Here is a 48,625-nt window from a genome sequence, read left to right on the forward strand (position 1 = left end):
ACCTACGCCGTGCTGGGGGTCGCGCTACTGCTTGCCGTCGTATGGATGGCGTTCGCGGCACCGGAGACGAAGGGCCGGGTCCTCGACGCCGACGAGGAGGAGCCGCCGGCCCTCCCGCGCCTGAGCGTCGCCGAGCAGCCTGCGCTCTGAGGCACGGCCTGTACCCGGGTACGACGGCACGACCCCGTACGGAACTCACGGAACGTACGCAAGGAGGACCATGAAGCCCGCCCCCTTCCAGTACCACCGGGCCCGCGACGTCGACGGCGCCGCGCGGCTGCTGGCCGAACTCGGCGACGACGCCAAGGTCATCGCCGGCGGGCAGAGCCTCGTCGCGATGATGAACTACCGGCTGGCCCGGCCGCGCCACCTCGTCGACATAGGCGGCCTGCGCGAACTGGACCGGATGCGCCGGGACGCCGACGGCGGACTGCGCATCGGGGCGCTCACCACCCACCACACGGTGGAGGCGGACCCGGCCGGGGTCCTGGGGGCGGGCTTCGAGGTCCTGAGCAAGACCATGACCTGGATCGGGCATCTCCCGATCCGCACCCGTGGCACGGTCGGCGGCAGCATGGCGCACGGCGACGCCACCGCCGAGTGGTGCCTGCTCGCGGTGACACTCGGCGCGGAGTTCGTGGCACGCGGGCCACAGGGTGAACGGACCATCCCGGCCGGGGACTTCTTCCATGGCTACTACACAACGGCCCTCGACCCGGACGAGATCCTCGTCGAGATCGTCTTCCCCCGTCCCGCACCGCACGCCGCGCTCACCGAATTCGCCGAGCGGCGTGGGGACTTCGCCCTTGTGGCCGCGGCGGTCGACCTCGACGTGGAGGAGGGCGAGGTGCGCGGGGGCCGGGTGGCACTCGGCGGAGTCGCGTCGGCCGCCGTCCGAGTGCCGGAGGCGGAGGCGGTGTTGGCAGGCGGCGGCTCCTTCGAGGCGTGCGCGTCCGCTGCGGCGCAGGCCGTGGAACCGCCCGCCGACGCGTCGGGCAGTACGCACTACCGCAAGGAACTCGTGCGGACCCTGGTCCGGCGCGCCTGCGAGGAGGCGGTGTCCCGATGAGTGATGCCACCAAGCGTGACCTCCCCTCCGGCGAACGGAAGTTGGTGGGCAAGGCGGTTCGCCGTCGCGAGGATCCGCGCCTGCTCGCCGGGCGTGGCCGCTTCGTCGACGACATCGCGCTGCCCGGCATGCTGCACGCCCAGTTCGTACGCAGCACGGTCGCCCACGCCGAGCTGGCCTCGGTGGACGTGTCGGCGGTACGCGAAGTCGCGGGCGTCGTCGCGGTGTTCACCGCCGAGGACCTGGAGCTTGGCGACATCGTCGCTCAACTGGGTCGCCCACTCTCGGAGTTCGTCCCGACCGCGATGCCGGTCCTGGCCCGCGACAAGGTCCGCTACGTCGGTGAGCCGATCGCGATCGTCTTGGCCCGTGACGCGTACGCGGCGGAGGACGGTCTGGAGGCCGCGAAGGTCTCGTACGCCACGTTGCCCCCGGTCATGTCCGAGGAGGCGGCGTTCGCGGACGGCGCCCCGCTCGTGCACGCCGAGGCCGCGCACAACACCCTCGTGGACGTCTCGCTCTTCGCGACGGAAGGCATCGACCGGATCTTCGCGTCCGCGCCCTGTGTCGTCCAGGTCGACACGAGGACCGGACGGCAGAACGCGCTGCCGCTGGAGACCCGGGGCGCCGTGGCCCACTGGGACGACCGCGAGGAACAGCTCGTCGTGCACACCTGCACCCAAATCCCGCACCAGGTAAGGACGGTGGCATCCCGCTGCCTGCGTCTCGACGAGCGTGCCGTCCGGGTCGTGGTGCCCGACATGGGCGGCGGATTCGGCCAGAAGTGCGTCGTCGGCCGCGAGGAGATCGCCGCCGCTGCGGCAGCCCTACGGCTACGACGGCCGGTGAAGTGGATCGAGGACCGCAAGGACGCCCTGTCCGCGTCGTTCCTCGCCCGCGAGCAGCACTACCGGGCGCGCGCGGCCTTCGACGCCGAGGGCAGGATCCTCGCGCTCGACACGGACGTGGTCTGCGACATGGGCGCGTACTCCTGCTACCCCTTCACGGCGGGCATCGAGCCGCTGATGGCGTCCGCCGAGATGCCCGGCGTCTACAAACTCCCCGCTTACCGGGTGCGAGGCCGCGCGGTCACCACCAACAAGGCGCCCACCGGGCCGTATCGCGGGGTGAGCCGGCCGCAGTACGTGATGGTCATGGAGCGGCTCTTCGAGCGCGCGGCCCGCCAACTCGCCCTGGATCCGGTCGAGATCCGCCGCCGCAACGTCATCACCGACTTCCCGTACAAGGGCGTCAACAACATCACCTACGACCCGGGCTCCTACCTGGAGTCGCTCGACCTGTGCGAGCGGTCCGTCCGAGAAGAGGGCTGGTACGAGAAGCAGGCAGCGGCGGCGGCCGAGGGACGGCACATCGGCATCGGCTACTCGTGCTTCAGCGAGCGCACCGGCTACGGCTCCGCGGTCTTCGCGCAGCGCAAGATGCAGGTGGTGCCCGGCTTCGACATCTCCGAGGTACGGATGGACACCAGTGGCGCGGTCACGTTCACCACCGGCACCATGAACCACGGCCAGAGCCACGAGACGACGATGGCGCAGATCGTCGCCGACCAACTGGCCCTGGACATCGCCAAGGTGAGGCTCCACCAGGGCGACACCGACCGCATCACCTACGGCTTCGGCACCTTCGCCAGCCGCTCCATCACCATCGGCGGCAGTGCCGTACGCCTGGCCGCCGCGAAGCTCGGCGACAAGCTCCGGGCAATCGCCGCCTCCCGCTGGGGAGTTGCCCCCGACGAGGTGGAGTTGACGGACGGCGCCGCCCGCCGTCGTAACGCATCCGACGTCCTCACCTACGAGGAGATCGCCGACATCGCCTATCTCCGGGCCCACTTGCTGCCGAAGGACATCGAGCCGGGCCTGTCGGTCACCGCCACCTTCGACGTCTTCAACGACGGCACCTTCTCCAATGCCACCCACGCCTGCGTCGTCGAACTCCACGCGGGCACCGGGCAGGTGGAGATCCTGCGGTACGTGTGCGTCGAGGACTGCGGGGTCGCCATCAACCCGCAGGTCGTGGAGGGACAGTGCCGGGGCGGCATCGCGCAGGGCATCGCGGGCGCGCTGTTCGAGCAGGTGACGTACGACGCCCAGGGCGAGCCGTCGGCGACCGGCTTCATGGACTACAAGGTGCCCACCGCGCACGAGATCCCCGACGTGCTGATCCACCACCTGGAGACGCCCTGCGCGTTCACCGAGACCGGCGCGAAGGGTGCCGGTGAGGGCGGCACGATCGGGGCGCCCGCCGCCGTACTCAACGCCGTGAACGACGCCCTGCGCCCGACCGGCGTCGAACTCGACCACACACCGATCACTCCCGAGACCGTGCACCGCGCGCTGAACGGCGCCCCCAGCCTGGAGTTGTCCTCATGAACACCGACCCCGTGGCGACCCATCCGGACCTCCAGCTCATCGCCCTCGACGTCAACGGCGAGCGGTACGACGTGGTCACCGAGCCCCGACGCACCCTCGTCGACGTACTGCGCCACGAACTGCGGCTGACCGGTACGCACGTCGGATGCGAGCACGGCATCTGCGGCGCCTGCACGGTCCTGGTCGACGAACGGCCCGTCCGCGCCTGCCTGATGTTCGCGGCGCAGGCCGAAGGGGCGCGGATCCGCACGGTCGAGTCACTGTCGGAGGGCGGTGGCGGTGAGGGCGGTGGCGGCGGTCATGGCGGTGAACTCAATGATCTGCAACGGGCGTTCAGCGAACACCACGCGCTGCAGTGCGGCTTCTGCACTCCTGGGTTCCTGATGCTCGCCGAGGGGTTCCTCGCCGAGCGGCCGGAAGCGAGCAAGGAGGAGATCCGCGAGGTGGTCGCCGCCAATCTGTGCCGGTGCACCGGCTACCAGACCATCGTCGAGGCAATCGACGCCTGCGCGACGGCCCGGCGCCAGGCCTGCGCCAACCCCTGCAACAGCCCTGCCGGCAAGGAGCACTGACGCATGCAGCTCACCAACACCGTGCCGATCAAGGCCTCCCCCGACGACGTCTTCGCCCTGATGAACGACGTCGAACGGGTCGCGTCCTGCATGCCGGGCGCCGCGCTCGACGGGCAGGACGGCGACACCTGGCGGGGCCGGGTGAAGATCCGGGTGGGGCCCATCAGCGCCTCCTACGCGGGTACCGTCCGTTTCCTGGAGATCGACGCCGAGCGCCGACGACTGCGGGTGCACGCGCGCGGTACGGACACGCACGGCAGCGGGGACGCGGAGGCGGAGGTCTCTCTCGACATCGTCGCGGCGCCCGAGGGAGCGCTGCTCCAGCTCTCCACGGACCTGGTGATCCGCGGCAAGATCGTCCAGTTCGGCAAGGGCGCGATCGTCACGGTGTCGGACCGGATCCTGCAACAGTTCGCGCGGAACCTGGGGAGCCTGCTGGACCAGGACAGGGCCGTAGAAACCGCGTCTGCCGTGTCCCCCATCGCTCCTACGGCATCCCCGACCACCCCCGTCGCGACGCAACCGGCCCTCGCACAGGACTCCGATCTCGACGGACTGGCACTGCTGTTGGGCCCGCGAGCCGCCAAGTACGGGCTGGTGGCAGGGGCGTTCGCCGTCGGTGTCCTGGAGGGCTGGTTGCTTGGTCGACTCGGCGCCCAGGCACGGGAGTTGCGCACCCTTCGGAGGTCGTCATGAGCGACGCCCAGTACGGGCAGGAGACGGAACAGACCTACCGGCGGGCCGGGTTCGGCGCGCCCGTGCGCCGCGGCGGCCGTCCCGCCATCGTCGTGGTCGACCTCACGCGCGGATTCACCGAGGCGGGCTTCCCGTCGGGGGCCGACCTCACCGAAGTCGTGGCGGACACCGGCAAGTTGATCGCGGCGGCGCGTCCGGCCGGGGTACCGGTGGTGTTCACGGCGATCGCCTACACCCCGGCCGAGGCGGCGGGCGACGCCGTCACCTGGCTGCAGAAGGCTCAGGGCATGCGGAGCCTGGTCGAGGGCGGCGAGGAGGTCGCGCTCGACCCACGGCTGCCGCGGACACCGCAGGACCATCTGATCGTGAAGAAGGGCGCGTCGGCGTTCTTCGGTACCTCCCTGGCCGCCCTGCTGACCGGACTCGGCTGCGACACGGTCCTGGTGTGCGGCGCGACGACCAGCGGTTGCGTACGGGCCACCGCCGTGGACGCCGTGCAGTCCGGTTTCCCGGTGCTGGTGCCGAGGGAGTGCGTCGGCGACCGGGCTCCCGGTCCGCACGAGGCGAACCTCTTCGACATCCACGCCAAGTACGGCGACGTGATCGACCTCAAGGACGCCGTCGGCTATCTCGACGGACTGCCCAGGACAGCCCCGTAACCCCGTCTGCTCCGCACTCCATCTGCTCCGTACCATTGGAGATCCCCATGCCCCCGCCCCCTCCCACCCGCCTGCTGCCGCAGTCCGCGCTGGCCGAACTCGCCGACGTACCCGCCACCAGCCGCTGGGTACGCTCGGGCGGCACCCGCCTGCACGTCCTGGACTACGGAGGCGACGGCGTCCCCCTGGTCATGCTGCCCGGCATCACCAGCCCGGCCGTCGCGATGGACTTCGTGGCCCGTGAACTGACGCCTCTTGTACGGCCGTTGGTGGTCGACGTCCGTGGGCGCGGGCTGTCCGACGGCGGCGGAACGTACGGGCTGGAGGAATACGCCGAGGACACCGAGGCGGTCGTCGCGGGCCTCGGCCTCCACCGGCCGGTCCTCTTCGGGCACTCCATGGGTGCGCGGACCGCGGCCGTGACCGCCGTGCGGGCCAAGGTGGGACTGCGGGGCACCGTACTGGGCGATCCGCCGATGAGCGGCCCCGGACGAGAGCCCTATCCCACACCCCTGGACGCCTTCCTCGACCAGTTGGCGCAGGCGCGGCGTGGCACCGACGCGGACGAGGTGGCCCGGTCCTGGCCGCGCTGGCCGCGCCGGGAGCAGGAGTTGCGGGCCCGCTGGCTGGCGAGTTGTGACACGGAGGCCGTCACCGCCACGCACCGCGGCTTCGAGAGCGAGGACTTCTTCGACTGGTGGCCCTCCGTTCCCGGCCCCACGGCACTCCTGTACGGCGCGGACAGCCCTGTCGTCACCGCGGAGGGCGCGGCGGAGGCGGCCCGGCTGCTGCCGTCGGCCGTGCTGGCCGAGATCCCGGACGCCGGACACATGCTGTTCTGGGACAACCCGTCCGCCGCGCTCACCGCGCTGCGCCAGGTACTGCGCCCGATGCTGGTGTGATGCCGCCGCGTGGGTTCCCGGAGATCGCCGGTCCGGCTGACGACTCGATCAAGTGCCGTGCTTAAGTGGGCTCCATGGGTGACGAAACCGCAACCCCGACGTCCACGCCTCCCGGGTCGCCCCCGGCGCTCACGGCCGCGCCCGGCTACCAGGTCCGCCGCCTGTACCAGGCGTATCTCGCGGTCTGGATCCGTGCCGTCGACCCGACGCTCACGGGCCCTCAGTTCGCGGTGCTCCAGGCCGTGGAAGCGGCGCCGGGGAGCGACCAGCGTTCCATGGCGTCCGCGGTCTCCCTGGACACGTCGACGATGGCGGACGTCGCCCGGCGGCTGGAGAACCGGGGTCTGATCGTGCGCAGGACGGCCGCGGACGACGGCAGGCGCAAGCTGCTCCACCTGACGGAGGAGGGCGAGCGGACCCTCCACGAGGCGAACCTCCGCGCCCGCAGGCTCGACGAGCGTCTTCTCGCGCCGTTCGGACCGGAGCGGCGCGAGGACATCATGCATCTGTTCACGTCCCTCGCCGATCACTGGGAGGGACTGGCCGAGGACTCCTGACCGCGAGGCGGCGGTCGGCGGATCCCCGGTCGCCGACAACCGTACGTAGCCCTCGCACGCAGGACACCCGGAGGATCCCGTGACCGATCACCGCATCGGCATGATCGTGCCCAGCTCGAACCTGACCATGGAGACGGAGCTGCCGCGCATGATGCGGCAGCGCGAGTCCCTGGTCCCGGAGGACCGGTTCGTCTTCCACAGCAGCCGTATGCGCATGCGGCACGTGACGCCCGAGCAGCTGCGCGCCATGAACGCGCAGACCGGGCGCGCCGCGCTGGAACTCGCCGATGCCCGGCCCGACGTGGTCGTCACGGCCTGCCTCGTGGCGATCATGGCGCAGGGACCGGGGTACCACTGCACCGCCGAGGACGAGATCACCCGTGTGCTGCGCGCCGAGGGCTCGCAGGCCCCCGTGGCATCGAGCGCGGGCGCCCTCCTCGACGGCATCAGGGCCCTGGGCGCCCGGCGGGTCGCGATCGTCACGCCGTACATGAAGCCGCTCACGCAACTGGTGGCCGACTACATCGAGGACGCGGGCATCGAGGTGGTGGACGCGCTGAGCCTGGAGGTGCCGGACAACCTGGCCGTCGCCCACCTGGACCCCGCCGACCTGCGCGAGCACTGGCGGCGCCTGGACCTGTCACGGGCCGACGCGCTCGTCCTGTCGGCCTGTGTCCAGATGCCTTCGCTGCCGTCCATCCAGCCGGTGGAGGAGGCGTCCGGGCTGCCGGTGCTCTCGGCGGCGACCGCCACGGCGTACCGCATCCTCGTCGAACTGGGCCTGCCCACGGTCGTTCCCGGCGCGGGCAGCCTGCTCAGCGGCCAGGTCGGGGCCGGGGGAACCTGTTGAAGCAGCGCTCCACCACGTTGCGTCGTTTGCAGGTCTCACCCGGGCCCGGCTGCGGAGGTCATGGCCCTGGTCGAGGCCGGTACCCGGGCCCTGCTCGGCGCGGTCCTGGGTCCGGTGCGCGGCGAGCGGTTTCAAGGTCGTGGGGCGTCGGGTTGTGCGGCTGGTGACGGGTGCTGCGGAGGCCGGGACCAGCTGGCCAGCAGTTTCAGGCGTTCCGCGGAGGGGGACCCCGGCTCGGCGGTGGAGACGCCCAGGGTCTGCTCGGGATCGTCGGCGGGGGTGAATGCCTCGTAGCCCAGGACGAGGTCGCCGACGACGGGATGGTGGTAGCGCTTGGTGCCGTGGGTGCGCTGGAACACGTCGTGGTCGGCCCACCAATGGCGGAAGTCCGCGTCCTGGACGGAGAGTTCGCCGACGAGCTCGGCCAGGGCGGGGTCGTGCGGGTGACGTCCCGCGTACAGGCGAAGTGAGGCGACGATGCCGCGAGCGGCGTTTTCCCAGTCGGCGTACAGGCTCCGGAAGTGGTCGTCGAGGAAGACCAGGCGGGCCATGTTGCGGCTGCGGGCGGGCAGGACCTCGAAGTCCGTGTACAGGGCGCGGGCGAGGTCGTTGGCGGCCAGGACGTCCATGCGGCGGCCGTGGACGAGGGCGGGGACGTCGGTGAGGCTGTCGAGCAGCAGTCGCAGACCGGGGCGGACGCGCTGCGGGGGCAGCGTGCGAGGACGGGTGCGGGCCGGTCTGGCGATCCGGAACAGGTGGGCGCGCTCCAGATCGCCGAGGCGCAGGGCGCGGGCGATCGCGTCCAGGACGGATGCGGAGACGTTGAGGTGGCGTCCGCGCTCCAGGCGGACGTAGTAGTCGACGCTGACGCCGGCGAGCTGGGCGACCTCCTCGCGCCGTAGGCCCGGAACACGGCGGGTGCCGGGCTGGGGTGCCAGGCCCGCCTCCCCCGGGGTGATCTTTGCGCGGCGCGAGCGGAGAAAGTCCCGCAGCTCGCTGTTCGGTTCCTGGGCCATGCCCCCCACCGTAGACCGGGTGACCTGGGGTGTGGCTGCGCCAAAGGGGGTCTGTTGGACCCCCGGTCGGAGCGGGTCTCCCGCCCTGGGAGCGAGCGTGTTCGTCTGGTGGAAAGCAAGGCACGCACGCACCTGGAGACCCCCTGATGAAGCGCAGGATTCTCGGCGGCACCGGCATGTCGGTGAGCGAATACGCGCTCGGCACGATGATGTTCGGCGCGATGGGCAACACCGACCACGACGAGTCGGTCCGCATGATCCACACGGCGCTGGACGCCGGGATCAACCTCGTCGACACCGCCGACGTGTACTCCGGCGGCGAGTCGGAGGTGATCGTGGGCAAGGCGCTGAAGGGCCGCCGGGACGACATCGTCCTGGCCACCAAATTCGGGCTGCCGATGGGCGAGGACCCCAACCGGGGCGGCGGCTCGGCCCGCTGGATCCGCCGCGCGGTGGAGGACAGTCTGCGCCGCCTGGACACCGACCACGTCGACCTGTACCAGATGCACCGCCCGGACCCGCACACCGACGTCGACGAGACCCTCGGCGTCCTGTCGGACCTGGTCCGGGCCGGGAAGGTCCGTGCCATCGGCGGCTCGTTCTTCTCCCCCGAGGAGATCGTGCAGGCCCAGTGGACGGCCGAGCGCCGCGGCCACCACCGCTTCCGCACCGAGCAGCCGCCGTACTCGATCCTCACCCGGGGTGTGGAGAGCCGGGTGCTGCCCACCGCCCAGCGCTACGACATGGGCGTGCTGACCTTCGGCCCGCTCAACTCCGGCTGGCTCTCGGGCCGCGCGGATCCCACCGCCGGGCACCGCAACGCCGGCGCGGGGGCGAAGATGTTCGACCTCACCCAGCCGGGCGTACGGGCCAAGGCCGACGCCGTGCGCGAACTGACCGCTCTGGCCGCCGAGGCAGGCCTGCCGCTGCCTCATCTGGCCACCGCTTTCGTCCGTGCCCATCCGGCGGTCACCGCGGTACTCATCGGCCCGCGCCGCCCCGAACAGCTGACCGATCTCCTCGCCGCGGCCGACGTGGAACTCGGCGACGACGTCCTCGACCGCATCGACGAGATCGTCCCGCCCGGCGTCGACGTGAATCCCGGCGACTTCTACATCGACCCCACCCCGCCGATCACCGACAAACGCCTGCGCCGCCGCTGAAGCCCACTCGCCTGGCCCGAACTGCACGCCCTTAGGTGTCGAGCAGTTCCGGGGCGAAGACGTCCTCGATCCTCCACAGCCGCGTGGACAGGCCCTGTTCGTAGTGGTAGCGCAAGTAGGCGTCGAGGGTGGTGCGGTTGGCCGCGATGCCGTAAGGCCACCAGTCCTCGGGGAAGTCCTGCCCGTTGCGTTCCACCAGGGCGTTCATCCACGGAACCATGGTCTGGACCTCGTACAGACGACGGTTTTGCCGGTAGCGTTCCGCGCCGGCGTCCTTCGCCTGGGAGAAGGCGCGATAAACGCCGTGTACGAGGTCTGGGCGGTTCCGCAGCAGTTCCCGCCGGACGACGATCGTGTGCATGATCGGGAAGATTCCCGTTCGCCGGTGGTAGTCACGCTCCAGCGGCTCGAAGTCGGGGAAGAGCCGGGCAACGTTCGGGGAACCGTCGAGCACACACTGCGGGACGTTCGCCGAGAACAGGGCGTCGATCTCACCCGACTCGAGCATCGGGCCCAGCGCCTTTCCCTCGGGTGCGACGGTCACGTCGACTTCGCGCGGATGCGGATGAGGGATGAAGTCGAAGGGGGCCGCAGGGCGGTCGAGGCCACCGATCACCCAACGGCTCCGTGCGGGCTCGAATCCGTACTCGTCCATCAGGATCCCCTTGGCCCAGACGCCGGAGTCCTGACCGTAGACGCCGAACTCACCGATGGTCCTGCCCGCGAGATCGCCCGGTTCGCTGATCCCGCTGTGAACGTTGACGAAAATGCACGAGTGCCGGAACACCCGGTTCGGGAAAATCGGCACCGCCACATACGGCAGGCCGGTCTCCAGGAGCCGCAGGTAGAAGGTGAGTCCGAGTTCGGCGACGTCGAACTCGTTTCCGCGGATCACCCGGTCGAAGACATCCGGCAGGGTGGCGGCGGTTTCCATGGTCACGTCGACACCGTCGGCGCTCACGCTCCCGTCGAACAGTGACCGCGTCGTGTCGTACTGGAAGCATCCGATGGTGAGAGCGGGGCTGGTCATGAACATCACTCCTCACAGGCTCTGCTGCGTCTCATCGTCGTCCGGCGCGGGACCATCCGTCCAAGAACATCTCGGCACCCGATACCCACCGCGCGCCTAGCAGCCGCCTGCCCAGTTCCGCACCCGTGCGGCTGTCTGCCCGGGCCTTGCGGAAGGGATCCCCGACCTCGGTGCCCTTGTCGCGCTCCGCGTCAGCGATGTACGTCTCCAGGCGCAGCGCGTTGCTCAAGCACGCCTCCACGTACCGGACCAGGTTGTAGTCCTTGTCCGGCGCCCCCGTGGCACCGCTGGTCTCCGTACTGCTGGTCCTACGGGCCTCCTTCGTGTTCCGGGGGTGCGCTTCCTTGCCGGAGAGCGGCAGGTACCCGCCGCTCTCCGGCACACACGTCGGCGTACGGGCGTGTGATCCAGGCCGGCCTGGATACGCGGACTGGAGGAATCCGCATCGTCCGAAAGGTACGCACATCATGGGGAGCCAGAACCACGACGTCATGGGCGACGAGGTCTACCAGCCCGAAGGCCCCGACGACCGGGAGGACGAGGGCATCCTCGACCCCGAGGACACGCTCACCGATCGGGGCAGCGACCCCTACGAGGAGGGCTGGTCACCGCCCGAGCGTCCGCTCGCGGTGGAACACCAGGGCACGACAGCGCGCGAGCAGCACGAGGGTGAGACCCTGGACCAGAGGCTGGCGGAGGAGCGCGGGGACCCTGCGCTGGAGGAGCCCGGCGCGGGCGACGGCGTGGGCGATCTCGCGGGTGGCGAGGGCGAGCCGCTTGACGACGAGGTGGGGGCGGACCGGGCCGGGCGCCTCGTGGCCCCGGACGAGGGCGCGCACGAGGACGCCGAGAAAGACCTGCTCGCCGACGACGTGGGCATCGACGGCGGCGCGGCCTCCGCGGGGGAAGCGGCTGTCCATCGGATCCCGGACGAGGACGACACAACCCCGTAGCCCTCGGGGCGCCACCTTTCGGAATACCCCGATCACCGTCCGACGGCCTGTACGAACGGAAGGCCCTCCATGGAATCCGACGCCGCACCCCCCACCACCGGCCCACCCGACCACCACCACTCGGAGATCACTCTGCGGGTGAACCACCACTCGGAGATCACTCTGCGGGTGAACGGAAAACCCCACACACTCACCGTCGACCACCGTTCGGTACTCCTGGACGTACTGCGCGAGGACCTCGACCTGACCGGCGCCAAGAAGGGCTGTGACCACGGCCAGTGCGGCGCCTGCACGGTTCTGGTCGACGGCCGCCGCGCCAACAGCTGTCTGCTGCCCGCCGTCGCCCTCGACGGCGGCGACATCACGACCGTCGAGGGACTCGGCGGGGACGGCGAGGAACTCCATCCGCTCCAGCGCGCCTTCCTGGACCGGGACGCCTTTCAGTGCGGCTACTGCACCCCGGGGCAGATCTGTAGCGCCATCGGCGCCCTCGCCGAGGCCGCGGCCGGCCACCCCTCCCACGTCACCGACCCCGCCACCCCCTCCGGGCCGCCCGTGGCACTGGGCCAGGAAGAGATCCGCGAGCGGCTCAGCGGCAACCTCTGCCGTTGCGGCGCCTACCCGAACATCGTGGAAGCCGTCGAGGACGTGATCCCGTGAAGCCCTTCGGATACGTACGCGCGGGCAGCGTCGAGGAGGCGGCCGACGCGTACGCCTCGCATCCCGGCGCCCGGTATCTCGGCGGCGGCACCAATCTGGTCGACCTGATGAAGCTCGGCGTGGAACAGCCGGCCACCCTCGTCGACGTCAGCCGGCTGCCCCTGGACTCGGTGGAGGAACTGCCCGACGGCGCGCTGCGGATCGGGGCCACCGTCCGCAACAGCGACCTCGCGGCCCACCGTCTGGTCCGCGACCGCTATCCGGTGCTCTCGCAGGCGCTCCTCGCGGGAGCCTCCGGGCAGCTGCGCAACATCGCCACCACCGGCGGCAACCTGCTCCAGCGCACCCGCTGCCCCTACTTTCAGGACACCTCCAAGCCGTGCAACAAGCGTGAGCCGGGCAGCGGCTGCGGCGCCCGGGACGGCGTCCACCGCGACCACGCGGTGCTCGGGCATTCGCCGCACTGCATCGCCACGCATCCGTCCGACATGGCCGTCGCGCTGGCTGCCCTCGACGCGCGCATCGAGCTGTACGGCCCCGACGGCGAGCGTACGGTCCCCGCCGCCGAGTTCCACCGGCTGCCCGGTGACCACCCGGAACGCGACACCGAGATCCGTCCCGGCGAAATCGTCACCGCCGTAGTGCTGCCGGCCGCGGCGAGCGGGCTGCCGTCTCTCTACCGCAAGGCCCGCGACCGAGCCTCGTACGCCTTCGCCCTCGCTTCCGTCGCGGCGGTGCTGCGGGTGGACGACGGCGTTGTCCAGCACGCGGGTGTCGCCTTCGGCGCGCTCGCCCACCGGCCCTGGCGTGCCCGGCGCACGGAGGAGGCGCTGCTGGGTGCCGCGCCCACGGTCGCCGCCTTCGAGCGTGCCGTGGACCTCGAACTCGCCGCCGCCCAGCCCCTGTCCGACAACGCCTACAAGGTGCGCCTGGCCCGCAATCTCGCCCTCGACGTCCTGACCCGGTTGGCACCGCCGACGACCAGCACCTGACGGGACTTCCGCCCCGGCACCACGAGGAGGACTCCATGGCCGACACGGACACCGCACTGGGCGCACCCGCCGAGCGCCGGGAGGGCCGCGAGAAGGTCACCGGCATGGCCCGTTACGCCGCCGAACACACCGTCCCAGGACGCGTGCACGCCTGGCCCGTGACCGCCGCGATCGCCCGTGGCGCGGTCCGCGCGATCGACACCACCGACGCGCTGCGGTCGGCCGGGGTGCTCACCGTGCTCACCCACGAGAACGCTCCCCGGCTCGCCGACGCCGACGATCCCACCCTCGCCGTTCTGCAGAACTCCCGTGTGCCGCACTGGGGTTGGCCGATCGCCCTGGTCGTCGCCGAGACACTGGAAGCCGCCCGGGCCGGTGCCGCGGCGGTCCGTGTCGAGTACGACGCGCAGGACCATGACGTGACACTCACGGACAGCCACCTCGGGGCGTACCTCCCCGAGGAGGCCAACGGCGGGTATCCCGGGCACCGGGAACGCGGTGACCCCGAGGGCGCGTTCGCGTCCGCCGCGGTCCGTGTCGACGCCAGCTACCGCGTGCCGCCCCTGCACAACCACCCCATGGAGCCGCACGCGGCGACCGCCCACTGGGACGGCCACCGGCTCGTCGTGCACGACTCCAGCCAGGGAACCACGGCCGTACGAGCCACGCTGGCCGCGCTGTTCCAGCTCCCCGAGGACCAGGTCACCGTCGTGTCCGAACACGTCGGCGGCGGCTTCGGGTCCAAGGGAACGGCCCGCCCGCACGTGGTGCTCGCCGCGATGGCGGCACGGCAGACGGGACGCCCCGTCACCGTGGTCCTCCCCCGCCGCTTCCTGCCCGCCCTCGTCGGGCACCGCGCGCCCACCCTGCACCGGGTCCGCCTGGGCGCCGACCAACAGGGCTCCCTCGCTTCCCTCCTGCACGAGGTCACCACCCACACGTCCCGTATCAAGGAGTTCGTCGAGCAGGCCGCCGTGCCCGCCCGCGTCATGTACGCCTCGCCCCACAGCCGGACCGCCCACCGTGTCGTACCGCTGGATGTGCCGAGCCCTTCCTGGATGCGCGCGCCCGGCGAGGCACCCGGCATGTTCGCCCTGGAGTCGGCCATGGACGAACTCGCGGTCGCCCTCGGCATGGACCCCGTCGAGCTGCGTATCGCGAACGAGCCGGACACCGAACCGGACAGCGGCAAGCCCTTCAGCAGCCGGCACCTGGTCGAGTGTCTGCGCGAGGGCGCCCGGCGCTTCGACTGGACGCACCGCGACCCCCGCCCGGGTACGCGTTCCGCCGGCCCCCTGCTCATGGGGTCGGGGGTGGCCGCCGCCGTGTACCCCGTGCTGATCCAGCCCTCCACCGCCACCGCGCAGGCGCTGCCCGACGGGAGCTTCACCGTGCGGGTCAACGCGACCGACATCGGCACCGGCGCCCGTACCGTCCTCGCCCAGGTCGGCGCCGACGCCCTCGGCGTCCCGCTGGAGCGGGTCCGTACGGAGATCGGCAACAGCGACCTGCCGTCGGCGTCACTGGCCGGCGGTTCCTCCGGCACCGCCTCGTGGGGCTGGGCGGTGCACGAGGCGTGCACGCGGCTGCGCGCCGGCCTCGCGGAACACACGGGGCCGCCGCCCGAGCCGGGTCTCACCGCGAGCGCCGACACGGCAGGGAGCGCGGACGCCGACAGCGGCTACGCACGGCACGCCTTCGGCGCCCACTTCGTCGAGGTCGCCGTCGACACGGTCACCGGCGAGGTCCGGGTCCGCCGCCTGCTGGGTGTGTACGCCGCCGGGCACATCCTCAACGCCCGTACCGCGCGCTCCCAGTTCATCGGCGGAATGACGATGGGCCTGGGCATGGCCCTGACCGAGGGCAGCACCATGGACGCCGCGTTCGGCGACTTCACCGAGGCGGACCTGGCCGCCTACCACGTCCCCGCCCACGCCGACGTACCCGCCGTCGAGGCGCACTGGATCGACGAGGACGATGCCCATCTCAACCCGATGGGCAGCAAGGGCATCGGCGAGATCGGGATCGTCGGCACGGCGGCGGCCATCGGCAACGCGGTTCACCACGCCACCGGGGTCCGCTACCGCGAACTGCCCCTGACACCGGACCGTGTGCTGGCCGGCCTGTCTCCGTTCATGGCGCGGTGAGTGCGGAGGGACGTTCGCGGACGACGTCCCGTGCCGCCTTGTCGTCGCGCAGCCCGAGGAAGCGCGGGTGGCGCAGCCTGCCGTCGCGGGTCCACTCGGTGAAGGCGATCTGTGCGACGAGAGCGGGCTCGACCCAGTGGGGGTGCGCCTCGCGGACGTGGTCGGCGAACGGCGGCTCGGAGGTGCTGAGTTCATCGAGCCGGGCACGCAGGTCGAGGAGGGTCCGGTGGTCGAAGCCGGTGCCGACCTTGCCCGCGTAGCGGAGCCGCTCGCCCTCGTGGTAGCCCAGCAGGAGCGCACCGAACCCGACCCGGCTGCCTGCCGGTTCGGTGAAACCGCCGATGACGAACTCCTGGCCGAGCGAGCACTTGAGCTTGAGCCAGTCCGTGGAACGGCCTTGCTGGTAGCGGCCGTTCGCGCGTTTGGCGATGAGCCCCTCCCATCCCCGGGCGCAGGCGACGGCCAGCGACTCGGCGCCGCCTTCGTTGCGGTGAGCCGTCATCCGCAGCGGGGTGCGGTAGGTCAGGGCGCGGCGCAGCAGGGACTTGCGGGTGCGCAACGGCAGCGACCGCGTGTCGGCACCCTCCAGGCGCAGCAGATCGAAGACGTAGTACGTGACGGCGACCCCGCTCGCCTCGATGTCCTGGCGCCTGGTCAGCCCCATGCGCTGTTGGAGGCGGGCGAAGTCGGTCCGGCCGTGCGAGAAGGCCACGATCTCGCCGTCGATCGTGAAGTCGGCACACTGCTGGGCGGCGAGCGCGTCGACGATCTCGGGATACGTGGTGTCGAGACGTCTGCCGGTACGCGAGAGCAGCATGACGCCGTTCCCGTCGCGGACGGCGAGGACACGGATGCCGTCCAGTTTGCGCTCGAAGATCCACTCGTCGGAGAATTCCCGCCGGTCGCTGAGCGTGGCGAGCATCGGATCCGCGGCCAGGTCGCGGCCCGGCCGTGCCTCGCGCAGCAGTCCGGCCTCCCCGGCCGACAGCGTGCCCAGCAGACCGGTCACCGCCCCTCAGCTCCTTGCGCTTCCGCGGCGACCTGGTGGAGCGTACGACCGCTGCGCGCCGAGCGGGCCCGGCGTGGATCGGGGGTCGCCCGGCCTGCCGTGCGGGCGCCTTCGCCCCTGACCTTCACCAGCAGCCAGGCCTCGCCCTCACCGCCCCGGAACCGGGTGAGCGCGTACTCACCGTGCAGTTTCGAGCCGTAGAGCCGGAAGGTGGCGTGTCCGTGGTCGAGCGCCTCGTCGAACGGGACGGCCCGACCGCGCCGGTCATGGCTCAGCGGCCGGTAGGTGCCGTGGTCCCAGACGATGACGGTTCCGCCGCCGTACTCGCTCTCGGGGATCACGCCCTCGAACTCCTCGTACTCCAGCGGATGGTCCTCGGTGGGAACAGCCAGCCGCTTGTCCCCCGGATCGGTGGAGGGTCCCTTCGGCACGGACCAGGACTTCAGCACGTCGCCGACCTGGAGACGGAAGTCGAAGTGCATCGTGCTCGCGTCATGGATCTGCACCACGAACCGCGGCTCCTCCTCATCGCTCCCCGGCCGGCCCGGAGGTTCCCCGGTCCGACCGAAGTCGCGCTTTCCGCGATATGTCCGCAGCGGATTCTTGTCAGTCACGTCGAACCGCCTTCCCATGCCTTCAGGGGACGCGAGCCCCGGCACGACACGCTCACCGGGAACGCACGATGTCGCGGACCGAGTACCCGCCCGCTCCGGCCCGACCCCCGACGGGTCCGCGAGCGCGCCGTCGACCGACCGGACGCGAAGAAACAGTTCGACGGTGCAGGCTGGGAGGCATGGCAAAGACCGCGCTGATCGTCATCGACATGATCAACACGTACGACCACGACGACGCCGACCTGCTGCTTCCCTCGGTGAAGGCATGCCTGCCGGGGGTGACCAGGCTGCTGAACCGCGCGCGCCGGTGTGGTGTCCCGGTCATCTACGTCAACGACAACTTCGGCCAGTGGCGCTCTCACCACGGCGAACTCCTGGAGGCCGCGCTGCGCGGCCCGCACGCGGACCTGGTACGGGCCATCGCCCCCGATGACACGTCGCTGTTCGTCGTCAAGGCACGGCACTCGGCGTTCTACGAGACCCCGCTGAACTATCTGCTCGGCCAGGAAGGTGTCGACCACGTGGTGCTGTGCGGGCAGGTCACCGAGCAGTGCGTCCTGTACTCGGCGCTCGACGCCCACATCCGGCATCTGAGGGTGACGGTGCCCCGTGACGCGGTCGCCCATATCCACCAGGACCTGGCCCAAGCCGCCCTGAGGATGATGGAACGCAACATGGCCGCGCACATCACGACCGCGGACGACGTCGGCTTTTCCGACACCACCGGCCGATAGCGGACGGCCGGGCCCTGGCCCCGCCCTGCGTGATGTCATACGGCCTCGTAGTCGTGGGCCCGGCCGCCCTTCCACCTCACCCACACCGGGTCGTCGAGGATGTCCTCACCCAGGGACAGACCGGCCCGCCGGACGAACTCGACGACATCGCCGTCGCAGTGGGCGAGACCGGCGACCTCGTGCCGCACGACAACGGGCCGACCGCCCTGCGCGATCGCCGGGTGCACCACTATCGGCACCTCTGCCATGTCTCCAGCGTGCGACGCCGGGAGCGCGCCGTCGAGTCGCGACAACGGAATCCGGAGGGCCTACGGCCGGTGAGACCCGGACACGGTCCATGGTTCTCGACCGCCCGGCCAACTCGCATTACGCGCCTACCACGCCACCCGACCCAGAACACGCACCGCACGCGAGTACAAGAACTCCCCCGGCCTCGGCGTCCCCCCACGGCGGCCTTGATCTGCGGGTCGACCAGCGCCGACAGGGACGAGCCGTCCGGGTAGGACTGCAGCGCGGTCAGGGCCAGGTCCGACGTCACCCGCCACAGCAGGGCCGCTTCGGTGTCAGCGGCGGTGCACCAGTCGGCGAAGTTGTAGAAGCTGCGGTCGGCGATCAGCAGCATGTCCTCGTCCAACTGCCGGTACAGGGCCTTCGCCAGGCTCTGCTCGCCGCTGCCCTTGCCCCCGCGGGCCCCGAGCCGGGCACCGACCACCGCGTGCGAGTCGCACTCGCTCCAGGTCACCACTCTCACCTGCGGGAATGCCGAGGCACGGTCGCCGGACCCGCTGCGGCCGAACCCCCGCACGTTCTTCGGGGTGTCCGGCGCGTCCCACATGAAGCCGCCGACGGCCATCGCGTTCGTCGTCGTGACGAGCTCGCCGCCAGAGTCGGTGCGGCTCACGGACCTCGACTGGACGTTCGTCACCACCGGCCTGCCCGACGCCGTCACCCTGCGCGCGAGCGCGCCGAGGCGGCGTCGTCGGAGAGCGGCAGGGATCTGGACGTCGTCCTCAGGGGCGGCGGCGCCACGATCGGCTCGGCGCTCGACGCCGGGCTGGTCGACGTGCTGAGCCTGCATCTCGCGCCCGTCGTGCTGGGTGCCGGGACGCCACTGTTCACCGGCGGAGCGCCACGCACGCTGGTGCAGCGGAGCGTGACCTCGACATCGACCGCGACGCACCTGACCTACGACGTCCTCTGACGACGTCGTTGCGGAACTTCACACCGACCAGTCAACGGCGTCCCGCTGGGGGCGCGGTTCTTCAGGTGTTTCAGGAATCACTTCCGACCACACACCCCGCTTTCGGGGATCGGCACGAAACCTTCGCCGCGACAGATCACCACGACCTTGGAACAGGTAGTGGCACCGGTGCGCGTGGCTCGCCTTCCGGGCCGGATCCAATTTGGCATTCGAAGTCTTACTGCCACAGGCTGGAGCCATGACAACGGCGCCGATAGTCGTGCACCAGCCGCTCAAGACCGGTGGTCGTCAGGTCGTCGTGCGCAGTGAGACGGTCGGCCTGGCCCATTCCGACCAGGACGTCGTGGAGTTCCTGCGCCGCGCCGGTCTGGCGTTCGGTGATGACGTCCTCGACGATCCGGTGTGGGTGGAGTGGAAAGGTGGTCGGGCGCACGAGTACGAGGCTGCCTGACGCGTCGGTCGTCCGTCCGCGGCCGCCCGCGCAGGCCGGCAGGCCCTGGTTGAAGAGGTCCGGGTCGGAGGCGGTGACCTGGTCCCACAGCGGGCAGGCCTGGAGCCAGTCGGCCTGGTGGGTGCCGATCTGCTCGCGGACTGTCAGCGCGGTCTCCCGGTCGATGAGTACGTCGAATCCGGCACGACAGGCCGATGCCCCCGGTGTTCGATCAAGCATGTGCGTCTCCTTTCCGTTCAACCGGTATCGGCCCGGCCGGAGTCGTCCCATGCCGATGGGCGCACGCAACCGGTCGCGGAACAGGGCCCACGGCAGTCCCGTCGCGGGTTCCCCGGTTCGCGGCCAGACCACGGTCCGGCCGCGACTCGCGCAGTTCGGCCGCCCCCGCGGGCAGCGTGCTCAGCGGATGCGAGCAACACCCGGGTCCGCCCGGGGCAGTCCCGGATGCCGGCGGCCGATCGGTCTCAGCCGCGGCGGCCCCTCCCCTCGCGCCGCAGGCGACGTGCCACGACGCGCGCGTCCAGTGCGGCCGCCGGCGCGAGTACACCGCACACCGCGGCGACGGTGGCCAGGACACCGGGACCGGAACCGCCAGCCCACACGCCGAACAGCACGGCCGCCACGGCAAAGAACGGCAGGAAGACCCCGGACAACAGCAGCCGCAGCCGCAATGGGTTCCTGCCCACCCGCGGTGACCCTGGCCCCGGTCGGTATCCGGGTCATGAGACAGCACCTCCCGGATCGGCGGAGTAGCTGCATGCCCCCGCGCAGCCGGCACCGGCGGCGCAAAACCGCTTCCGGTCCGGCAGTTGCCTGCCCCGCAGGACCCTCGGCACGTCGGCGGAGTCGCGGTGGCGGGCGCGATCAGTCCGCGTCGAGGGACGTGACGGACGCGTGGTGCCGGGTAGTCGGAGTTCGTCCGAGAAGTACGGTCCGACATTCCGGCAGGAGGTATCGGGAGATGGCTGCGCGGCAGAACTCCGGCGGCACGGTGGCGCACCGGCTCATCGAGGAACATCTGGTCGAGGGGCGTGCGGTGCCCGGTGAGGAGATCGGTCTGCGCATCGACCAGACCCTCGCGCAGGACGCCACCGGGACCCTGGTCATGCAGGAGGTGGAGGCGCTGGGACTGGACCGGGTGCGCACCGAGGTCAGCGTGCAGTACGTCGACCACAACATCCTCCAGGCCGACGAACGCAACGCCGAGGACCACGCCTTCCTCCGCTCGGCCGCCCGCCGTTACGGCATCTGGTACTCCAAGCCCGGCAACGGCGTCTCGCACCCCACCCACATGCAGCACTTCGGCGTCCCGGGCCGGAGCCTGGCCGGCTCCGACTCGCACACCTGCGCCGCGGGTTCCCTCGGCATGCTGGCCATCGGTGTCGGCGGCCTGGAGGTCGCCCTGGCCATGGCCGGACGGCCGCTGTACGTGCGGATGCCGCAGATCTGGGGCATCCGCCTGACCGGCGCCCTGCCCGACTGGGTCAGCGCCAAGGACGTGATCCTGGAGCTGCTGCGGCGTCACGGGGTCAAGGGCGGGGTGGGCCGCGTCCTGGAGTACCACGGACCGGGGCTGGCCCACCTGAGCGCGATGGACCGGCACGTCATCGCCAACATGGGCGCCGAACTCGGCGCCACCACCAGCGTTTTCCCCGCCGACGACGCCGTGCGTGACTTCCTGCGTGCCGGGGGCCGCGAGGACGACTTCCGCGAGGTCGCCGCCGCGTCCGACGCACGCTACGACCTCGATGAGGAGATCGACCTCTCCGCTATCCAGCCGCTGATCGCCAGGCCCACATCCCCGGGCAACGTCGTCCCGGTGCGGGAAGTGGCGGGCGAGCCGATCGGTCAGGCGGTGATCGGTTCGTCGGCCAACCCCGGCCTGCGCGACTTCGCCATCGCCGCCGCCATGGTCCAGGACCGGCAGACCGCCCCCGGAGTGAGCTTCGACGTCAACCCCACCTCCCGGGAGATCCTCCAGGACCTCACCCGCAGCGGCGCGACCTTCGACCTGATCGCGGCCGGTGCACGGCTGCACCAGTCCGGCTGCCTGGGCTGCATCGGCATGGGCCAGGCCCCCGCCGTCGGCCACAACTCCCTGCGCACCTTCCCCCGCAACTTCCCCGGCCGCTCCGGTACCGAGGACGACGCGATCTGGCTCTGTTCCCCGGAGACCGCCACCGCCTCCGCGCTCACCGGCACCATCACCGACCCGCGCGACTGGGCCGCCGAGCACGAGGTGCCGTATCCGCGACTGGACCTGCCCGAGCAGGCCCAGGTCAACACCGCCATGCTGGAGCCACCACCGCCACCCGATGAGGCCATGACCGTACGACTGGAACGCGGGCCCAACATCTCCGCGCTGCCCGACCTCGATCCCCTGCCGGACACCCTCGACGCGCCGGTCCTGCTGAAGGCCGACGACGACGTCTCCACCGACGAGATCTCCCCCGCCGGAGCCAGGGTCCTGCCGTACCGCTCCAACCTCCCCAAACTCGCCGGGTTCACCCTCACCCGACTCGATCCGGACTACCCCGGCCGCGCCGCCGAACTCCGCGAGCACGGCGGCCACATCATCGTCGCCGGCGAGAACTGGGGCCAGGGCTCCTCGCGCGAACACGCGGCGCTCACCCTGCGCCACCTCGGGCTGCACGCCGTGATCGCGAAATCGTACGCCCGTATCCACTGGCAGAACCTCGCCAACTTCGGCGTCCTCCCGCTGGAGTTCGACGACCCCGCCGACCACGACCGCATCACGTCCGGCGACCGGCTCCGCATCGAGGACCTGCACACCGCGCTCACCGCCGATGCCCCGCCGACCCTTACCGTCCGCAACAAGACCCGTTCCCAGGAATACCGCGTGCACCACCACCTCTCCACCCGGCAACGGCAGGCCGTTCTGGCCGGCGGCGTCATCCCGGCCGTGGCCCGGCCGACGCACGAGGCGCTCACGTGAGGGGAAGCAATGGAAGGCGGTACGCGTAGGAGGCGGGGGGTCGTCTCCCCCTTTCTCCTACGCGGAGAGGCGCACCGAACGACGCGGCCGAACCAGTGCTGGTGTGCGAGGCCCGCCGGAGCACCGGACGGACGACCTGCTCAGCACCGGCGGTCCGGACTGCCGCTCGGCTTGCAGCAGGCGCGCGGGGCGGGCGGGGACAGGTCCATGCAGCAGCGGATCGGGGTCCCCTGAGACCGGCGGACGTTAGGGGCGGTCCAACGCGGGTAGCCGCTCGACAGAGACCTGGAGGTGACCCGGCATGTTGTTCCTCGGACTTCTTCTGCTGGCCGCGACCGCCGCCTTCACGGGGCTGGCGATCTCCGACAACCTCGGCGGCGGTCCCCACTACACGGTGTCCGTACTGGGCAACGACATCGCCACGATGAGTACCCTCGCGATTTTCTGCGCGGGTCTCGCCCTGGCCCTGATCTTCTCGCTGGGCTTGTGGATAGCTGCCGGTGGCGCCGCACATCGGCGCAACCGAAGGACACGGATACGCAACGAGCGCGATGTGATGGCCGCACGGCTCTCGGAGGGCCGGACGAACGCAGGTCCCCAGCCGTCCGCCCCCACCGACCAGGCGCCCCCGGCAGCGCCCACGTCCGCACCGCGCCGACAACGCGGTAGGCGGCTCCACCTCTTCGGCCACTGAGACAACACGGTCCTCAACCCGCAGATTCACCCGCGCTAACCTCGGGCTTTCGTGGGTGGGTCTGGACGGTGCACGACCGGGGCGAGGTTCTGCCGGGTATCGCGCTCGGAGTCGCTCTGGGCGGGACCTGACTGGCTGATGTCGCCATACCGCGGGCCGAGCCGACGTGCTCGGCCCGCCGGCATCCGATCCGACCCGCTCCCGGCTCATCGATGCCCTCGCGGCAGCCGGGCCGAGGGTGCTCACCGCGATCCGCACGGCGCGAGCCGAAGTACGCACGCGCGCCTGCGAGTTGACCAGGGCAAGCAGTCCGGCTGCCGACGACAGCGTGGCCGTGGACATCGACGGCGTGCCGGTCCTCGCACACTCCGAGAAACAGGACGCCACCGCGACCCGGAAGAAGACCTTCGGCCATCACCCGCTCGTCGCGTTCGTCGACAAGGGCCCGGCCGGCTCCGGCGAACACACTTAAGTACTGGCTCGGTTGATTGCCGGCCTCCCCGTCAACACCTCACGAAAGCTCTGGCCGGTCGACCCATAAGAATTTGTGTGATCTCGGCAGGTCTGGGCAGACGCCGCCGTTATGAGCACCCTCCATCGGAGCACGGTAGACGAGGCCACGGAGCAGAGCCCTGATGTGCGGGCGGCGGCGCCGCCGCTCGTGCCCGCGTCCGCGGAACGGGGCAGAGGCGGCGGGCGGGGCTTTTCGTCGGCACTGCGTGGTGGTGGGCGGGTCGCGGGGCTGGACGGGTTGCGGACGGTCGCGGTGGTGTTGGTGATCGTGTACCACGTGGAGCCGGATCTCGTGCCTGGCGGATCGGTCGGTGTCGACGTGTTCTTCACGATCAGTGGCTTCGTCATCACGCGGCTGCTGGTCGGCGAGTACGCCCGTACCGGCGGCATCGGGCTGTGGTCGTTCTACCGTCGGCGGTGGGTGCGGCTGATGCCGGCCCTGCTGGTGATGTGCGCGGTCACCGCCCTGTTGTCCGTGGCGTTCGCGCTGCCGTTGTTCCGCGGGGCGTGGGTGGCCGCCGTCCTGGCCGCGGGATCGGTCGTCAATCTCGTACGGGCCGGGGACTCAGGAACGTACTCGGATCTCACCGCGCCCCTCAGCCACACCTGGTCCCTCGGCGTGGAGGAGCAGTTCTATCTGGCGTGGCCGCTCCTGCTGCTCGTCCTGCTGCGGCACGCGACGGCGCGAGCCGTGCTGGCCTGTGTCGCGGTGCTCTGCGTCCTGCCGGTCCTCTGGCGGACGGTGCTCTGGGACCCCTCAGCCGCGCACCGTATCTACAACGGCCCCGACACCCGCGCCGACCAACTCCTCATCGGCGCCCTGCTCGCCCTCGTCCTGGCCCGGCTGCGCGCCGACGATCCCCGCCTGGCGTCGCTGCGCCGCTGGGCGGGTCGGCTCTGCTGGCCCACGCTCGCGGTGCTCGGGCTGATCGCCTGGCAGATCCCGATCACCGAGGTGAGCGGGTGGAATCCCGTCTGGTACACGGTCGGCTTCCTGGCCGCCGCCCTGCTGACCGCCTGCGTCGTGGCCGCGCTGGAACTGTGCCCCCGGTCGTGGCCCACCCGCCTGCTGTCGCTGTCCACGATGGCCTGGATCGGGCGCAACCTCAGTTACGGGATGTACCTGTGGCACTACCCCGTCATCCGGCTGCTCTCCAACCTCGGTGTGCACGGTGACGCCCTGCTCCCCGCCGGCCTCGCCGCCACGCTCGCCGCCGCCCTCGCCTCGTACGCCCTCGTCGAACGGCCCCTGCTACGACGAGACCGGCCCCGCGTGCGCCGGCTGGAGCCGGTTGTCGCCACGGGACCACGTTCACCGGTCCTGTGACCGACGACCGGCTGACCCACGCACGCGCCGTCGAAGTAGGTGGAACTCGCGGACCGGGCGCCGGGCCTACACCGGGTCCGCCGCCGCAGTGCTCGGTGCCTCCGTTCCCGTGCTGCCGAACCTGATCCCCTTCGCCTCCTTGCCTACGGCACTCAGCACGATCACCAGGACCAAGGCGGGCGTCACTGTCCACGCCATCGCCGTCGGATAGCCGTGGCGTTCGGCGAGGGCCTCCTGGATCGGCAGGTTGAGGGCGGCGATCAGGTTGCCGAGCTGGTAGGTGACGCCGGGATAGAAGCCCCGGATCGTGTCCGGGCTCATCTCGGTCAGGTGCGCGGGGATGACGCCCCAGGCGCCCTGTACGCACAGTTGCATCAGGAAGGACGAGAGCATCAGCCAGCCCACGGCGGTGGACAGGACGAAGAAGGGGACCACGACCAGCCCCGCTGCCGCCGCGATCATGATCGTGCGACGGCGTCCCAGCCGCTCCGAATAGGCGCCGAGCACCATGCCGCCGATGATGGCGCCGATGTTGTAGACCACGGCGATGGCGATCGCGGTGTCCGGAGACAGGCCCAGGCCCTTCTTGACGAAGGTCGGGTAGATGTCCTGGGTGCCGTGCGACATCCAGTTGAAGGCGGTCATCAGCGCCACGAGGTACACGAAGCGCCGTAGCACCGCGGGGTTCTTGAACACCTGGTAGGCGGGGGTCCGGTTGAGCTTGACGCTCTTCTCCCACACCTCGCTCTCCTCCACCCGGGTGCGCACCCACAGCGCGACCAGGGCGGGTACCAGGCTGAAGGCGAACAACCCGCGCCAGCCGAAGGCGGGTTCGATGACGAAGAACGCCACGGCGGCGAGCAGATAGCCCAGCGAGTAGCCGCTCTGCAGCAGGCCCGACCAGAAGCCGCGTCGCTCGGCCGGGATCTTCTCCATGGCGAGCGCCGCGCCCAGGCCCCACTCGCCGCCCATGCCGATGCCGTAGAGCAGGCGCAGTACGAGCAGCACGGTGTAGTTCGGGGCGAAGGCGCAGGCGAATCCGATGACCGAGTAGAAGGCGACGTCGACCATGAGCGGGGTGCGCCGGCCCTTGCGGTCGGCCCACAGACCGAAGAGGAGGGCGCCGACCGGTCGCATCACCAACGTTGCCGTGGTGAGGAACGCCATGTCGGTGAGAGAGACATGGAAGTCGTCGGCGATCTCGCTGTAGACGAGTACGACGAGGAAGTAGTCGAAGGCGTCCATCGCCCAGCCCAAGTAGGCGGCGACGAAGGCGTTGCGCTGATCCTTGGTGAGTCCCGCTGCCTGCTCCCGGACGGTCTTCAGCATGCCAGCCCTCCCTTGGTCCGCAGGTCAGGCTAGGTGGGCGCGGTGGGGCGGGCAACGCAAGGACCGGCAAAACACCCGCCACAATCGGCCAAAGGACACGACCGGTTCACAGACCCCGCGCCAAGTCCTCACAGCAGGGTGAACCGCCCCGGTTCGAAGGAGGCTCTGGGCCTGTCCCGGGACGGTTCATCCTGATGCGCTGGCGCGGAGCGGGCGCCCCTCGGCATTACACCGACAGGTCAGTCGCCGCGCTGTTCGGACACGAAACTGTGGTCGCCCGGGCCCAGGCCCGACACGGTGACCGTTCCGTCGGCCACGGTCACGTCGCGGCTCGATGCCCGCTGCCCGTCCCAGAGCGTCCGCCGGCCGACGCTCACGCGTTGGCCGCGTGCGTCGCCGGGCAGCGCGACCGAGCCCTGGGTGTGCCGGGGCACGTGGACGGTGAGGCGGAAGACGCGTGCGCTGTTCTCCCACTCGACGCCCAAGGGGCCGTGCGGGGTGGGGAGTTGGCCCGTCGCCCAGTCGACGTCGGCGGGCTGCGGGCGTACCTCCCAGGTGGCGTATCCGGGTGAAGTCGGGCGGGCGCCGAGCAGGTTGTTGGTCAGGGCCGGAAGGACACCGGTGGACCAGCCGTGGGCCATGCTCGTGTAGGCGTCCTCGTAGAGCGAGCCGTTCGGGCCGATGCCCTCCCAGTGGGTGATGCCGGGGTCGTTCTTGTCCATCCAGCCGTACATACGGCGGATCTGGTCGAGCGCGGACCCGGCCTGACCGCTCAGGAAGCGGGCCTCGATCTCCGGGTAGGAGGTGAAGGCGTAGACCCGCTGGGATGCCTGGTCGAAGAGGGTGTCGTTGTCCATGAAGGCGTTCCCGTACGGCCGTTTCGTGGTCGCGTCGAGATGGGCGAGCGCCGATGTGGCGCGGGCGGCACTCGCGATACCGGTGACGACGGCCAGGGAGTTGCCGTCCTGGGCGTGCCGTACGGCGCCCGTCGAGGAGTCCAGGTAGGCACCTGAATCGGCGTCCCACAGCAGGGAGTTGACGGCCTGGGCGACCTTGTCGGCCCGCGTGCTCCAGCGCGTGGCGTCGGCCTTCTGCCCCAGCAGGCGGGCCAACTGGGCCGCGTTCTGGAGGGCTTGGACATAGAGCGCGTTGTAGTAGGTGACGCGGCCCGTACGGCCAAGGAAGGCGTAGTCGCCGTATCCGCCGGTGCCGTTGAGGCCCTTGCTCAGCAGGCCGGCGTCGTCCGTGACGCTCGGGTACCAGGTGTCCAGGACCTTCAGCAGGGTCGGGTAGTAGCGCGTCGCGTACTGGCGGTCCCCGGTGTAGAGGACGTAGTCCCAGCTGCAAGTGACCCAGTACAGCGGATAGTCGAAGAGGGGCAGGGTGTAGTTGCCGATGGAGGCGGGCGGGATCCAGCCGTCGGCACGCTGGTGGTCGGCGAGGTCGGCCAGGACGTTGCGGGCCGCCGCCGATGCGTCGTCGTGGGTCAGGTAGAGGGTGCGCGCGGAGACGGCGAGGTCGCCGACGTACGGGTCGCGGTCGCGCTTGGCACCGTCCTGGAGGACCAACTTCCCTTCCAGCGTGGCGCTCCACGCGTTACGGGGGTCGACGTCGTCCTGGCGGAAGGTGTCGGTGACCAGTTCGTTGGTGTACGCGGCGCCGTACCAGTAACGATTCAACTCGTCGTCGGAGCACACGAACCAGCCGCGGTAGGTGCTCGGTGTGCCCACGTACGCGGTGAACTGCAGGGCCACGGAGTCGATTTCGACCGTCCCCCAGGGCTGTGCGGCGGGGCTGTCCGAGGCGAGCGCGTCGAGGCTGATCTTGAGGTAGCGGAATCCGTGCAGGCCGTCCGCGAACACCTTGTCGCCGGCCTGGAAGCCTTTGTGGTCGGTCCAGTTGGCGCCCTTCGCGGGTACGGCGAACTGGTCCGTGCCCTGTCCGGCGCCGCCCGCCTGGTCGGCGCGGGTGAAGTCCGAGCGGTCGGTGAGGAATTGGCGGGTCTCGGAGAACGCGACGCGTACGCCCGGGGAGTTGGCGGAGGCGGAGGTGAACCTGATCTGCGGATATCCGACCACGACCTTGCCGAAGTCCACGGTGACAGTCGGGATCGGGATCGGCTCGACCGGTGCGGGCCAGACCTCGTTGATCCGGGTGAAGTTGCCGTGCGAGGTCTCCTGCGCGTGGGTCACCGTGATGCGGACGCGGTCGGTGCTGACCTTCTCCGTGAACGGGACGGCCTTCTGCACCGCGTCGTTGCCGGTGACCGTGGCGGTGGTGTGCCAGTCGCCGTCGCGCCACACGTCGACGGTGTAGTCGGTCGGCACGCCGTCGCTGTTGGAGATCACCGTGATGCCCTGCAGGGATGTGACCTGCGGAGCGGTGATGGTGAGGACGTCGGGGAACACGCTCAGGGTGTCGTCGTTCCAGAAGGTGTCCGGGTTTCCGTCGATCGCGTTGGTGGCGTCGTAGGTGCGCGGCTGTCCGTCGTTGCCGTTGTTGCCCGCGTGGGCCGAGGATGCCTCGGCCGTGGTGCCGGTGGGCCAGGTCGGCGCCGCCGCGGGCTGCGGGCGCCGCAGGACGGATCTGGCTCCGCCGGGCTTGAGCAGCGCGTCGGGGTTCTTCACGTCTCCGGTCGACGTGGTGATCCGCACCGGGCGGACCGTGCGTGAGGAGGGCCCCTGGACGTAGCGGTGCCAACCGCCGGACCGACGCGACGAGTTGCCGGTGAGGGAAGCGGAGGCTTCCTCGGCGGGGAGCGCCTCCGCCGAGGCGAGTCCGGTGGAGAGGGACACCGCGGTGAGTCCGACAGTGCCGGCTGCGGCCAGAGCTACGCGACGGGAAATGCCTTTGTCCGGTGTGCTGTTCGACGCCATGCTGTCCCCTTGAGCGCAATGGATTGAATCGTTTCACTCGGCAGCTGCGTGGTGACGCTATCTCGAACACCGGATGCCCGTACAGCGTCGGGACAGAAGTAGTTGCCGATGCGCGCCGTCCGGAATGAGGTGCCGCACGACGGGCGGACGGTCAGACAGGACGCTGATCGGTCGCTGACAGGATCTTCATACGTGGACGGCACGTTGACGCCATGTCCTCCTCCACCGCCATCCCCTCTACCCGTGCCGGAGCGGAACTGCCGATCCGGACGCCGGACACGTACGGATCCGTGTCGACGACAACCAGGAAGACTTCAACAGGCTCTGGGACGCCTGGACTCACTGTCTTGAGGAACACGGTGTGCCGGCCGGCACGAAGGCTCCGGCCATCAGCCCCGCGCTCAAGGCCTGCCAGTTGAAGTACCCGTTGCAGCCGGTGGAGATGGATCCGGCGAAGAATCCGCGCTACAGCGACCGCGTCCGGGCCATGGTGCAGTGCATGAACAGCTATGGCATCAAGAGCGTTGTCTCCGACGGGAATTGGGCCATGGTCAGCGGAGACACCATGAATCTGCCCGACTTCGACCAGTACAGGGTCCAGTGCCAGTCAAGTCCTTCAAGAACGGCGGCTGTCGGACCCGGGAACAGCGCGTGGGCGAGCCCGCGTGACGCTCGGACCGTACGACTTTCGTCGTTCGTGGATGCGACGAACGGATGCTGTGCGCGCGGGCGTTGGTGCATACCGTTGGCGCGTGAACGTGAAGACGATGGCCCTCGATGTCCGGAGCCGGCTGGGCGCGGCACGCATGTGGTCCCGGCGGCGGATCGTCGGCGAGACGGTGCTTGCCGTCGTCCTGGCCCTGGGCATGGCGGTGAGCCAGACGGGCGACGGCGCGCTGCGGATGACCGTCGCGGCGGTGGCGGCCGCGGTGCTCTCGCCGCTACGGCGGTTCTTCCCGGCGAGCGTCCTGGTCGTCACCGGCACGCTCGGCGGTCTGCTCAGTGGTTTCGGGATCGTGCTGATGGTGGTGAGCTGGTCGGCGGGGGCCAGGATCGAGGCGCCGCGGCGGGCACTCGCGCTGTGCACCACCACGTACGTCCTCTTCGTGGGGCTGTCCGTCCGCCATCCCACGCAGCCGCTGTCCGCCCTGCAGACACTGGTGTTCACCACGCTCGCGTTCCTGGCGACGACGGTCGTGCCCGGCCTGGCCAGTCGCAACCGCGCCCAACGCCGCACGCTCCTGCACGCGTTGCACGAGCACAACGCCCAACTGCTGCGCGAGCGCGAGATGATCGCGTCCCACGCGCGGCTGCGGGAGCGGCAGCGCATAGCGCAGGACATGCACGACAGCCTCGGCCACCAACTGGCGCTGATCGCCGTCCACACGGGCGCGTTGGAGGTCGACCGGGACCTGACCGGCGGGCAGCGTGAGGTGGTGGGCGTGCTGCGGGACGCGTCCGTGTCCGCGATGCACGAACTGCGGGAGGCGGTCGGCATCCTGCGTGACGGCACACCCGATCAAGTGCGGGAGCACGAGGGCGAGTTGGAGCCCCAGTCCCGGGGTGTGGCGGGGATCGACGGCCTGGTGGACGCATCGCGGGGCGCGCGGACGGTCGTAGCGCTGCGGCGCACGGGCCAGGCACGTCCGCTGGCTCCCGCCGCCGACCACGCCGCGTTCCGGATCGTGCAGGAGGCGCTGACCAACGCCCTGAAGCACGCGCAGGGCGCCTCGATCGCCGTCGAACTGCGCTACGAGCCGGACTCCTTGGTCGTCGAGGTCGCCAACGGGCCGGTACCCGTGACGACTTCAGCCGTACGGCGGCCCGTGGTGAGCGGCGGGCAGGGGCTGACGGGGCTTCAGGAACGGGCCCGGCTGGTCGGCGGCATGGTGCATGCGGGGCCCGCGGCGGACGGCGGGTTCCGCATCGCGGGCGTCCTGCCCTACGGTCCCCGGTCGCCGCGCGCGTCGGAGAGCGGCCGGTGGCCGGCGGACTCGGGGCCGGACGGAGCGACCTTCGTCGATGCGGTGAACGACTTCCGGGGGCAGAGCGAGGGGGCAGTGCCCGGCGACGGTGGTGCGGACATCGACTGGTCCGGTGCGCCGGACAGGCAGAAGGAGTTCGACATCGCCATGGGACGCAAGAAGAAGGGCCTCGTGATCGGATGCGGCGCCGCACTGCTGACCTTCCTGGTTCTCGGGGTGTTTGCCGTCGTGCTGGTCTTCAACCTGGTGGAGAAGGAGTCCGACCGGCTCATGCTCGATCCGTCGGTCTACAACTCGGTGAAGGTCGGGGACACCGAGACGGCCGTACGGGCCAAGCTGCCGCACGGCAAGTCGTTCCTGGCCCCGGCCCTGGACGACAAGGCGCCCGCCGTACCGCGGGGAGCGACCTGCTCGTCGTACCTCTCGACGGGGAACGGGCCGGACAAGGGAGACGACATGCCTGCCTACCGCTTCTGCTTCAAGGACGGCAGACTCATCGAGAAGCGGGCCTTCATGTCCACCTCGTAGTCATGTCCACGTCCTAACCATGGGCCGTCCGTGGTAGTCATGAGCCGTCCGTCGTAGTTGCGGGCCGTCCGTCGTCCCCGTCGCAAGTCGTGCAGGAGAGTTGTGATCAGAGTCCTCGTCGCGGATGACGAACCGCTCATCCGGGCGGGTATCAGGATGATCCTCACCTCCGCCGACGACATCGACGTCGTGGCGGAGGCGGCCAACGGCCGGGAGGCGGTCGACCTGGTCCGCGCCCACGCCGTCGACGTGGCCCTGCTCGACATCCAGATGCCCGTGCTGGACGGACTGTCCGCACTGGCCGAACTGCGGCGCGCGGCACCGGCCGTACGTCCGCTGATCCTGACGACGTTCGGCGAGCGGGAGAACGTGCTGCGTGCGCTGAGCCACGGCGGCGCCGGGTTCCTGCTGAAGGACTCGGCGCCGGCCGAACTGATCCAGGCGGTACGGGCGGCCGCGGCCGGGGACGCGTATCTGTCACCGGCCGCCACGCGCCACGTGGTCGACCAGCTCGCCTCGGGACAGGCGGCGGCGCGCGGCGAGGAGGCGCGCCGACGTCTGCAGTCGCTCAGCTCCCGGGAACTCGAAGTGCTCGCGCTGCTGGGCGAGGGCTTGTCGAACGCCGACGCGGGCGAGCGGATCCATGTGAGCGAGGCGACGGTGAAGACGTACGTCAGCCGGATCCTGACGAAGCTGCGGTGCGAGAACCGGGTGCAGGCGGCGCTGTTGGCGAGGGACGCGGGGTTGGGGCCGAGCTGATCCGCGGCTCATCAGCCGCCGGGCCCGGCTCCCAACTGCTCCATGAGGGAGAAGAGGTTGGCCACGCCCCAGTGCTCGGTGATCCTCCCGTCGACCACGCGCATGGCGTCGACGGTCTCGAACCGGATCGCCCTGCCGGTGGGCGCGATACCGAAGAACTCCCCCTCGTGCGTGCCGTGGTAAGTCTTGTACGTGGTCACGAGATTGCCCTCGGCCGCCTGCCAGTGGATCACCGCGTGGAAGTCGGGGAACGCGGCCCGCAGCACCTTGTACAGCTCCAGGGCACCCGCCTTGTCGGGGCTACGGCCGGGCTGCGGGGTGTGGTCGACGAAGTCGTCGGCGAACAACTCGTCGTACAGCTCGTAGTCGCCGCCGCCCTGGACCTCCTCGGTATTGCGCCGGACCACTGCTTTGGCGGCCTCGCTCACGCTGGTCACGGTCATGGGGCTCTCCTTGTCTGCGGGGGGAGGTGCGAGGTGGTGAGGCAAGGGGTGGTGAGGGGTGACGGTGCGCCGGTTGATGCGGAAGTCCAGCTCGGCCGGTTCGTGGGTGATGGTGTGGGGGTTGAGGGCCGGTCGTGCAGGCCGGGGTCACCATGGCGGCGGCTCCGGTTGACCCCTTTCGACGTGCACGCCGCGAGATTCCCCTTTCCGCGGCGACCTGACGGACGAGCTGACCTGACCGACCGGCACCTCGCCCTGCGGTGACACGCCGGCACCGCACGCTTCGGGAACGCGGGCTAGCGTTTCGCGGCGGTGTAGGTCAGGTGGGTCACCCGGGACGATGCGTCCGTGCGAGCCTGGTTCAGCGCGAGGCGGGCGGGGTCCACGCGGTCGAACAGGCGGATGCCGGTGCCGAACAGCACGGGCGCGAGCGTGATCGAGAACTCGTCGATCAGGCCGTTGTCCAGGTACTCCTGGATCGTCTCGGCGCCGCCGGCGATGCGCACATCGCGGTCGCCTGCGGCCTCGCGGGCCTGGAGCAGCGCGCTCTCGATGCCGTCGTTGACGAAGTGGAAGGTGGTGCCGCCCGGCCGCTCCCACGGGTCACGCCTGGTGTGGGTGACGACGAACACCGGGGTGTGGAACGGCGCCTCCTCCGGCCATGCCAGCTCGCCGCCGTCGAACATGCGCTTGCCCATGACGCTCGCGCCGGTGCGCTCGTACGTCGCCCGTGCGATGTCGTTGTCGAGTCCTTCCTCGCCGCCCTCGCCCAGCTTCAGGTTCTGCCGGAAGAACCGCAGCGGAAACACCCACGCCTGCAGCTCCGACCACTTCGCCATCCAGCGCCGGACCCTCGGGTCGTTCTGGCCTTCGGGCGAGAAGACGTCCTCGACGGGCACGGCCTCCGGCGCCATGAAGCCGTCGAGCGACATCGTCACGCTGAAGAACACCTTTCCGGCCATCAGTCCTCCGCTCCCTTCGGTGTGGTCTGGGTCTGGGTGGTCTCGGTCTGGGTGGTCCCGTTCCAGGTGAGTTCGGCGACGTAGGCCGCCAGGTTGCTCAGCGTCTGCTCGCCGCCCTCGATCGCGTGGTACTTCTCCACGGCTTCATCGCGGAGTTCCTTGGTGGGGAACACCGTGCGCATCACGATCCGGGTCTCGTCGCCGGCCGGCTCGAAGGCCAGGACCGACTCGAAGGCGTTCGGGTCGTCGCGGGACTCGCCGTGCAGCAGGGCGATCCGCTCCGGCGGGACGATCTCCCGCCAGGTGATCCACTCCTGGTAGTCCGTCCCGTCCGGCCCGTGCATCACGAAGTCCCAGGCCCCGCCGACGCGGAAGTCGAAGGACCGCGTCGTGGTCGTGAAACCCTCCGGTCCCCACCACCGCGACAGGTGCCGGACTCGCGTGAACGCCTCGAACACCAGCTCCCGTGGTGCGCCGATGACCCGGGACATCACGATCTCGCGATCCACGGTCGCGTGTTCGGGCTCGCCGCCGCTACTGGTCGTCGCCATCCGGTAGTTCCTCCCGTCTTGCCTGTTTCAGGTCCTGCACGTACTCATCCAGCCGGTCGAAGCTCTCACTCCAGAACCGCTCGAAGCCGCCCACCCACTCGTGGACCGGCCGCAGCCCGCGGGCGTCCAGGTCGTACAGCCGCTGCTTGCCCGCCCCGCGCACCCGCACGAGCCCGACTTCCCGGAGGACCCGCAGGTGCTTGGACGCCTGCGGCTGGGTCATCCCCAGGTCCCGCGCCAGGTCGGTCACCGGCCGCTCGCCGCTCCGCAACAGCAGCAGGATCTCCCGCCGCTGCGGTTCGGCGATCGCGTTGAACGCGTCCGAGGTCGTCGCCGCTCGTGCCATGGCGCCATCGTATGCCTATATCGGAATGTGTCAACGTGTCGCCGCCCGGCCGCATCACAGGAGGGGCCGAATGACCGACTGGAACTGTCCGGCAGATGGGAGCCCGCTACGAGGTCCGTAGCCCACCCCAGAGAAAATGCACACATGTGCATTTATTCTCATCTGCATAACGTAACCGCATGCAGCTCGACCCGATCCAGGAATCCGGCACCCAGGACAGAAGGGTCCGGCGCTCCCGTGCGGCCCTGATGGCGGCCGCGGTGCGCCTCGTGTCCGAGCGCGGTACCACGGACATCCCGGTCACCGATCTCGCCGAGGCCGCGGACGTCAGCCGCCGCCTCGTCTACCTGCAGTTCGGAGACCGCGACACCCTCCTGACGGAAGCCGCGATCGACCTGGTGAGACGAGAGCTGCTCCCCCGGGCCGCAGACGGTGGCGACGCCTCCGAGGGGGTGGCGGCGCTGGCGCAGCACTTCGCGGCGCACCGCGACTTCTACCGCCCGATGCTGACCGGCTCCTGCGCCTTCGCCATGACCAGCACGCTCAACAGACTCTTCAGCTCCCTCAACAGGCCGGCCGTCCGGAAGCTGTTCGGCGAGCTGGACCAGCGGACGGCGGACGACCTGTCGGAGTTCATCGCGGGCGGCGCGGCCACCCTCGTGAACAACTGGGTGATCAAGGGCACGGACCCCCTCGACCCCGAGGAGCTGACGAACCGTCTGCTCCGCCTGGCGTCCACCCTCACCTTCAGTCACCAAGGTCCGCCAGACGGAGACCACGCCCGATGAACCTCAGCAGTCATCTCATCCAGCGCCTGCTGCACCTGCCCCCGCCCTCGACCAGAGATCTCACCGTCGAGAGCGATCTGCGGGTGCCGATGCGCGACGGAGCCGTCCTGCTGGCCGACCGCTGGACCCCGAAGTCCGGCTCCGCCGACCTGCCGACCGCGCTCATCCGCATCCCGTACGGCAGGACGGGCATGATCGCCGCGCAAGTGGCCAGGCCCCTGGCCGAACGAGGGTTCCAGGTCCTGATCCAGAGCACGCGCGGCACCTTCGGCTCCGGCGGCGACTTCGACCCCTTGCGCCGCGAACGCGAGGACGGTCTCGACACCCTGGAGTGGCTCGTCGAGCAGCCTTGGTGCGGCGAGGCGGTTGCTCTACGGCGGCAGCTACCTGGGTTTCGCCCAGTGGTCCGTGGCCGGCCAACTGCCGCCGCAGGTGAAGGCGTTGATCCCCTCGGTCTCCGAATCCGCCTTCACTCTGGAGTTCCTCCGCAAGGAGTCGTTCTCCCTGGAGGCGACCTTCGGCTGGGGCCTCCAGGTCGCGGGCCAGGAACGGCGGGGAGCCACGCTCCACCAGGTACTCCGTATTCGGAAGGAGCACCGCGCCTGGTACACGTTGCCGCTGAACGAGGCCGACACCGCCGCCATCGGACGCCGCTCCGACTACTTCCAGAACACCCTCGACCACGACGCCGACTCACCGTTCTGGTCCGTGCTCGACCACAGCTCCCGGGTCGCCGACCTCACCGTGCCGGTCAGCACGATCGGCGGCTGGTACGACATCTTCCTGCCTGGCCAACTCCGCGACTACCAGGCACTGCAGGGCGCGGGGCGGGAGGCGCGACTCACCGTCGGCCCGTGGGCGCACATCTCCATGGGCGTCGGCGCGACGGCGACCGCCGAGGCCCTCGACTTCGGTCTGGCCCACGCCCGCGGCGAGAAGCCGTCCGACCGCGCCCCGGTGCGCCTGTTCGTGATGGGCGAGGACACCTGGCGCGACTTCCCGTCCTGGCCTCCGCCGGGCTACGACCCGCAGCGCCTCCACCTCCACCCCGCCGGCGTCCTGGCCGCCGACCCACCGGACGAGTCCGCCCCGGACACGTACCACTACGACCCGGCCGACCCCACCCCCGCCGTCGGTGGCGTCCGCATGGCGGTCGTCAAGTCGGGCCGCGTCGACAACACCGATCTGGAGGCCCGCCCGGACGTCCTCACCTACACAACTCCCGCCCTGGACACGGACGTCGAGGTCATCGGCGAGGTGAGCGCCGAGATCTTCTTCCGCTCCAGCCTGCCGTACGCCGACGTGTTCGTCCGTCTCTGCGACGTCGACGAGGAGGGGCGCTCCACGAACGTCTGCGACGGTCTGATCAGCCTCACCGACGCCGACGAGACGACCTGCGCGACGGTCCGACTGTGGCCGACGGCCTACCTTTTCAAGTGCGGCCACCGCATCCGCGTCCAGGTCTCCAGCGGCGCCTTCCCCCGCTGCAACCGCAACCTCGGCACCGGTGAACCACGGGCGACCGCCACCACCCTCCGCGCCGCCGACCAGCAAGTACTCCACTCCCCGGCCCACCCCTCCGCGGTGATCCTGCCGCTCCGGCGACCGAACTGACCACACCGAGTGCGCCACTTACGCGCTAGAGGACATCCCGTAGAACCATCCGGGCATCCCTTACGACCTCAGGCCGATGTGGCTCAAGGGGCTGACGGGCTTCAATGGCCCGCATGCCCAGCGAAGTCGAATGCCCGCAGCGCCATCACACCTTCGATTCCGGCGAGATCCGCCCGGTCGATCCCGGCGTGGTGCGCTGGTTGACCGAGGGACTGACCTGGACGGGCCAGGAGCCCACCGAGCGCATGTACGCGAGCTATCTGTACTCGGACGGCACACGCTTCCTCGTCAGAAAATAACCAACTCCCCGAACAGGTCCGGAACATGCCCGAACTACAGCGACTCCGTGCCGACCACGCCCCGGCGGTCCTGGCCTTCGAGTCGGCGAACCGCGCCTACTTCGCCACCTCGATCTCCGACCGCGGCGACGCCTACTTCGACGAGTTCACCGCCCGCTACGACGCGCTGCTGGCCGAGCAGGAGGCCGGCGTCTGCGCCTTCTACGTGCTCGTCGCCGAGGACGGCTCGGTCCTCGGCAGATTCAACCTGTTCGACATCATCGAGGGAGACACCGCGGTACTCGGCTACCGGGTGGCGCAGCACGTCACCGGCCGCGGCGTGGCGACCGCGACCGTCGGAGAACTCTGCCGACTGGCGGCCTCACGACACGGCCTGCGCACGCTCAGAGCGGCCACCTCCCACCAGAACATCGCGTCCCAAAAGGTGCTGACCAAGGCCGGCTTCAGCCCGGACGGCCCCGCCCACCCGTCCAACCTCGGTGGCAAGCAAGGCACTTGGTACCAGCGCGACGTCTAGGCCGGGAACGATCACCCCAACAGGGCAAGAAGCTGCGCCGCAGGCAGCGGATACCTCGTATGCCCGCCCGGCCCCGTGACCCGGGTCGCGGTCAACAGCGAATTGAGAACCGCCTCTTCTACGGCGTCCAGCACCGCGCTGAACAGAGGATCGAGCCCGGCATCGGGCACCACCGCAGGCCCGGCGGGCGTGCCCAGGAAATGGGTGCCCAGGGCGAGGCCGTAGTCGCCGCTGCCGTTGCCGTAACCGGCGCCGACCCGGGCCAGCGCGTACACGGAGCGGCGGGCGAGCCGGGTCAACTGGCGGGCGTCCAGCGGCGTGTCGGTGGCGGTCACGATCATGCAGGAGCCCGTCTCCGGGCCGGGAGCGGAATCCTCGGCGGGGACGCCCACGTCGGCAGGCGTGACCGTACGGCCCAACACCCGTAGCGTTCCACCGAAGTTGGCCTGCACCAGTACCCCGAGCGTGGCCTCCTGGCCCGCGACCGGCACGCGGCGCGACGAGGTGCCGATGCCGGCCTTGAAGCCGAGCGCGGTCATCCCGGTGCCCGCGCCCACCGACCCCTCGGCGACCGGCCCTGCGGACGCGGACTCAAGTGCGGCGCGGACGTGATCCTCCCGGACGGGACGCGACCGGATGTCGGACAGGAGTCCGTCGTTGCACTCCCCCACCACCGGATTCACGCTCCGTGCGTCGGCGCCCTCGGGCCGTTCCAGGATCCAGCCGACCAGGGCGTCCGCGACCCGGAAGGCGGACAGGGTCGAGGTGAGCAGCACGGGGGTCTCGAGTGCGCCGAGTTCGGCGATCTGTGTGGTGCCGAGGAACTTGCCGTAGCCGTTGCCCGCGAACACCCCGGCGGGCAACGGACTGCCGGGACCCACTCCGTCGGGCACGATCGCGGTGACGCCGCTGTGCACGCGCGGCGGGCGGATCAGTGTCGTGTGTCCGACGCGGATGCCGGGCACGTCCGTGATCGCGTTGTGCGTACCCGTGGGCAAGTCACCGACGCCGAGCCCGAGTTGACGGGCTCGGCGGGGCACAGGGGGCATTAGGAGGCTTGGCGGCACGGGCATGGCCAGACAGTACGGCACCCACAAGTCCCCCAGCCCCGGCGATCAACTCAGCTGCGCGGCAGGTCAGCCCGCGGCGAGGAGTTCGAGCGTGTCGATCACACGGTTGGAGAAGCCCCACTCGTTGTCGTACCAGGCGACGACCTTCACATGGCGGCCGTCGACGCGGGTGAGCGCGGAGTCGAAGATCGACGAGGCAGGGTTGCCCGTGATGTCGGAGGAGACCAGCGGGTCGTCGGAGTATTCGAGCACGCCCGCGAGGGGGCCCTCGGCCGCGGTGCGGTAGGCCGCCAGCACGTCCTCGCGGGTCACGTCGCGGGAGACGGTGGTGTTGAGTTCGACGATCGAGCCCACCGGCACGGGCACACGGATCGAGTCGCCTGACAACTTGCCCTCCAGGTTCGGCAGTACATGCCCGATTGCCTTGGCGGCGCCCGTCGTGGTCGGAACGATGTTGACCGCGGCGGCCCGGGCACGCCGGGCATCGCGGTGCGGGCCGTCCTGCAGGTTCTGCTCCTGCGTGTAGGCGTGCACCGTGGTCATGAAGCCGTGCTCGATACCGGCGAGTTCGTCGAGCACCGCGGCGAGCGGGGCCAGCGCGTTGGTCGTGCAGGAGGCGTTCGAGACGATCGTGTGCGTGGCCGGGTCGTAGGCGTCGTTGTTGACCCCGAACGCGAGCGTGACGTCGGCCCCGTCCGAGGGCGCGCTGACGAGTACCTTCCGCGCGCCCGCGTCGAGGTGGGCGCGGGCCGCCTTGGCGGACGTGAAACGGCCCGTGGCCTCCAGCACAAGGTCGACGTCGAGCTCGGTCCAGGGCAGGTCCGCCGGTTCCCGCTCGGCGAGGACCTTGATGCGCCGGCCGTCGACGACAAGGGTGTCCCCGTCGACGGTCACGGGGCGACCGAGCCGGCCGGACGTCGTGTCGAAGGCGAGCAGCCGCGCCAAAGTGGCCGGCTCCGTCAGGTCGTTGACGGCAACGACCTCCAGGTCGCTGTCGCGTTCGAGCAGGGCGCGCAGCACATTGCGTCCGATGCGGCCGAATCCATTGATGGCAATGCGAGTCATGAGGTAAGTCCCTTCGGTTCCCCACCAGGCTCGCGCGCGGCAATCGTCGCGGACAGTGGCGTGATCGCCATGGTTCAAAAGGATTTCGCCACCCCACGGAACAGGGCGAGGGCGGGGCTACTCCCCCTGCGCGAAGGTCCGCCGGTACTCGCTCGGTGTCGTACCGAGGAGGCGGTGGAAGTGCAGCCGGAGGTTCGCGCCGGTGCCGAGACCGACGTCGGCGGCGATCTGCTCGACGCCGCGCTCGGACCGTTCGAGCAGCTCGCGGGCCATGTCGATGCGGGCGCGCATGACCCACTGCATCGGCGTGTAGCCGGTCTCGTCGACGAAGCGCCGCGAGAAGGTGCGCGGTGAGACCGCCGCCTGCCGGGCCAGCGTCTCCAGGGTGAGGGGCTCGCCGAGCCGGTGCAGCGCCCACTCACGGGTGGCGGCGAACCGTTCACCGAGGGGCTCGGGCACGCTGCGCGGCACGTACTGCGCCTGGCCGCCGCTGCGGTAGGGGGCCGCGACCAGGCGCCGGGCCGCGTGGTTGGACGCGGCCACCCCGAGGTCGCCGCGCAGGATGTGCAGGCACAGGTCGATCCCCGACGCTGCGCCCGCCGAGGTCAGCACGCTGCCCTCGTCGACGAACAGGACGTTCTCGTCGACCTGGACCAGCGGGTACTTCGTCGCGAGCGCCCGCGTGTAGTGCCAGTGCGTCGTGGCGCGCTTGCCGTCGAGCAGCCCCGTGGCGGCGAGCGCGAAGGCACCGGTCGAGATCGCGGCGAGCCGCGCCCCCCGGTCGTGCGCGGCGATCAGCGCGTCCAGGACACCCTGCGGCTGGTCCTCCCGGTCCGGGAACCGGTAGCCGGGCAGGAACACGATGTCGGCCCAGGTCACCGCGTCGAGACCGTCGGCGACGTGGTACGACAGCCCGTCGCCCCCGGTCACCAGCCCCGGCGCCGCACCGCACAACCGCACCTCGTACGGCATGCTCGCCCGCGTCGTGAACACCTGCGCGGGGATTCCGACGTCGAGCGGCTTGGCGCCTTCGAGTACGAGGACGGCGACGCGGCGCAGACGGGCGGTGGACACGGAGACAGCCTACGCAGGGACACGGCCGCCCGTTCGGGGAGCCGTGCCCGACCCCGTACCGGCTCTGCGCAGGTCAGACCTTCCAGGAGCGCAGCTGGTCGGCGACGGCGAGGACACCGACGCGGGTGTCGCGGATCTTGCGGACGAGGTCGGAGATAGCCCCGTAGGGCGGGTCGATGCCTTCGCCGGACTGGCCCATGTACTGGGCGGCGACGAACGCGGCGTAGAGGCTGTTGCGGTGCGGCAGCGGCTCCAGGCGCACGATGGTGTGCATGAGCGCGGCAGCCCGCCAGGCGGCGTCCGGATCGGCCGCGGCGAGTGTCGGCAGCTTGGTCTTGTGACGGGATACGGCGGCCACGAGCGCGGAGTAGTCGGAGACCGACATGTCCTCGTGGCCGAGAGCGGCCTCCTGGACGTCGAGCAGCCAGGAGACGTCGATGTACAGGTGCATCAGGCGGCCGCGGCCCCGTCACGCTCGGAAGGCGGCACCTCGTCGGGGAAGGCGTCGTCGAACTCCCCGCGCAGCCGCTCGGCCCACACGGAAGCGCCGGCGACGAACTGACCGCGCTGCATCTCCCGCACGCCGAGGTCGTGCAGATACTGCTTGAGGCTCTTCCCCTCGGCCGCGGCGGCCGCGCGCACTCCCTTGAGTTCCTCTTCGGTGAAGGACACATTCAACGATGGCATGCAGCGATGGTACCTAGTTGGTGCCGCCGGTGCGAGGGGCGTGCCCTCAGAGCCGATACGGCAGGGGGTGCGGGGCTGTCCGCCCACGTCCGACAGGGGTCCGGCTTGTCCGCCCGGGCCCGGCGCCTAGGCTGCGGGGATGATCTCTCGCGACTACCTCTCCGAACTGTTCTCGCTGGACGGCCGAGTCGCCGTCGTGACAGGCGGTAGTTCCGGCATCGGCCGGGCCGCCGCCGGGGCGCTCGCGCGGGCCGGGGCGGAAGTGGTCGTGGTGGCGCGCAAGGAGCCGGAACTGACCGCCACGGTCGACGAGTTGACGGCGGAGGGATGCCGGGCGGCGTGGGTGAGCGGCGATCTGGGGACCCGGGACGGCGTCCGGGCGGCGGCAGAAGCGGCAGCCGAGGTGTTCGGGGAACCGGACATCCTCGTGAACAGCGCCGGGATCAACCTGCGCCCGCCGCCGGGCGAGTTGAGCGAGGACGTGTGGGACACCACGATGGCCCTGAACCTGGAGGCGCCCTACCTCCTGGGCCAACGCTTCGGTCCCGGCATGGCCGAGCGGGGCTTCGGGCGCATCATCCACATCACCTCCCAGCAGGCACACCGGGCGTTCGCACAGAGCGGCGCCTACGGGGTCTCCAAGGGCGCCTTGGAGTCACTGGCCCGTTCACAGGCCGAGGCCTGGTCGCCGCACGGTGTCACCTGCAACACCCTGGTCCCGGGTTTCGTCATGACTCCGCTCAACGAACGACTGTCGTCCGACCCGGAGATGGTGACGGCACTGGCCGCACGCACACTGATCGGACGCAACGGCCTTGCCGAGGACTTCGCGGGAGCGACGGTGTTCCTGGCGAGCCGCGCCTCCGCCTACGTCACCGCGCAGTCGGTCTTCGTGGACGGTGGATTTTCCGTCCACTAGCCCAACACCTGTTGCGCCTCGGTCAGTTGAAGAGGGGAGTCACCCACTACGCTCCCCCGCTCCCCCGCCGCAGGAAACGGATCACGGGATGACCGGGATCGTGGCCGACCTCGGCGCGGACGCCGTGGACGTCCTTGATGAGGGCGGGGGTGAGGACCTCGGTCGGGGTGCCCGCGGCGACCGTGCGGCCGGTGTTGAGGACGAGCAGGCGGTCGCAGTACATCGCGGCGCGGGTTGAGGTCGTGCAGGGCGATCACGGTGGTGACCGCGAGGTCGGCGATCAGGTCGAGCAGGTCCAACTGGTGCTGGATGTCGAGGTGGTTGGTCGGCTCGTCCAACAGGAGCTCGCGGGGTTCCTGGGCCAACGCGCGAGCGATCTGGGCGCGTTGGCGTTCGCCGACGAAGAGCGTGTGCCAGGACTGGGCGGCTCGGTCCATCGGCCCGGTGCGCTCCAGGGCCTCGGTGACAGCGCGGGCGTCGGCGGCCGACGCCGGTGACCAGATACGGCGGTGCGGTATGCGGCCGAGGGCGACGACCTCGCGGACGGTCAACTCGGTCTGGGCGTGGGTGTGTTGATCGACGGTGGCGATACGGCGGGCGGTTGCGCGGCGCGCGACCTCGGGCGCCTTCTCCCCCTCACCGAGGGCGAGAAGGCGCCAGCAGGTCTTCGGACTCGGGTTCGTCCGGACGGGGCGCCTTCCCGGCGCGTCACACACCGACTCCCTCGGCCGGCCCGCGTCGCCCCAGTGACGTCTGTTGCCCCGCCCGTCCCCCTCACCGCTGCGCGTCAGTTCCGGATTCCCACCGGATTCCCTGGCCGCGGTTGTGGCACGACTGGCCCGCACAACGTATCAAGATCGACCACCGACTCCGCTGCGGGCTGCGGGCTGCGGGCTGCGGGCTGCGGGCTGCGGGACGAAGGTGCTGCTGGTGCTGCCGGTGCCGCTGCACTGACCGCGGCGTAGAAGGCGGCGTACGGCAGAATCAGCGCGGCGGCGAGGCGGCGGCCGACGCCGATGCGGTCACTTCGCGGCCCGTACGTCTTTGCCCGGTGCGGTGTTGCGCCGCGCCGCACGAAGCCCGACGGCCTCACGGCGGAGCGCCTCCACCGTGGCCGTCACCTCGGCGGCACGGTCGCGGATCGTGACGGCGACGGTGGCGCGGCCGAGCCAGGCGGGGTCGTCGACCTGGACGGTACGGACGCCCGTGGGGACGGCCGGGGCGGCGAGTTCGGGCAGTACGGCGATGCCGAGACCGGCGGCGACAAGTCCCAGGCGGGTGGGCCATTCGCGGGCGGCGTGGGCGATCCGCGGGTGGTCGAGGGTCGGCCAGGCGCCGAACTGGGGGTCGTCGCGCAGGCCCTTGCCGACGATCCAGGCTTCGTCCCCCAGGTCGGTCACGGGGACGGTTCCCCGGCCGGCGAACCGGTGGTTGGCGGGCACGGCGAGCAACAGGCCGCCGTCCAGGAGCAGTTCGCGGGACAGTCCCTCGAAGTCGTAGGCGGGCAGGTCCGGTCCCACGCCGATCACCGCGATGTCGATGCGATGGGCGCGGAGTTGGCGCAGCTGCGTGGGCGAGGAGGCCTCGCCCAACTCGACGATCAGGCCCGGGTGTTCGTCGCGGAGGCGGGCCAACGCCCTGGGGACGAGCACGGCGGCGGCCGCCGGGAACGCGGCGACGGCGACGCGTCCGGTGAGGTGGTCCTGCAGCCCCGCGAGGTCCGTACCGACCGCGTCGATCTCGTTGAGGACCGTCGCGGCTCGGCGGGCGAGCACCGTGCCCGCCGGCGAAGGTGCAACCCCGCGGGCACCCCGGACGAACAACGGCGCGCCCGCGGCGGCTTCCATCGCCGCCACCTGACGGGACACCGCCGACTGCGTGTATCCGAGCGCATCGGCCGCGGCGGTGAACGATCCGGTATCGACCACGGCCTGGACGACACGCAGACCAGTGAGGGTGAATTCGGCCATGCCGGCATCCTGACACATTCCGGGAACGCATGTCTCCTGTGCGAGATAATCGCTGGTGGAATGCCTTGCGCGGCAGCACGATGGAGTGGCAGGAGCAAGCAATCCACCACCCATAGGGAGCACCGATCATGGCGAGGACCTGGTTCATCACGGGGAGTTCAAGGGGGTTCGGCCGCGAGTGGGCGGAGGCCGCGCTCGAACGCGGCGATCGTGTCGCGGCGACGGCTCGGGACGTCAGTCGGCTGACTCCCCTGGTCGAGCGGTACGGGGACGCCGTACTGCCGATTCCACTCGACGTCACCGACCGTGCCGCGGTGCACGCGGCGGTGGGGCGTACCCACGCGCGTTTCGGTTCGCTGGACGTCGCCGTCAACAATGCCGGCTACGGGCATTTCGGCATGGTCGAGGAGTTGGCGGAGGACGAACTCCGGGCTCAGATGGAGACCAACTTCTTCGGCGCGGTCTGGGTCACACAGGCCGTGCTGCCCTTCATGCGGGCCCAACGATCGGGCAGGATTCTGCAGGTCACCAGCGAGGGCGGCGTACGCGCGTTCCCCGGCATCGGTGCGTACCACGCCTCCAAGTGGGCTCTTGAGGGATTGTCGGAGTCCCTGGCGCAGGAGGTGGCCGCCTTCGGCATTCACGTCACCAATGTCGAGCCCGGCCCCTACGCCACCGACTGGCTGGACCGCGGCGCCCGGCACAGCGAGCCGCACCCGGGCTACGCCGAGGTCCGCACGGCCACCGCACCGGAATTCGAGGTCGGCGACCCCCACGCGACCCGCGACGCGATCCTCCGGATCGTCGACGCGGACAAACCCCCGCTGAGGGTCTTCCTCGGCAAGTCCTTCACCGATGTCGCCGCGCTGTACGAGGAGCGGCTGAGCACTTGGCGCCAGTGGCAGCCGGTCTCGCTGGCCGCTTTCGGCTGAGCAGTAGCTCAAGCCCATTCGGCGGACGGGCCGTTCGAATCCTCTCCGGTTCCGTCCGACCCCTGTGCGGCACGCCCGGCGCGGCGGATCGTGGGACGCCACGACTCGTACGCATGGAGGTCCAACGGCCATGTCCCACCTGATCGTTGTCGGTGTCGACGGATCCGCGGACAGTCGCCTCGCGGCCGACTGGGCGGCAACGGACGCGGAGTTGCGCGGACTGCCCCTGCGGGTCGTACACGTCTCGACGCTCCCCGACGAGCAACTCCTCGCCACATGGCCCTACTTCCGCGAACCCTCTCCCGACGCCCTCGTCACGTCGCTCACAGAGGACCACCCCCAGCTCCGGGCCGAGGTGTTCGGTGTCACCGGAGAGGTCGTGCCGGCGCTGCTCCCCCTGGCCGCCGAGGCCGACTGCACGGTCCTCGGGCTGCGCGGTTCGGGCGGTTTCGCGGGCCTGGCCCTCGGTTCCGTGGCTCACGGAGTCGCCGAGCGCTCCGCGGGGCCCGTGGTGCTGGTGCCGAGCGGGTTCGCGCACAGCCGCCGCGGGCGGTCACCGTACGGTGTGACGCTGGGCGTCGATGGTGGCGAACCGCCCGGCGCCGTCGTCGAGTTCGCCTTCGACGCCGCCTGCCGACGCGACACCGGGCTGCACGTCGTACACGCCTGGCGACTGCCCTCGCCCGCCGAACACTGGATGCCGTACGCGCCGCCGGAGAAGGACCGAGGGCGCTGGGAGGACCAGGAGACCCAACGCTTCTCGGACGCGTTGCGGTCATGGCGGGAGAAGTATCCGCATGTGGGTGTCTACGAGGATCTCCGCCTCCAGAGTCCGGCGGCCGCCCTGGTCCAGGCGTCGGCCTCGGCGGAACTCCTGGTGATCGGCCGCGTGGGCCGGACACTCGGCCCCACCCTGCACGCCGTACTGGAGCACACCGCGTGCCCGGTGGCCGTAGTCCCGCATCACGCGTGAGAACGGGCACCGACAGGTGTCCCGACCCAGCCTCGTGTGGTGTCCCCGCTACACTCGCGGGCCTGAACTCGCCACGTGGCAACGGCCGTTGGGTAACAGGAGAACCGAAGTGACGGATACAGGATTCGGCGCGGACGACGTGGACACCAGCAAACCCCAGTCGGCCCGCATGTACGACTACTTCCTCGGCGGCAAGGACAACTACCCCGTCGACTGGGCAGCCGCCGAAAAGGTGATCTCCTTGTTCCCCGCCGTCAAACAAATGGCGCGGGTGAACCGCGACTTCATGCACCGCGCCTCGCGGCTGTTGGCGGAGCGGGGAATCCGCCAGTTCCTGGACATCGGCACCGGAATACCCACCCGGCCGAACCTCCACCAGGTGGTCCAGGCGATCAACCCAAGCGCTCGCGTGGTCTACGCGGACAATGACCCGATAGTCCTCAGGCACGCCGAAGCACTTCTTCACAGCACGCCGGAGGGCAGTACCGCCTACATCCAGGCCGACGCGAGAGAGCCGGGAAAGATCCTCGCGGCGGCGAAGGAGCATCTGGACTTCGAGCAACCGATCGCCCTGTCCCTGGTGGCTCTCCTGCACCTGGTGGCGGACGAGGATGATCCCCGTGGCATCGTGGGTGAACTGCTCAACTCCCTGACGCCCGGGAGCTACATAGCTCTTTCCCACGCGACTGGGGACTTCGATCCGGAGACCTGGGAGCGCGTCGTCGAGGTCTACCGCAAGGGCGGTACACCCGCACAAGTACGGTCACGCGGTGAATTCACCAGTTTCTTCGAGGGACTTGAGCTCGTCGCCCCCGGCATAGAACTCGCGGCGCGCTGGCACCCCGAGCCCGGAGAACAACACAGCGAAACCGACCAGATCCCGTTGTACGTCGGAGTCGCCCGCACACCGTGAGGCTCGGACCGAGCGGAGACGCTCCTCCCGCCGACAGTTCACGACGAGGGGGTCAAGTGCCTGCTCAGCGGGACGCGGGCCTCCGCAGCAGCCACTGGCCGAACGTGCGACGTGGGGGCCGCACGACCACGCGGCCGTGTGCCTTCACACCGACCAGTTCCACTCGCAGGACGACCGGCGTATCAGGACTCGTCGATGTCCGGCGGTACTTGACCCCGCTGTGCACCAGCTGCAGACCATCGGTGTCGACCACGATGTCCGGCCTCGTGATCAGCGTCAGGGTCTTCCCCGTCATACCCACGTCGATCCGCAAGGTGTCGTGCGTGATCACCGCGTCGGTGAAGTCGAGCGTCACCTCGCAGTACGTCACCGCCAGTTCCAGCTTCCGCGGCACCACCCAGCGCCCCACGCGCTCGATCGCGCCGCTGTGGACCTGCTCGATCCGGACCACGTCCTTGGGCTCTGCTCCGGTGCCGCCGACCGTGGCCGACACGGGCGGCAAGTCAGCGGTGAGCGCGGTCAGTTCGCTCAGAGTGCGCGCCGACAGGGCGGCTCCAGGCGCTCGTCCGACTCCTCCGCGGTCAACAGGCCGTCCCCCGCCGCGATCCGCAGCACGTCCACCATCCGGTCCCGGTGCGCATGGGAGGCCCGCAACTCGGGCGACGAGCCGGGGGCGGGGTCGGGGCCGGAACCCTTCCCGGTGGGCGAAATCTCTCCCGACATACTTCCGTCCTGATCCTGTCCGACGTCTCCGCGCGACGCGGGCAGCGGCGCGAACAGAAGACCAACGCTGTATCGCGACGCGTATCCAAGGTGGCCCGATCGCGACAACAACCGTGTCCCGGCCGCCAGTTCATACGGCTCACGGAC

General features: G+C 70.4%; 49 protein-coding genes, 4 pseudogenes and 1 riboswitch. Of the genes and pseudogenes, 29 read left to right on the forward strand and 24 right to left on the reverse strand.

All coding sequences use genetic code 11. The features are described from left to right. Nucleotides 1-220 precede the first annotated feature (220 nt). From ACFWP5_RS28300 to ACFWP5_RS28335, 8 genes are all read left to right on the forward strand, one after another. Nucleotides 221-1,069, forward strand: coding sequence for an FAD binding domain-containing protein (locus tag ACFWP5_RS28300; RefSeq protein WP_384162309.1), 849 nt, complete (start codon nt 221-223; stop codon nt 1,067-1,069). Beyond that, nucleotides 1,066-3,459, forward strand: coding sequence for a xanthine dehydrogenase family protein molybdopterin-binding subunit (locus ACFWP5_RS28305; RefSeq protein ID WP_384162312.1), 2,394 nt, complete (start codon nt 1,066-1,068; stop codon nt 3,457-3,459). Before ACFWP5_RS28300 ends, ACFWP5_RS28305 begins: the two co-directional genes overlap by 4 nt. After that, complete coding sequence (locus tag ACFWP5_RS28310) at nt 3,456-4,031, forward strand: (2Fe-2S)-binding protein (protein ID WP_384162315.1); 576 nt, start codon at nt 3,456-3,458, stop codon at nt 4,029-4,031. The genes ACFWP5_RS28305 and ACFWP5_RS28310 overlap by 4 nt, the downstream gene beginning before the upstream one ends. A 3-nt stretch (nt 4,032-4,034) precedes the next feature. Further along, entirely contained in the window at nt 4,035-4,727 is a 693-nt protein-coding gene (locus ACFWP5_RS28315; RefSeq protein WP_384162318.1) for an SRPBCC family protein, read from the forward strand. Next, nucleotides 4,724-5,386, forward strand: a complete 663-nt coding sequence (locus ACFWP5_RS28320) for an isochorismatase family protein (RefSeq protein WP_384162321.1) — start codon at nt 4,724-4,726, stop codon at nt 5,384-5,386. The genes ACFWP5_RS28315 and ACFWP5_RS28320 overlap by 4 nt, the downstream gene beginning before the upstream one ends. A 47-nt stretch (nt 5,387-5,433) precedes the next feature. Then, nucleotides 5,434-6,288 (forward strand): alpha/beta fold hydrolase, encoded by an 855-nt coding sequence (locus ACFWP5_RS28325; RefSeq protein WP_384162324.1) that lies wholly within the window; start codon nt 5,434-5,436, stop codon nt 6,286-6,288. 74 nt (nt 6,289-6,362) lie between these two features. Beyond that, entirely contained in the window at nt 6,363-6,845 is a 483-nt protein-coding gene (locus tag ACFWP5_RS28330; protein WP_384162327.1) for a MarR family winged helix-turn-helix transcriptional regulator, read from the forward strand. Nucleotides 6,846-6,924: 79 nt separating this feature from the next. Then, nucleotides 6,925-7,695, forward strand: coding sequence for an aspartate/glutamate racemase family protein (locus ACFWP5_RS28335; protein WP_384162330.1), 771 nt, complete (start codon nt 6,925-6,927; stop codon nt 7,693-7,695). A gap of 131 nt (nt 7,696-7,826) precedes the next feature. Here ACFWP5_RS28335 and ACFWP5_RS28340 read toward each other — a convergent pair whose 3' ends face one another. Continuing rightward, nucleotides 7,827-8,711 (reverse strand): helix-turn-helix transcriptional regulator, encoded by an 885-nt coding sequence (locus ACFWP5_RS28340; RefSeq protein WP_384162333.1) that lies wholly within the window; start codon nt 8,709-8,711, stop codon nt 7,827-7,829. 146 nt (nt 8,712-8,857) lie between these two features. Between ACFWP5_RS28340 and ACFWP5_RS28345 the strand changes: the two genes are divergently transcribed. Further along, a complete protein-coding gene (locus ACFWP5_RS28345; protein ID WP_384162336.1) occupies nt 8,858-9,874 on the forward strand; it encodes an aldo/keto reductase in 1,017 nt (338 codons plus the stop codon). Between the two features lie 31 nt (nt 9,875-9,905). On the opposite strand, the gene ACFWP5_RS28350 is transcribed toward ACFWP5_RS28345, so the two are convergent. Together ACFWP5_RS28350 and ACFWP5_RS28355 are read right to left on the reverse strand one after the other, a co-directional pair. After that, nucleotides 9,906-10,904 (reverse strand): 4,5-dihydroxyphthalate decarboxylase, encoded by a 999-nt coding sequence (locus ACFWP5_RS28350; protein ID WP_384162339.1) that lies wholly within the window; start codon nt 10,902-10,904, stop codon nt 9,906-9,908. Nucleotides 10,905-10,935: 31 nt separating this feature from the next. Then, nucleotides 10,936-11,265: a hypothetical protein gene (locus ACFWP5_RS28355; protein ID WP_384162446.1), complete on the reverse strand. Its 330-nt coding sequence runs from the start codon at nt 11,263-11,265 to the stop codon at nt 10,936-10,938. Nucleotides 11,266-11,371: 106 nt separating this feature from the next. Here ACFWP5_RS28355 and ACFWP5_RS28360 point away from each other — a divergent pair, with 106 nt between their 5' ends. The 4 genes from ACFWP5_RS28360 to ACFWP5_RS28375 all read left to right on the forward strand — a co-directional run bounded on the left by ACFWP5_RS28360 (nt 11,372) and on the right by ACFWP5_RS28375 (nt 15,656). Then, entirely contained in the window at nt 11,372-11,857 is a 486-nt protein-coding gene (locus tag ACFWP5_RS28360; RefSeq protein ID WP_384162342.1) for a DUF5709 domain-containing protein, read from the forward strand. Between the two features lie 69 nt (nt 11,858-11,926). Further along, nucleotides 11,927-12,517: a (2Fe-2S)-binding protein gene (locus ACFWP5_RS28365; protein WP_384162345.1), complete on the forward strand. Its 591-nt coding sequence runs from the start codon at nt 11,927-11,929 to the stop codon at nt 12,515-12,517. Next, nucleotides 12,514-13,509, forward strand: a complete 996-nt coding sequence (locus ACFWP5_RS28370) for an FAD binding domain-containing protein (RefSeq protein WP_384162348.1) — start codon at nt 12,514-12,516, stop codon at nt 13,507-13,509. Before ACFWP5_RS28365 ends, ACFWP5_RS28370 begins: the two co-directional genes overlap by 4 nt. A gap of 35 nt (nt 13,510-13,544) precedes the next feature. Further along, complete coding sequence (locus tag ACFWP5_RS28375) at nt 13,545-15,656, forward strand: xanthine dehydrogenase family protein molybdopterin-binding subunit (RefSeq protein ID WP_384162351.1); 2,112 nt, start codon at nt 13,545-13,547, stop codon at nt 15,654-15,656. On the opposite strand, the gene ligD is transcribed toward ACFWP5_RS28375, so the two are convergent. After that, entirely contained in the window at nt 15,643-16,665 is a 1,023-nt protein-coding gene (gene ligD, locus ACFWP5_RS28380) for a non-homologous end-joining DNA ligase (protein ID WP_384162354.1), read from the reverse strand. The genes ACFWP5_RS28375 and ligD overlap by 14 nt on opposite strands. Next, a complete protein-coding gene (locus tag ACFWP5_RS28385; protein ID WP_384162357.1) occupies nt 16,662-17,297 on the reverse strand; it encodes a DNA polymerase ligase N-terminal domain-containing protein in 636 nt (211 codons plus the stop codon). The genes ligD and ACFWP5_RS28385 overlap by 4 nt, the downstream gene beginning before the upstream one ends. Nucleotides 17,298-17,458: 161 nt before the next feature. On the opposite strand from ACFWP5_RS28385, the gene ACFWP5_RS28390 reads away from it, so the two are divergent. Then, nucleotides 17,459-18,013: an isochorismatase family cysteine hydrolase gene (locus tag ACFWP5_RS28390; RefSeq protein ID WP_384162360.1), complete on the forward strand. Its 555-nt coding sequence runs from the start codon at nt 17,459-17,461 to the stop codon at nt 18,011-18,013. A 35-nt stretch (nt 18,014-18,048) separates the two neighbouring features. On the opposite strand, the gene ACFWP5_RS28395 is transcribed toward ACFWP5_RS28390, so the two are convergent. Together ACFWP5_RS28395 and ACFWP5_RS28400 are read right to left on the reverse strand one after the other, a co-directional pair. Beyond that, entirely contained in the window at nt 18,049-18,261 is a 213-nt protein-coding gene (locus tag ACFWP5_RS28395) for a hypothetical protein (RefSeq protein ID WP_384162363.1), read from the reverse strand. Continuing rightward, nucleotides 18,243-18,866, reverse strand: a complete 624-nt coding sequence (locus tag ACFWP5_RS28400) for a hypothetical protein (RefSeq protein WP_384162367.1) — start codon at nt 18,864-18,866, stop codon at nt 18,243-18,245. The genes ACFWP5_RS28395 and ACFWP5_RS28400 overlap by 19 nt, the downstream gene beginning before the upstream one ends. Nucleotide 18,867: 1 nt before the next feature. On the opposite strand from ACFWP5_RS28400, the pseudogene ACFWP5_RS28405 reads away from it, so the two are divergent. Beyond that, nucleotides 18,868-19,214 (forward strand): annotated as a pseudogene (locus tag ACFWP5_RS28405) (dihydrofolate reductase family protein); the annotation flags it as partial. 217 nt (nt 19,215-19,431) lie between these two features. On the opposite strand, the gene ACFWP5_RS28410 reads toward ACFWP5_RS28405, so the two are convergent. Then, a complete protein-coding gene (locus ACFWP5_RS28410; RefSeq protein ID WP_384162369.1) occupies nt 19,432-19,884 on the reverse strand; it encodes a hypothetical protein in 453 nt (150 codons plus the stop codon). 245 nt (nt 19,885-20,129) lie between these two features. Next, a complete protein-coding gene (locus ACFWP5_RS28415) occupies nt 20,130-20,351 on the reverse strand; it encodes a hypothetical protein (protein WP_384162372.1) in 222 nt (73 codons plus the stop codon). Between the two features lie 275 nt (nt 20,352-20,626). On the opposite strand from ACFWP5_RS28415, the gene ACFWP5_RS28420 reads away from it, so the two are divergent. The 4 genes and pseudogenes from ACFWP5_RS28420 to ACFWP5_RS28435 all read left to right on the forward strand — a co-directional run bounded on the left by ACFWP5_RS28420 (nt 20,627) and on the right by ACFWP5_RS28435 (nt 25,155). Next, nucleotides 20,627-22,621 (forward strand): aconitate hydratase, encoded by a 1,995-nt coding sequence (locus ACFWP5_RS28420; protein ID WP_384162375.1) that lies wholly within the window; start codon nt 20,627-20,629, stop codon nt 22,619-22,621. A 301-nt stretch (nt 22,622-22,922) separates the two neighbouring features. Beyond that, a complete protein-coding gene (locus tag ACFWP5_RS28425) occupies nt 22,923-23,315 on the forward strand; it encodes a hypothetical protein (protein WP_384162377.1) in 393 nt (130 codons plus the stop codon). A gap of 68 nt (nt 23,316-23,383) precedes the next feature. Next, nucleotides 23,384-23,778, forward strand: a pseudogene (locus tag ACFWP5_RS28430) (transposase); the annotation flags it as partial. A gap of 120 nt (nt 23,779-23,898) precedes the next feature. Then, nucleotides 23,899-25,155, forward strand: coding sequence for an acyltransferase family protein (locus ACFWP5_RS28435; protein ID WP_384162380.1), 1,257 nt, complete (start codon nt 23,899-23,901; stop codon nt 25,153-25,155). A 66-nt stretch (nt 25,156-25,221) separates the two neighbouring features. On the opposite strand, the gene ACFWP5_RS28440 is transcribed toward ACFWP5_RS28435, so the two are convergent. Both ACFWP5_RS28440 and ACFWP5_RS28445 read right to left on the reverse strand, forming a co-directional pair. After that, nucleotides 25,222-26,484, reverse strand: a complete 1,263-nt coding sequence (locus ACFWP5_RS28440; protein WP_384162383.1) for an MFS transporter — start codon at nt 26,482-26,484, stop codon at nt 25,222-25,224. 239 nt (nt 26,485-26,723) lie between these two features. Beyond that, nucleotides 26,724-29,360, reverse strand: a complete 2,637-nt coding sequence (locus tag ACFWP5_RS28445) for an alpha-L-rhamnosidase C-terminal domain-containing protein (protein ID WP_384162385.1) — start codon at nt 29,358-29,360, stop codon at nt 26,724-26,726. A gap of 767 nt (nt 29,361-30,127) precedes the next feature. On the opposite strand from ACFWP5_RS28445, the gene ACFWP5_RS28450 reads away from it, so the two are divergent. Together ACFWP5_RS28450 and ACFWP5_RS28455 are read left to right on the forward strand one after the other, a co-directional pair. Beyond that, complete coding sequence (locus tag ACFWP5_RS28450) at nt 30,128-31,873, forward strand: sensor histidine kinase (protein WP_384162449.1); 1,746 nt, start codon at nt 30,128-30,130, stop codon at nt 31,871-31,873. A gap of 102 nt (nt 31,874-31,975) precedes the next feature. Further along, nucleotides 31,976-32,632 (forward strand): response regulator, encoded by a 657-nt coding sequence (locus ACFWP5_RS28455; RefSeq protein ID WP_384162388.1) that lies wholly within the window; start codon nt 31,976-31,978, stop codon nt 32,630-32,632. Between the two features lie 11 nt (nt 32,633-32,643). Here ACFWP5_RS28455 and ACFWP5_RS28460 read toward each other — a convergent pair whose 3' ends face one another. The 4 genes from ACFWP5_RS28460 to ACFWP5_RS28475 all read right to left on the reverse strand — a co-directional run bounded on the left by ACFWP5_RS28460 (nt 32,644) and on the right by ACFWP5_RS28475 (nt 34,934). Next, nucleotides 32,644-33,075, reverse strand: a complete 432-nt coding sequence (locus tag ACFWP5_RS28460) for an ester cyclase (RefSeq protein WP_384162391.1) — start codon at nt 33,073-33,075, stop codon at nt 32,644-32,646. A gap of 296 nt (nt 33,076-33,371) precedes the next feature. Continuing rightward, nucleotides 33,372-34,037, reverse strand: a complete 666-nt coding sequence (locus ACFWP5_RS28465) for a dihydrofolate reductase family protein (protein ID WP_384162394.1) — start codon at nt 34,035-34,037, stop codon at nt 33,372-33,374. After that, nucleotides 34,037-34,588: an SRPBCC family protein gene (locus ACFWP5_RS28470; protein ID WP_384162397.1), complete on the reverse strand. Its 552-nt coding sequence runs from the start codon at nt 34,586-34,588 to the stop codon at nt 34,037-34,039. The genes ACFWP5_RS28465 and ACFWP5_RS28470 overlap by 1 nt, the downstream gene beginning before the upstream one ends. Further along, a complete protein-coding gene (locus tag ACFWP5_RS28475; RefSeq protein ID WP_384162400.1) occupies nt 34,572-34,934 on the reverse strand; it encodes an ArsR/SmtB family transcription factor in 363 nt (120 codons plus the stop codon). Before ACFWP5_RS28475 ends, ACFWP5_RS28470 begins: the two co-directional genes overlap by 17 nt. Before the next feature lie 179 nt (nt 34,935-35,113). Between ACFWP5_RS28475 and ACFWP5_RS28480 the strand changes: the two genes are divergently transcribed. The 4 genes and pseudogenes from ACFWP5_RS28480 to ACFWP5_RS28495 all read left to right on the forward strand — a co-directional run bounded on the left by ACFWP5_RS28480 (nt 35,114) and on the right by ACFWP5_RS28495 (nt 38,152). Beyond that, complete coding sequence (locus tag ACFWP5_RS28480) at nt 35,114-35,722, forward strand: TetR/AcrR family transcriptional regulator (protein WP_384162403.1); 609 nt, start codon at nt 35,114-35,116, stop codon at nt 35,720-35,722. Nucleotides 35,723-35,797: 75 nt separating this feature from the next. Continuing rightward, nucleotides 35,798-37,336, forward strand: a pseudogene (locus ACFWP5_RS28485) (CocE/NonD family hydrolase); the annotation flags it as partial. A gap of 113 nt (nt 37,337-37,449) precedes the next feature. Further along, the gene (locus tag ACFWP5_RS28490) at nt 37,450-37,635 is read left to right on the forward strand and encodes a hypothetical protein (protein WP_384162406.1); all 186 of its coding nucleotides are present in this window, start codon (nt 37,450-37,452) and stop codon (nt 37,633-37,635) included. A 25-nt stretch (nt 37,636-37,660) separates the two neighbouring features. Next, nucleotides 37,661-38,152 (forward strand): GNAT family N-acetyltransferase, encoded by a 492-nt coding sequence (locus ACFWP5_RS28495; RefSeq protein WP_384162409.1) that lies wholly within the window; start codon nt 37,661-37,663, stop codon nt 38,150-38,152. 11 nt (nt 38,153-38,163) lie between these two features. Here the strand turns inward: ACFWP5_RS28495 and ACFWP5_RS28500 are convergent, their stop codons facing one another. From ACFWP5_RS28500 to ACFWP5_RS28520, 5 genes are all read right to left on the reverse strand, one after another. After that, the gene (locus ACFWP5_RS28500; RefSeq protein ID WP_384162452.1) at nt 38,164-39,201 is read right to left on the reverse strand and encodes a P1 family peptidase; all 1,038 of its coding nucleotides are present in this window, start codon (nt 39,199-39,201) and stop codon (nt 38,164-38,166) included. An 87-nt stretch (nt 39,202-39,288) separates the two neighbouring features. Next, nucleotides 39,289-40,287: a type I glyceraldehyde-3-phosphate dehydrogenase gene (gene gap, locus ACFWP5_RS28505; RefSeq protein WP_384162412.1), complete on the reverse strand. Its 999-nt coding sequence runs from the start codon at nt 40,285-40,287 to the stop codon at nt 39,289-39,291. A gap of 117 nt (nt 40,288-40,404) precedes the next feature. After that, nucleotides 40,405-41,361, reverse strand: coding sequence for a GlxA family transcriptional regulator (locus ACFWP5_RS28510; RefSeq protein ID WP_384162415.1), 957 nt, complete (start codon nt 41,359-41,361; stop codon nt 40,405-40,407). A 73-nt stretch (nt 41,362-41,434) separates the two neighbouring features. Then, nucleotides 41,435-41,812 (reverse strand): toxin Doc, encoded by a 378-nt coding sequence (locus ACFWP5_RS28515; RefSeq protein WP_384162418.1) that lies wholly within the window; start codon nt 41,810-41,812, stop codon nt 41,435-41,437. Beyond that, a complete protein-coding gene (locus ACFWP5_RS28520) occupies nt 41,812-42,048 on the reverse strand; it encodes a hypothetical protein (RefSeq protein ID WP_384162421.1) in 237 nt (78 codons plus the stop codon). Before ACFWP5_RS28520 ends, ACFWP5_RS28515 begins: the two co-directional genes overlap by 1 nt. Nucleotides 42,049-42,187: 139 nt before the next feature. On the opposite strand from ACFWP5_RS28520, the gene ACFWP5_RS28525 reads away from it, so the two are divergent. After that, nucleotides 42,188-42,967 (forward strand): SDR family NAD(P)-dependent oxidoreductase, encoded by a 780-nt coding sequence (locus ACFWP5_RS28525; protein ID WP_384162424.1) that lies wholly within the window; start codon nt 42,188-42,190, stop codon nt 42,965-42,967. A gap of 46 nt (nt 42,968-43,013) precedes the next feature. On the opposite strand, the pseudogene ACFWP5_RS28530 reads toward ACFWP5_RS28525, so the two are convergent. Both ACFWP5_RS28530 and ACFWP5_RS28535 read right to left on the reverse strand, forming a co-directional pair. Beyond that, nucleotides 43,014-43,605 (reverse strand): annotated as a pseudogene (locus ACFWP5_RS28530) (ABC transporter ATP-binding protein); the annotation flags it as partial. A 2-nt stretch (nt 43,606-43,607) separates the two neighbouring features. Further along, nucleotides 43,608-43,821: riboswitch (cobalamin riboswitch) on the reverse strand. A gap of 168 nt (nt 43,822-43,989) precedes the next feature. Beyond that, on the reverse strand, nt 43,990-44,937 hold the full coding sequence (locus ACFWP5_RS28535) for a LysR family transcriptional regulator (RefSeq protein ID WP_384162427.1): 948 nt from the start codon (nt 44,935-44,937) through the stop codon (nt 43,990-43,992). Between the two features lie 128 nt (nt 44,938-45,065). Between ACFWP5_RS28535 and ACFWP5_RS28540 the strand changes: the two genes are divergently transcribed. From ACFWP5_RS28540 to ACFWP5_RS28550, 3 genes are all read left to right on the forward strand, one after another. Beyond that, nucleotides 45,066-45,869 carry an SDR family NAD(P)-dependent oxidoreductase gene (locus tag ACFWP5_RS28540; RefSeq protein ID WP_384162430.1) on the forward strand — a complete coding sequence of 268 codons (804 nt, stop codon included), beginning with the start codon at nt 45,066-45,068 and terminating at the stop codon, nt 45,867-45,869. A 130-nt stretch (nt 45,870-45,999) separates the two neighbouring features. After that, complete coding sequence (locus tag ACFWP5_RS28545) at nt 46,000-46,842, forward strand: universal stress protein (RefSeq protein ID WP_384162434.1); 843 nt, start codon at nt 46,000-46,002, stop codon at nt 46,840-46,842. 109 nt (nt 46,843-46,951) lie between these two features. After that, nucleotides 46,952-47,755: an SAM-dependent methyltransferase gene (locus ACFWP5_RS28550; RefSeq protein WP_384162437.1), complete on the forward strand. Its 804-nt coding sequence runs from the start codon at nt 46,952-46,954 to the stop codon at nt 47,753-47,755. Between the two features lie 64 nt (nt 47,756-47,819). On the opposite strand, the gene ACFWP5_RS28555 is transcribed toward ACFWP5_RS28550, so the two are convergent. Both ACFWP5_RS28555 and ACFWP5_RS28560 read right to left on the reverse strand, forming a co-directional pair. After that, nucleotides 47,820-48,248, reverse strand: a complete 429-nt coding sequence (locus ACFWP5_RS28555) for a hypothetical protein (protein WP_384162440.1) — start codon at nt 48,246-48,248, stop codon at nt 47,820-47,822. Nucleotides 48,249-48,283: 35 nt separating this feature from the next. Beyond that, the gene (locus tag ACFWP5_RS28560) at nt 48,284-48,478 is read right to left on the reverse strand and encodes a DUF1707 domain-containing protein (RefSeq protein ID WP_384162443.1); all 195 of its coding nucleotides are present in this window, start codon (nt 48,476-48,478) and stop codon (nt 48,284-48,286) included. Nucleotides 48,479-48,625 lie beyond the last annotated feature (147 nt).

Origin of the sequence: Streptomyces sp. NPDC058469, assembly GCF_042721125.1 — a bacterium.
GTDB lineage: Bacteria > Actinomycetota > Actinomycetes > Streptomycetales > Streptomycetaceae > Streptomyces.

Coding starts and splice junctions, on each gene's coding strand:
- ACFWP5_RS28395 (WP_384162363.1), bottom strand. CDS start 18,261: ATGGCAGAGGTGCCGATAGTGGTGCACCCGGCGATCGCGCAGGGCGGT.
- ACFWP5_RS28425 (WP_384162377.1), top strand. CDS start 22,923: ATGTTGTTCCTCGGACTTCTTCTGCTGGCCGCGACCGCCGCCTTCACG.
- ACFWP5_RS28465 (WP_384162394.1), bottom strand. CDS start 34,037: ATGGCCGGAAAGGTGTTCTTCAGCGTGACGATGTCGCTCGACGGCTTC.
- ACFWP5_RS28445 (WP_384162385.1), bottom strand. CDS start 29,360: ATGGCGTCGAACAGCACACCGGACAAAGGCATTTCCCGTCGCGTAGCT.
- ACFWP5_RS28400 (WP_384162367.1), bottom strand. CDS start 18,866: ATGGCCGTCGGCGGCTTCATGTGGGACGCGCCGGACACCCCGAAGAAC.
- ACFWP5_RS28470 (WP_384162397.1), bottom strand. CDS start 34,588: ATGGCGACGACCAGTAGCGGCGGCGAGCCCGAACACGCGACCGTGGAT.
- ACFWP5_RS28450 (WP_384162449.1), top strand. CDS start 30,128: ATGGCCCTCGATGTCCGGAGCCGGCTGGGCGCGGCACGCATGTGGTCC.
- ACFWP5_RS28340 (WP_384162333.1), bottom strand. CDS start 8,711: ATGGCCCAGGAACCGAACAGCGAGCTGCGGGACTTTCTCCGCTCGCGC.
- ACFWP5_RS28520 (WP_384162421.1), bottom strand. CDS start 42,048: ATGCCATCGTTGAATGTGTCCTTCACCGAAGAGGAACTCAAGGGAGTG.
- ACFWP5_RS28440 (WP_384162383.1), bottom strand. CDS start 26,484: ATGCTGAAGACCGTCCGGGAGCAGGCAGCGGGACTCACCAAGGATCAG.
- ACFWP5_RS28360 (WP_384162342.1), top strand. CDS start 11,372: ATGGGGAGCCAGAACCACGACGTCATGGGCGACGAGGTCTACCAGCCC.
- ACFWP5_RS28305 (WP_384162312.1), top strand. CDS start 1,066: ATGAGTGATGCCACCAAGCGTGACCTCCCCTCCGGCGAACGGAAGTTG.
- ACFWP5_RS28375 (WP_384162351.1), top strand. CDS start 13,545: ATGGCCGACACGGACACCGCACTGGGCGCACCCGCCGAGCGCCGGGAG.
- ACFWP5_RS28300 (WP_384162309.1), top strand. CDS start 221: ATGAAGCCCGCCCCCTTCCAGTACCACCGGGCCCGCGACGTCGACGGC.
- ACFWP5_RS28390 (WP_384162360.1), top strand. CDS start 17,459: ATGGCAAAGACCGCGCTGATCGTCATCGACATGATCAACACGTACGAC.
- ACFWP5_RS28540 (WP_384162430.1), top strand. CDS start 45,066: ATGGCGAGGACCTGGTTCATCACGGGGAGTTCAAGGGGGTTCGGCCGC.
- ACFWP5_RS28410 (WP_384162369.1), bottom strand. CDS start 19,884: ATGCTTGATCGAACACCGGGGGCATCGGCCTGTCGTGCCGGATTCGAC.
- ACFWP5_RS28500 (WP_384162452.1), bottom strand. CDS start 39,201: ATGCCCCCTGTGCCCCGCCGAGCCCGTCAACTCGGGCTCGGCGTCGGT.
- ACFWP5_RS28475 (WP_384162400.1), bottom strand. CDS start 34,934: ATGGCACGAGCGGCGACGACCTCGGACGCGTTCAACGCGATCGCCGAA.
- ACFWP5_RS28350 (WP_384162339.1), bottom strand. CDS start 10,904: ATGACCAGCCCCGCTCTCACCATCGGATGCTTCCAGTACGACACGACG.
- ACFWP5_RS28460 (WP_384162391.1), bottom strand. CDS start 33,075: ATGACCGTGACCAGCGTGAGCGAGGCCGCCAAAGCAGTGGTCCGGCGC.
- ACFWP5_RS28365 (WP_384162345.1), top strand. CDS start 11,927: ATGGAATCCGACGCCGCACCCCCCACCACCGGCCCACCCGACCACCAC.
- ACFWP5_RS28515 (WP_384162418.1), bottom strand. CDS start 41,812: ATGCACCTGTACATCGACGTCTCCTGGCTGCTCGACGTCCAGGAGGCC.
- ACFWP5_RS28545 (WP_384162434.1), top strand. CDS start 46,000: ATGTCCCACCTGATCGTTGTCGGTGTCGACGGATCCGCGGACAGTCGC.
- ACFWP5_RS28345 (WP_384162336.1), top strand. CDS start 8,858: ATGAAGCGCAGGATTCTCGGCGGCACCGGCATGTCGGTGAGCGAATAC.
- ACFWP5_RS28435 (WP_384162380.1), top strand. CDS start 23,899: ATGAGCACCCTCCATCGGAGCACGGTAGACGAGGCCACGGAGCAGAGC.
- ACFWP5_RS28315 (WP_384162318.1), top strand. CDS start 4,035: ATGCAGCTCACCAACACCGTGCCGATCAAGGCCTCCCCCGACGACGTC.
- ACFWP5_RS28330 (WP_384162327.1), top strand. CDS start 6,363: ATGGGTGACGAAACCGCAACCCCGACGTCCACGCCTCCCGGGTCGCCC.
- ACFWP5_RS28490 (WP_384162406.1), top strand. CDS start 37,450: ATGCCCAGCGAAGTCGAATGCCCGCAGCGCCATCACACCTTCGATTCC.
- ACFWP5_RS28310 (WP_384162315.1), top strand. CDS start 3,456: ATGAACACCGACCCCGTGGCGACCCATCCGGACCTCCAGCTCATCGCC.
- gap (WP_384162412.1), bottom strand. CDS start 40,287: ATGACTCGCATTGCCATCAATGGATTCGGCCGCATCGGACGCAATGTG.
- ACFWP5_RS28320 (WP_384162321.1), top strand. CDS start 4,724: ATGAGCGACGCCCAGTACGGGCAGGAGACGGAACAGACCTACCGGCGG.
- ACFWP5_RS28560 (WP_384162443.1), bottom strand. CDS start 48,478: ATGTCGGGAGAGATTTCGCCCACCGGGAAGGGTTCCGGCCCCGACCCC.
- ACFWP5_RS28385 (WP_384162357.1), bottom strand. CDS start 17,297: ATGGGAAGGCGGTTCGACGTGACTGACAAGAATCCGCTGCGGACATAT.
- ACFWP5_RS28420 (WP_384162375.1), top strand. CDS start 20,627: ATGGCTGCGCGGCAGAACTCCGGCGGCACGGTGGCGCACCGGCTCATC.
- ACFWP5_RS28325 (WP_384162324.1), top strand. CDS start 5,434: ATGCCCCCGCCCCCTCCCACCCGCCTGCTGCCGCAGTCCGCGCTGGCC.
- ACFWP5_RS28495 (WP_384162409.1), top strand. CDS start 37,661: ATGCCCGAACTACAGCGACTCCGTGCCGACCACGCCCCGGCGGTCCTG.
- ACFWP5_RS28480 (WP_384162403.1), top strand. CDS start 35,114: ATGCAGCTCGACCCGATCCAGGAATCCGGCACCCAGGACAGAAGGGTC.
- ACFWP5_RS28535 (WP_384162427.1), bottom strand. CDS start 44,937: ATGGCCGAATTCACCCTCACTGGTCTGCGTGTCGTCCAGGCCGTGGTC.
- ACFWP5_RS28525 (WP_384162424.1), top strand. CDS start 42,188: ATGATCTCTCGCGACTACCTCTCCGAACTGTTCTCGCTGGACGGCCGA.